The sequence below is a fragment of the Rhodococcus sp. APC 3903 genome (assembly GCF_030407755.1).
In the GTDB taxonomy this organism is placed as follows: Bacteria; Actinomycetota; Actinomycetes; order Mycobacteriales; family Mycobacteriaceae; genus Rhodococcus_F; species Rhodococcus_F erythropolis.
On the sequence record NZ_JASDCV010000010.1, the window covers coordinates 1 to 56,766 of the forward strand.

Consider the following 56,766-nt stretch of genomic DNA (forward strand, 5'->3'; position numbering starts at 1 on the left):
CCTCCGGCGGAAGATACACCCCACCGGCACCGATGATCGGCTCCGCGAAGAACGCCGCGATCTTGTTCGCACCGATCCTCTCGATCAACTCGAGCAGACTCTTCGCATCATCCCAACCGACCGTCGCCGCATCCGCCATCAGCTCGCCGTAACCCTCACGGTTCACCGGAATACCCGCCAGAGCTGTTCCCGCAACATGCATTCCGTGGTACGCCTTCTGACGACCGACGATGATCGCCTTCTCCGGCTGCCCCACCTCGTGCCAGTACCGGCGAGCGAGCTTCGCCGCAGTGTCCACCGAATCCGAACCACCCGAAGTGAAGAAGATCTTGCTCCCGGCAACCGGCGCGATCGTCGCCAACCGCTCCGCCAACACCTGCGTGGTCTCGGGAACAAAATCACCGAAATTCGAGAAATGAGCGATCTTCGACAACTGAGCCGCCACCGCATCCGCGATCTCCGTGCGCCCGTGCCCGACATTGGTGAACCACAGGCCCGCCGTCGCATCCAGATACCGAGTGCCCTCGGAATCCCAGATGTACGCGCCCTCACCGCGAGAGACGACAAACGCGCCGTTCTTCTCCACAGCGCCCATGTCCGCGAACCCGTGCCACAATGCCGAAGCCATCATTGTCCCCTTCGAATACAAACGATGCTGGTGTGCAAACGATGTGCTGCGACTATATCGACACCGGGAATCGGCGGACGACGGCGCTCGCCGGGCACCGGCATTTCCGGGTACACACGTAATCTGTCGACCATGACTTTTGCCGACAATCTCGCCGCACTGCCCACCATCGATCATCTGGCCGCCATCGAGGTACTCGACGCCGACGGAACCGTCATCGACACCGTCGAGAACAAGCCCGGAAAGTCCGGCTCGGTCAAGGTGTACAACCATCTCGCTCAGGTCTACGGCGCGCTCACACCCGAAGCCGCCTCGGCAGGACTGACGATCTTTGCCGAACACACCGAGGACGCGCGGGCCAACCCCGGTAAGCACCCGAACGTGGACCGCCTCGAGCAGGTGCTCGCCTCCGGCAATCCACTAGGACTTCGCAGCGTTCCGTCCGCGTAGCCCGGCTCGCAGCCGTCCGACGGCATTGACCGCCAACGCCATCAGGGCCATCGCGATGCCCAGTACGACAAATCCGATGAACAGGGCCACATAGCCCTGGTGGCGAGGATCCATGAACGGATACGGATACCAGTCGACGATCGGCCCTCGAATCAACGTGTACACCGCGTAGATCACTGGAAACAGCAGCCACTGCAGCGAGCGGATTTCGGAGATCCTGTGCCTCGAAGCGAAGAACACCCAGTCGAGGAGCATCACCAGCGGAAGAATGCGGTGGAGCGCCGAGTTGATCCACGCGTCGTTCAAATTGACGTCGATGTTCGCCAGTAGAACGGCGTAGATGATTCCGGTGATCACCATGTAGAGCGTCACCGCACCGCGAACCGACTGCCATGTCCGAGACTGCGGATCCCGAAGGGCGCCGACCAGCAATACGATCACCGCAAGGATGTTGCTCTCGATGGTGAAGTAGCTCAGATAGTTCGACAACGAGAATCCGTCGGCGTTTCGAATCGGAATCCACAGCAGCGCCGTGAGTCCGTAAATCGCGAACAACAAGCGAAGTACTCGCACGGCAACAGGCGTCGACGCGACCGGTGTAACTGCCTCATTTGCGGTATTTGTCGTCACTGGTCGATATTTGCACATCAAAACGATCTGCGAGCGGTAGTTGTGAACGCGTTCGATAGGCTGTCATCAGCATGTCTACAACACCACCGGCCCCACTCTCCCCCAAGCGGAGTGACCTGAAGAGCGCGCTGGCGCAGGTCTCACTCCGCGACGAGAGTCGACTCCGTCGCAAACTCGACCGTGCCCGCACACCAGACGCTTTGGTGGCGCTGGCCGAGGAAATTGAAACGGCGCGCGCACGGTTGGCGGCACGCTCCGCCAATGTTCCCGCAGTCTCGTATCCGGAAGCTCTGCCCGTCAGTCAGCGCAAGGACGACATCGCGACCGCGATCTCGGAGAATCAGGTTGTCATCGTCGCCGGCGAGACCGGCTCGGGTAAGACAACTCAGATCCCGAAGATCTGTCTCGAACTCGGACGTGGCGTCCGCGGCCTGATCGGACATACACAGCCTCGCCGACTGGCAGCACGCACCGTTGCCGAACGTATCGCCGAAGAACTCGACACCGAACTCGGCGACGCCGTCGGATACACCGTGCGGTTCACCGACCAGGTCTCGGACCGCACCTACGTCAAGCTCATGACCGACGGCATTCTCCTCGCCGAAATTCAGCGCGACCGTATGCTCCGACGCTACGACACGCTGATCATCGACGAAGCGCACGAACGTAGCCTCAACATCGACTTCATCCTCGGTTACCTGGCTCAGCTGCTCCCCCGCCGACCCGATCTCAAGGTCATCATCACGTCGGCGACCATCGATCCCGAACGCTTCGCCAAGCACTTCGCTGTCGACGGTAAGCCTGCGCCGATCGTCGAGGTATCCGGTCGAACATTCCCCGTCGAAATGCGTTACCGGCCACTGACCGTCGAGTCCGGCGACATCACCTTCGACCGCGATCCCGTCGACGCGGTCTGCGAGGCGGTCGACGAGCTGAGCGCGGAGGGCGAAGGCGACATCTTGGTCTTCCTCTCCGGCGAACGCGAAATTCGCGACACCGCAGACGCTTTACACGATCGGCGTCTTCGCAACACCGAAATCGTCCCGCTGTACGCGCGGCTGTCTGCTGCCGAGCAACACAAAGTGTTCTCGCCGCACACCGGCCGACGCGTCGTCCTTGCCACCAACGTGGCCGAGACCTCGTTGACCGTTCCCGGCATTCGGTACGTCGTCGATCCGGGAACCGCACGCATTTCGCGATATTCGGTGCGCACCAAGGTTCAGCGGTTGCCGATCGAGCCCATTTCGCAGGCGTCAGCTCGTCAGCGTTCCGGGCGTTGCGGCCGCGTCGCCGAAGGAATCTGCATCCGCCTGTATTCCGAGGAGGACTTCGAGTCACGGCCGGCGTTCACCGAGCCGGAAATCCTGCGGACCAATCTCGCATCCGTCATCTTGCAGATGACGGCCCTCGGTCTGGGCGACATCGCTGCCTTCCCCTTCGTCGAACCGCCGGACCAGCGCGCCGTCAAGGACGGAATCGGACTGCTCGAAGAACTCGGCGCCATCGCGCGAGGTTCCGAGGCAAGCCACCCCGAACTGACGCCGGTCGGCCGCGAGCTGGCCCAGATTCCGGTGGATCCGCGGATGGCACGAATGCTGGTGGAAGCCAAGAACAACGGTTGCCTTCACGAAACCCTTGTCATCGTCGCGGCGTTGTCCATCCAGGACGTTCGCGAGCGGCCCGCCGAGTTCCAGCAGGCCGCCGACGAAAAGCACGCCAGGTTCAATGTCGAGAACTCCGACTTCCTGGCATACCTGAAACTGTGGGACTACTTACGGGAACAACGTAACGACCTGTCCTCCAACCAGTTTCGCAAGATGTGCCGGAACGAGTTCCTGCACTGGCTCCGCATCCGCGAATGGCAGGATCTGCACGGGCAACTCCGGCAGATCACCCGCGGCCTCGGCTGGACCGTGGGTGAGACACCCGCAAGCGAGAACGCGATCCATCAGTCACTCCTCGCCGGTTTGCTCTCACACATCGGGCTACGCGAGGGCGAGAAGCGGGACTACCTGGGCGCCAGGGGCAGCCACTTCGCGATCTTCCCCGGATCAGGACTGTTCAAGAAGCCACCACGCTGGGTCATGGCCGCCGAACTCGTGGAAACGTCGAGGCTGTGGGCGCGCATGTCAGCGCGCATCGAACCTGAGTGGGCTGAAAAACTCGCCCCACACCTGGTGAAACGGACCTATTCCGAACCGCACTGGTCCTCCAAGCGCGGTTCGGCGATGGCATACGAGCGGGTCACTCTCTACGGAGTTCCCCTGGTGACGGGCCGCGCAGTGACGTACTCACGAATCGATCCCGAGGCCTCTCGCGATCTCTTCATCCGCCATGCGCTCGTGCAGGGCGAATGGCAGACGAACCACAAGTTCTTCCACGAGAACCGTGCACTGCTCGACAACGTCGAGGAACTCGAGAACCGCGCGCGCCGCCGCGACATCCTCGTCGACGACGAAACTCTCTACGAGTTCTACGACGAACGTATCGGCCAGGAAGCCGTATCCGCCAAGCATTTCGACCAGTGGTGGAAGACCGAGCGACGCAAGAATCCGAGTCTGCTGACTTTCACGCCGGAAACGGTGGTCAACTCCGACGCGGCTGCAGTACTGGGCGGCGAGTACCCGGACGCCTGGCGCCAGGGCGACATGCAGTTTCCGCTCACTTACCAATTCGAGCCCGGAAAGGACGACGACGGCGTCAGCGCGCACATCCCGGTCGGCCTGCTCGCGCAACTTCAGCCGGTCGGCTTCGACTGGTTGGTCCCCGGTATGCGCGTCGATCTGGTTACTTCTCTGATCAAGACGTTGCCCAAGAACATCCGACGCGCTGTCGTGCCCGCACCCGACTACGCCGCCGCAGCATTGGCAGCAGTCAAACCTCGATCCGAGCCGTTGATGACCGCAATGGCCCGCGAACTCTCGCACTTGGGCGGGATCCAGATCGACGCCAAGGACTTCGATCCCGCCGCGCTGCCCGACCATCTTCGGATGACATTTGTCGTCGAGGACGAATCGGGCAAGGTTCTCGCGAAGGGTAAGGATCTGGCGCAGCTACGACGCACGCTCGCCCCGCGCGTACAGAAGGAAGTGGCCAAGGCGGCAACCGGTACCGAACGGGCAGCGGCAACCGTCTGGACATCCGAAACGCTCGGCGCGCTGGAACCGACCATCACTCGCTCCATCGGCGGACAGCAGGTAACCGGCTACCCAGCACTGGTGCCGGAAAACGGCGGAGTTGCCGTTCGTGTCCTGAGTACGCCGGCTGCGCAGGCGCAGGCGATGCGGGAAGGCACTCGGGCGCTTCTTCTCGCGGCCGTTCCCACCCAACTCAAGGCCGTGACCGCCGGCTTGTCGAACACTCAGCGTCTGGCTCTCGGCCAGAATCCGGACGGCGGCTTGGAGGCCCTCGTCGAAGATTGCCGGGTGGCAGCTGCCAACGAAGTGATAGCTGCCCACGGCGGACCGGTACGCACGCCTGAGGCGTTCGACGCCCTGGTGAAGATCGCACGCTCCGAACTGGCCGGACGCGTCTCCGCGATCCTGCGCATGATTGTTCCGATCCTCGAACAAGCACACCAACTGAGCGTCGTTCTGGACCGCTCCCGCGGCGAAGCAGCAGACGACGTCCGAGAACAGTTGACCTCACTGCTGTTTCCGGGATTTGTCGCCGAATTGGGCTCGGCCCGCCTACGCGATTTGCCGCGGTATCTTGCCGCAGCAAAATTCCGTCTCGAAGCTCTACCCGCAAGTGCACAACGAGATCAGCAGGCGATGGACGTCCTCGACCGGGTGTACGCAGCGTACGACCGGTTGTTGAGTTCACTTCCCGAAGAGCGTCGCACTGCTCGAGATGTCGACTCGATCAGCTGGATGATCGAAGAACTGCGCGTGAGCCTGTTTGCGCAGTCCCTCGGTACACCCACACCGATTTCCGAAAAGCGAGTCCTGAAAGCTATCGAAGCGATCAAGCGTTGACGTTCGGCGAGAATTGCGCGATCAGTAGATTGTCTGAATGTTGACGTTGGTGAGGAAACCACCAAAGGTGGCAACAGTGTTGGCGAACCCGAGGGTTACCAGGCTGTTCACGACTCCGAGAACTGCAACTAAGTTCATAACGCCTCCGTGAAGATCCGAGATGCGGACGAACGTACTTGGTCGACACTAAGCGAATAACTTGCCCGATTTGTTCGATTGTTCGCTTTGTGTTCTCAGCGTTACCTACGGCCGCTTTGTGCTCTCAGCGTTATCTAAGGCAAAGGCCTCAGTCGACGGATACGGTCTCGGCGCCGGAAGCCTTGTCGGCAGCACGGGTCTCGGCATGTTCGCGCATGTCGGTGATCTCACGTTCGAAATCCGCGGCAGAACTGAAGGACTTGTACACCGATGCGAATCGCAGGTATGCAACCTCGTCGAGATTTCGAAGCGGATCGAGAATCGCGAGCCCTACCTCGTTGCTGGGAATTTCGGCAGAACCCGAAGCACGTACGGCATCTTCGACCTGTTGGGCCAGCAAATTCAGCGAATCGTTGTCCACTTGGCGGCCCTGGCATGCGCGACGCACTCCTTTGACCACCTTTTCTCGGCTGAACGGCTCCGTCACGCCGCTGCGCTTCACAACCGAGAGAACTGCCGTCTCAACCGTGGTGAATCGGCGGCCACACTCGGGGCACGAACGGCGCCGCCTGATCGCCTGGCCCTCGTCGGCCTCGCGCGAATCGACCACTCGGGAATCAGGGTGCCGGCAGAACGGGCAATGCATCGGGGTTCCTTCGTTGTCGCCGAAATGGCCGCAACTCAGATTCACTACCGACTGCAAATCCTCCGACGATTTACAGAGCAGATCCACGTACTCAACGCGACCACCCGAGGTGGTGGGACTGTCAAGTGGACAGCTTACTCGCTGTGAACCGACTGCTCTCACGCTCGGTACGCCCCCGCCTGGCACGGGGTACGGTCAGCGGCCCGAGGCCGGCACGATCAGCGTTTGCCCAACGGACAGTCCGGAACTCGACATCGCATTGAGATCCATGATCTGCTCGATCACCGAGCCGACAGCCTGGCCAGGCGCAACCTTGGCAGCAATATCACTGAGGGATTCACCCGCAGCAACACGAACCACTTCGGTCGCACCGTTTGTCGCAGCGACATCACCACTCGACAAAGCGCCGATCCCCACCAACGCCAACACTGCCAGTGCAGTGAATACGGCGCCAAGGAACACTGTCTTCCAACTGACGTCCTCGGCAGCCACTTCATGTTCGACCCGTGAGACACCGACTCTGTTTCGGTGCGCGAAACTTCCTCCATACGGGCGTGACGAATCGTGCTCGCCGTCCCACCGGCGAGGAGATTCACGCAATGAACGCGAACCTGAAACCGCGCCAACCGCCGGAACACGACGAACGACGGCCGCCTGCGGTTCGTTGTCGACATACCTGGCCACGCCCCGCATTTCGGCCGTGCCGCGCCGTTCGAACGACACACCGTCAGCGTCGGATCCACCATCGGGCCCATAGAACGAGGGGTGGTACTTCAACGCCGACGTGCCGTCGAAACCAATCGCGTCATCACCAATCGCGTCGTCGAAAACCCTGTTGCTTCTCAGTGCTGCGTTACCCATCGTGACCTCCGCTGGTCGACACCGATCGATGTGTTCGATCATGCGTTCGATGGAACGCATGTTCGAATTTCTACCACGCCTGGCCGACAATGTCTCTACTTCAAGCGACACGAATCGAACAGATGTTTGAAACCGCGAGCAAATCCGGCTAGATTCGTGTCAGACCACACAGCGGGAATTGCGAAAGCCTCCGTGTTTGTCGACAGCTCGAATGTTGGCAGGAGGCACCGACAGGTTTCTGCGCGATTTGCACCAGGCACTTTCTCAGACACGACTTCTTCAGACACGGAGGCAACAGGCCATGAAGGACGATCGCTCCAGCACAGCCGCGGAGGCAGGAGCTTCTGCAGTTCCGTCTCCGTCGAGCGAGACGCTCACCGAGCGTCAGCGGCGCGTTCTCGAAGTCATCCGCGATTCGGTGACGGAGCGCGGGTATCCGCCGAGCATTCGCGAGATCGGTGATGCGGTGGGGCTCACCTCCACGTCGTCGGTCGCACATCAACTGCGAACGTTGGAGCGCAAGGGCTTCCTTCGACGCGATCCCAATCGCCCTCGCGCAGTCGATGTTCGAGGTCTCGACGAGGTTGCGGCCGATACCGCCATCGCGTCGGTGTCAAAGCATTCCGGCGAGTACAACAGTGCCGACCCGCTACCGGAGCCGGCGTTCGTCCCCATCCTGGGTCGCATCGCTGCCGGCGGACCGATCCTTGCCGAGGAAGCGGTAGAGGACGTGTTCCCACTCCCCCGCGAACTCGTCGGCCAGGGTTCGCTCTTCATGCTCAAGGTTGTCGGCGAGTCGATGATCGATGCAGCGATCTGCGATGGCGACTGGGTTGTCGTCCGTCAGCAGAACGTCGCGGAGAACGGTGACATCGTGGCCGCCATGATCGACGGCGAAGCCACCGTGAAGACGTTCAAGCGTACGAAGAAGGAGGTGTGGCTGATGCCGCACAACGAACTCTTCGAGCCGATTCCCGGCAACAACGCCGTCATCCTGGGCAAGGTTGTCACCGTCATGCGGAAGATCTGAGTTCGCTCGCACCCTCGATCACAAGACTCTGGGCCCCGGCATCAGCCGGGGCCCAGAGTCTTTTCGTGACGATCAGCGGTCCATCACCCGAATCAGAGATTCAGCGAACGTCCGATGATCTCCTTCATGATCTCGGTTGTGCCACCGTAGATGGTCTGCACACGAGAGTCCATGTACGCCTTTGCAACCGGGTATTCCTTCATGTAGCCGTAGCCTCCGTGCAGCTGGAGGCAGCGGTCGATGAGCTTGACCTGGGCTTCGGTGGTCCACCACTTCGCCATCGCAGCTTCCTGCACGGTCAGCTTCTCGGCATTGAGCTGCTCGATGAACTTGTCCACCAGGATGCGCACTGCCGTGGTCTCCGTTGCCAATTCGGCCAGTACGAATCGGGTGTTCTGGAAGCTGCCGATCGACTTGCCGAATGCCTTGCGGTCGCGGCAGTACTGGATCGTGCTCTCGAGAACCGATTCCATTGCGGCAGCGGCAACGACGGCGATCGAGAGTCGTTCCTGGGGAAGGTTCTTCATCAAGTAGAAGAAGCCCATTCCCTCTTCGCCCAGCAGGTTGGCAGCGGGAACGCGTACGTCGGTGAAGCTGAGTTCGGCGGTGTCCTGAGCCTTCATGCCGATCTTGTCGAGGTTGCGTCCACGCTCGAAGCCAGGCATGTCCCGCTCGACCACGAGAAGGCTGAAGCCCTGAGCACCCTTGTCCGGGTCGGTGCACGCGACAACGATGATGATGTCGGCGTTGATTCCGTTGGTGATGAAGGTCTTCGAACCGTTGAGGACCCAGTGATCCCCGTCGCGAACCGCTTTCGTCTTGATGCCCTGCAAGTCGCTACCGGTACCCGGTTCGGTCATCGCGATCGCCGAGATCAGCTCACCCGACGCGAATCCGGGTAGCCAACGCTGCTTCTGCTCCTCGTTGCTCAACTCCAGGAGGTACGGTGCCACCACGTCGTTGTGCAGCGTGAAGCCGATACCGCTGAACCCACCCTTGGTGGTTTCCTCGGTGATGATCGCGTTGTAGCGGAAATCCTTGACACCGCCGCCGCCGAATTCCTCAGGGACCGCAGTTCCCAGGAAGCCCTGCTTTCCGGCCTCGACCCAGACGTCACGATCGACGATGTTCTGCTCTTCCCACTTCTCGTGGTTCGGTGCCACGTGCTGTGCCAAGAACTTCTGGTACGACTCCCGGAAGAGTTCATGTTCCGGTTCGAACAGGGTGCGCTCCACGCCGACTCCTTGCAATTCGATATATGGCACTTCAGTGATGTACCCGCTGGGGACGTACCCGCTGGGGTGTATTCGCTGAGACTGGGCACGCCGAAGTGCGCGGGCCCACGTCACTGCCTCCGACGGTAGAACCTGTTGCGATACCCGTCGATGACCCGAACGATCACGATTCGTGACTGTAGCGGTTATCTGTTACTCGAAGTACGGAATTTGGCGAGATATCGCATGATCGGGTACGCGACGAGGATGCCGATCGATCCCCAGGCGATGCCGCCCAACTCGACCGAACCGATGGTCAGCGTCAAGTTCCCGATGCCGGCGACCAACGCCGCCGCGGCGACCGTGAGGTTGACCGGATCGGTGAAGTCGACCTTCGCTTCCATCCAGATGCGCACACCGAGAATGCCGATGAGGCCGTAGAGAACCATCGTTGCGCCGCCGATGACGCCGTTCGGAACCGTGAAGACCAGTGCGCCGAATTTGGGCGAAAATGCCAGGATCACAGCGGTAGCGGCGGCTACCCAGTACGCGGCGGTCGAGTACACACGCGTCGCTGCCATGACACCGATGTTCTCGGCATACGTGGTGGTTCCGGATCCGCCACCGGCGCCCGCCAAGGTAGTGGCGAGACCGTCGGCAAACAGTGCATTGCCGGCCAGATCGTCGAGGGACTTACCAGTCATGGCGGACACCGCTTTGACATGTCCGACGTTTTCGGCGACCAGAACGATGACCACGGGGAGCGCGAGCACGATCACCGACCAGTCGAACGACGGTCCGTGCAGACTCGGCAGCCCGAACCAGTCCGCTTCGCGCAGAGCGGACACTCGTTCACTGTCGAGTCCGCCGATGACCGCGGCGAAGACCCAGCCGATCACGACGCCTACCAGAATGCCCAGCCGGCCGAGCAGCCCGGGACCGACGACCGTGACCAGCAGGATCGAAACGAGCGTCACCGTGGCGATCAGCGGCTGCGATTCGAAGGAGCCGACCGCCGTCGGAGCGAGGTTGAGACCGATCAGCGCGACGACAGCTCCCGTCACCACCGGCGGCATGACGGCGTCGATGACCCGGCTGCCGATCAGACGTACGGCTACGCCGATCAACATCAACACGATGCCGACGGCCATGACGGCACCGAGTTGCGCGGCCGGGCCCGATCCTGCCGACGCTGTCAGCGGGGCGATGAACGCGAAGGACGAACCGAGATAACTGGGGATCCGGCCCCGGGTGATGAGCAGGAACAGCGCGGTGCCGATACCCGAGAACAGCAGCGTCGTCGTGACGGGGAAGCCGGTGATGGTCGGAACGAGCAGTGTCGCTCCGAACATCGCGATGACGTGTTGCATCCCGATTCCGATGGTGCGCGGCCAACTCAGTCGTTCGTCCGGCGCCACGACGGCTCCGTCGGCGATCCGCTTGCCGTCTCCGTGGACAGTCCAGCCGATTCCGCCGGCCCCGGTCATTGTTTCTCGTTCGATCACAGGTCGAAATACTAGAGGTCAGGCGCTCGGTCTCCGACCGAGACCAACGAAACCAGTTCAGCTGATTGCGTCGGCCGCCGCTTTGCGCGCTGCCACCGGATCACCGGTTGCCAGCACCGCCGCCGCAGCCGCCTCACATTGCGCCATGGTGACTGACCCGACCTTCGCTCCCACACCCGCGACCGACGCCGCAGCACAGGAGAGCGAGGAAACTCCGAGTCCGGCCAGAACACACGCCAACAGTGGATCGGCGGCCGCCTCACCGCAGACGCCGACGCGCTTGCCTGCCGCCTGACCTGCCTGGGCCGTACGTGCGACAAGGGCGAGCACCGCGGGCTGCCATGGATCGGTCAGGTCGGCGAGTTCGGAGGACATCCGATCAGCGGCCATCGTGTACTGAGCGAGGTCGTTGGTACCGATCGAGAGGAATTCGACGTGTTCGAGAATCTGGTCGGCCAACAGCGCCGCCGCCGGGATCTCCACCATCACACCGGGAACAAGATCGCGTGCCCGCACCGCATCGGCAAAACGTTTCGCCTCGGCCGGGGTGGCGATCATCGGTGCCATGACCCACGGGGACGAGTTAGTCGACGCCGCGGCTGCCGCGATCGCGTCGAGCTGGCGGTCGAGAATTCCCATGTCCTGCCAGGCGATTCGGACCCCACGAACGCCGAGTGCCGGATTCGCTTCCTCTTGATGGTTGGCGAATTTGAGCGGCTTGTCCGAACCCGCGTCCAACGTGCGAATGATGACCTTCTTTCCTGCGAAGGCCTCGAGAACCTCGGCGTAGATCGCCGCCTGCTCGTCTACGGTCGGTTCGGTCTCACGGCCGAGGAAGCAGAGTTCGGTCCGGAAGAGCCCGATGCCCCCCGCAGCAGTCGACGCCGCGGCGCGAGCGCCCGCGCCGTCTTGAACGTTGGCGAGAACGTCTACCGGCCGGCCGTCCGCCGTCTGGCCCGGTCCGGTCCAGGTGCTGACGCGTTCGCGATCGATCCGGGATTGTTCGACCAGTTCACGCGCGTGCCCGGGATCCGGCTCCGCGATCACGTCGCCGGTTGTTCCGTCGATCAGAATCGGTATTCCTGCCGAGATGGATTCCAATTCCTTCGCGGCGACGATGCACGGGATGCCCAACTGCCTCGCGATGATTGCCGTATGGCTGGTCGGGCCGCCGTAAATGGTCACGAGTCCGATGATCTTGGATGCATCGAGGCCCGCGGTGTCTGCAGGAGCCAGATCGTCCGCGCACAGCACCGACGGTGTCTCGGGCATCGGAACTCCAGGTTCGGGTAATCCGGAGAGTTCGGCGATCACGCGATCGCGGATGTCCTCGAGGTCGGTGACGCGCTCGGCCATCAAACCGCCGACCTTGGTGAACAGCACCACGAACTGCTCCGTCGCCGCGATCGCAGCCTGCACCGGGGGCACTCCGCCGGCGATCGACTTCTTGGCCGCCCCGATCCAGCCACGATCAGCTGCCATCGCCGCGTTGGCCTGCAAAACCTCTGCGGCCGCGCCGGTAGCTTCGGCGGCCCGTCCGAGAAGGCGGTTCTCGACAGCCTTCGCCGCTGCGACGAAGGCGTCCACGGCGGCTTCTCGATCGGCCTCGTCGAGTGCCGGCGCATCGGTGACGAGTTCTGGTCGGCTGGACGGCCAGATCGCCGGGCCGTAGGCGATTCCAGGCACCACGGGGGTGCCGTGCACGGTGATTCGGTTGAGCTGTTCGGTCATCTGTCCTCCTTGAGCGATGGGCCCGGTGTCTCACCGGATCACCTCGAGCGCGTAAAGCCCTCACCTTCGTTGTGACGAAGATTACTCCCAAGTCTTGACATGTCAACACACTCGGGCGTAAAACAACATAAAGCAACATTCACTGTGATCCACAACGCACCGTCGGATCACACTTCGGAATCGGAGAGCACGTGTACGCGGAAGAACGCCAACAAGCGATCGGCACCATGGTGTCGCAGCGCGGACGCATGTCCGTGGCGGCTCTGTCGGAGACCTTCGGTGTGACCACCGAGACCGTGCGTCGCGATCTGGCCTTCCTCGAGCGGATCGGACAGATCAGGCGTGTACACGGCGGCGCCGTTCCCACCGGATCCCTCCACGTCACCGAACCGGGCATGGCGGAACGCGATCAGACCCGCGCGCAACAGAAGGACCGGATCGCCCGCTGCGCGGTCACCTACCTCCCTCCCACCGGCGGCAGCGTGATCTTCGACGCGGGCACGACCACGGGCCGCATGATCCCCGAACTGCCGACCGAGAACGACTTCACAGCCGTCACCAATTCCGTCCCGATCGGCGCACGCCTGGCATCGATGAACTCGATTTCCCTGATACTGCTCGGCGGTCGAGTACGCGGGGTGACTCAAGCCGTGGTCGGCGAGGACGCCCTACGCCTGCTGAGCACGTTGCGAGTCGACGTCGCCTTCATCGGAACGAACGCGATCAGCGTCGGGCACGGACTCTCCACTCCGGACAGCGAAGAGGCCGCCGTCAAACGAGCAATGGTCAAAGCCGCCAATCACGTTGTGGTGGTGGCCGATTCCACCAAAGTCGGCCGCGAGCACTTGATCAGCTTCGCCCCGCTCGACAGCATCGACGTCCTCATCACCGACGAAGAGATCAGTCCCTCAGACACATCCGAGTTCCACGACCACGGAATCGAGGTGGTGATCGCATGATCGTCACACTGACAGCCAACCCGAGTATCGATCGGACCGTGCAACTCGAGCAACGGCTCGAACGAGGCTCCGTCCTACGTGCCCACTCCACTCGCAGCGACCCCGGCGGCAAGGGGGTCAACGTCGCGCGTGTTCTCGCCGCAGCCGACCTCGACGTGCTCGCGGTTCTACCGGGAAACGGTGGTGACCCTCTGCTCTCGGCGCTGGCAGCCGGTGGGATTCCCCACATCGGTGTCGCCACAACGGGTCTGGCTCGCACCAACATCACCATTGCGGAACCGGACGGGACAACGACGAAGATCAACGAACCCGGCGCAACGCTGTCCGGTTCGACGCTCGACGCCCTGGCACAGGAGTTGATTGTTCGCGCCGATACCGCACTGTGGTTCGCGCTGTCCGGCTCACTGCCCCCCGGCGTTCCGCTCGGGTGGTACGGCGAACTCGTCGCGGCACTGCGCGATCACCCGTGCAAGGTGGCGGTCGACACCTCGGACGCCCCGCTGACGGCACTCGCCGAAGCGTTCCCCGACTCGGCACCCGACCTGCTCAAACCCAACGGCGAGGAACTCGCACAACTGACCGGCGTCGACGGCCACGTCCTCGAACGTGCTGCCGAGAACGGTGATCCCGGGCCTGCGATCACGGCGGCGCAGCGATTGGTCGACCGCGGCGTCGGCAGTGTGCTCGCCACGCTCGGCGCAGCAGGTGCTGTCCTCGTCACCGCCGACGGCGCGTGGATCGCCACCGCTCCCCCGATTGTCGCAGTCAGTACCGTCGGCGCAGGCGATTCGTCGCTGGCCGGCTACATCCTCGCCGAAGCGGGAGGCGGCTCGGAATCCGAGCGGTTACGTCACGCGGTCGCCTACGGAAGCGCCGCTGCCTCCCTTCCCGGCACAACTCTTCCCACGCCCGAACAGATCGATCTGGCAGCGGTTTCGGTATCTGCAGCCGATGCCTCCTCTCCCATCCCCGTCCCCACCGAACTCGCCTGACGCCCTAAGGAACCTGACATGTCCGATACCAACGCAGCCGGCGGTTCCGGCCCCGAGATCATCAGTCCCGAACTGATCTCACTCGACACCGACCTGGGTACGACCAAGGAAGATGTCATTCGTTCTCTCGCAGCGCGATTGACTGCAGCGGGACGGGCGAGCGACGCCGCGGGGCTGGTCGCTGCCGCACTCGCTCGCGAAGCGCAGTCCGCGACCGGACTGCCGGGCGGAATCGCCATTCCCCACTGCCGCGCCGAGGCCGTCTCGTCCGCGTCCCTGGGATTTGCTCGACTGGATCCGAAGGTCGATTTCGGGGCACCCGACGGCCCCGCCGATCTGGTGTTCCTGATCGCGGCACCCGAAGGCGCCGGAGCCGAGCACATGAAGCTGCTCTCGTCCTTGGCCCGAGCGCTCGTCCGACCCGCGTTTGTCACGTCGCTTCGTGAGGCGTCGACGCCGGACGAGATCGTGCGACTGGTCGACGAGGTACTCAATCCCGCGCCGAAGGATGCTCCAGCAAAGGCTGCGGCAGCCACACCCACTCCTCCTGTTTCCACTGGGAAACACTCCACCGAGGAGGCCCCAACGCCCGCGGAGCGTCACATCGTCGCGGTCACCGCGTGCCCGACCGGAATCGCTCATACCTACATGGCTGCGGACTCACTCGTCGCCGCGGGTGAACGCGCCGGGGTCAAGGTTCACGTCGAAACGCAGGGCTCGAGCGGAAGCACCCCCCTTGACCCTTCGGTCATCGCCGGAGCCGCCGCGGTCATCTTCGCCACCGACGTCGGAGTGAAGGGCCGCGAACGGTTCGCCGGCAAACCCGTTGTCGCTTCCGGTGTGAAGCGGGCGATCAACGAGCCGGACAAGATGCTTGCAGAAGCGTTGCGCGCCTCCGAGAATCCCGCCGCCGCCACCGTGGACGGCACCGCCGCCGCGGCCGCGGATTCCGATGCCGGTTCCGTAGGGTTCGGCACCCACCTCCGTCAGGTCCTCCTGACCGGTGTCAGCTACATGATCCCGTTCGTCGCGGCCGGCGGTCTGCTGATCGCACTCGGCTTCCTGCTCGGCGGATACGAGATCTCCGGTCCTGCCAAGGACATCGTTCTCAACAACTCGATCACCAACCTTCCCGACGGTGGTCTGGCCACCTATCTCGGCGCAGTGCTGTTCCAGATCGGTTCGTTGGCATTCAGCTTCCTGGTGCCCGCGTTGGCCGGCTACATCGCCTTCGCTATCGCCGACCGGCCTGGCATCGCTCCCGGCTTCACAGCCGGCGCGGTCGCCGTGTTTGTCGGTGCCGGATTCATCGGCGGCCTGGTCGGTGGTCTCATCGCCGGCGTCGTCGCGCTCTACATCGGCCGGATCGCCGTCCCGCAGTGGCTGCGGGGCCTGATGCCGGTGGTGATCATTCCGCTGTTCGCGACGCTGGTTGTCGGAGCACTGATGTTCATCGTCCTCGGTCGTCCGCTCGCTGCGATCACCTCCGGTCTCACCGACTGGCTCAACGGACTGTCCGGCAGCTCGGCCATCTTCCTCGGCATCATTCTCGGCCTGATGATGTGCTTCGACCTCGGCGGACCGGTCAACAAGGCGGCTTACGCCTTCGCTGTAGCCGGACTCAACGTCAACGACCCGGCCACTTTGCGCATCATGGCGGCAGTCATGGCTGCCGGTATGGTTCCGCCACTGGCCATGGCACTTGCCTCGACGGTGCTGCGTCCCAAGCTCTTCAGCGAAGCTGAACGTGAGAACGGAAAGGCTGCCTGGTTGCTGGGTTCGGCATTCATCTCCGAGGGCGCGATTCCGTTCGCCGCTGCCGACCCGCTTCGCGTGATCCCCTCGATGATGGCGGGCGGCGCCGTCACCGGTGCGCTGATCATGGCTTTCGACGTCACTCTCAGCGCCCCGCACGGCGGGATCTTCGTCTTCTTCGCAGTCGGCGGAATCGGCTGGTTCCTGGTCTCGCTCGCCGCGGGAACCGTGGTAGCTGCGCTCGCCGTCGTCGGAGCCAAGGAGTTCTTCCGCAAGGGGCCGTCCGATGCCGAACTCGACCCCGAAATCGTGCCCGCTGCGGCATGATCGACAGCAAGCAACGCTGCAGTCACCACTGTTGTCACCAAATCCGCCCAAAGACCCCACAACGTCCGCACCGATAGATTCACAACGAGGAGATCCCATGCCCAGCAAGACAGTTGCCGTCGGTTCCGCAGTCGGCCTCCACGCCCGCCCCGCCGCTCTCATCGCCGAAGCAGTCGGAGCCTCCGGCGCCACGGTCACCCTCGCAGTCGCCGACGGCGAACCGGTGGATGCAGGTTCGGCCCTGATGATCATGACGCTCGGAGCCGCCAAGGACACCGAAGTCACCATCGAGTCCGACGACGCCGACGCACTCGCCAAGGTCGCCGAACTGGTAGCCGCTGATCTCGACGCCTGACCTGATGTCAGTCGGTGCTGTGTAGCGGGCCGGACACTCTCACGGAGTCAGTGCGAGTGTCCGGCCCAGCCAGTCCATTTCGAGTTCCAGAGCAGTGCCCCACACATCACCCGAGTGCCCACCGGGAAGGGTGTAGTAGTCCACGTTCATGTCGGCGGCGCGCGCAGCCTCGAACATGATCTCCTGCTGAGGGCGGTAGATGTCGTCGTCTTCACCCGCGACGAATACACCAGACAACTGCGGATACCGATTCTGCGCCATCAGGTCTCGGGCGTTGACCGCGTCGAAAGCGTCTTCGTCGCCGTTGAACATCGCAGCCACAGTGTCCTCGTGGTCACCGGTCGACGGTTCGTCCTGGCCGGAGAAGTCCAGGAACGACGGGTATCGGTCCGGGAAGTTCACGGCCATTTCGATCGCGCATGTCCCGCCGTACGAAAACCCACCGATAGCCCATTGCGCAGCGTCCGGATTCACTTGAAGGTTCGATTCGATCCAGTTCGGGACGTCCTGGTCCAGATACGTCGCGACGTTGCCGAGCGCAGAATCCATGCAGCCGGGGTTGGCGTCGTAGTCCCCCAACGCGTCGGGCACCACCACCACGGGAGCAAGCCCGGAATGCCTCGATGCATAGGCGTCGACGGTGGTCGCGAGCCGGCCACTGTCCAGCCAGTCACTGGGGCTGCCGGGCTCACCCGCCACCAACACCAGGACGGGCAACTCCGCACGTGGATCGGCAAGATAGGCAGGCGGGAGATACAACGTCGCCGGCCTCGCGTCGAAACCCGAGATGTTTCCCGGAATCGACGCTTCCGTCACGACGCCGTTGCTCGGCATCCGCACCGGAACCTCCCAATGAGTTTCGGTGGGAAGTCCCCGCTGTAGCCGAGGTTCGGCCCCGGGGAGTGAATCGAAAGCAACGTGCTCGACCGAGCCGACCGGCCAGTGCCCGACCAGTGATCCGAGCGTGGGGTAAGTGCCGGTCTGGGCATTGACCTGACCCACCGCGACGATCGCGGCCAGACCGGCCAACACCGTCACGGAAAGGCCGCGGGCCAGTCCTGGACGCCGAAGGAGAACAAGCGCCGCGCCGATGACTCCGAATATCGCCAACGCTATCCACACAAAACTCGACAGGGGTAGCTGCGCGGGCAACGGTCGATAACTGAGCCACACGAACATCGCGCCGCCGGCGGACCCGACCACTGACAAGCCCAGTGCGACAAGCACGGCCCGACGCGGCAACCAACGAAGCAAAAGCAGCGTGCCGACGCCGACGAGGACGGAACCAACGAGCAGCGCTGCGGTGATGTTTCCGTGCTCGAGTGACATACGCGAGAGCCGCGTCAGGAGTTGATGCCCGTGCATTCGTTCCAGTATCCACATCTACCGGCAGTCTGCGAATTCGTGGAACTGGCGGGAATCAGCGGCGTCGTCGAGATCTCACGAACGCCACACCTCCGAGCGCGCATCCTGCCGCGACCAATCCGGCCCACACGAATGTCCATGGATCGACCCCGACGCCGACCGAATCGCCAGAAGAGACTGCCGTCGATTCGGTCGCTTCCACGAGCGCGCGCATCACGTGAACCGGCGGCAAAGCTCCGCCGGCAGATTCCGATCCGATCAGAACATCGCCCGCGTCGTTGAACGCCACAGCCTCGCCCTGAGGCTCCGTCGGGAGCGGGATCCGCAACGGTTCGGTATCGGTGAGCGTCGCGCCGATTCCGCCGTCCACGACCTCGTACAGGTACAGATCGGAGTAACTCCGAAGCGCGATCGCCGAACCGTCCGACGACACCGCTCCCCCGGTGAACATCACCGACACGGGCTTCTCCGGTCCGAGAGATACGGCTCCGACGCGCTCGAGCGGCGTCGGGCCGGGTTGCGCCAAGTCACTCAGTTTCTGATCCCCGACGGGTGTGTAGACACTGCTGGAGCCGAACAATTCCTTGGTCACGACAAACACATGGCCGTCAGGGTCGAGCAGAATCGATTCGGTGTCGTGCGCGCCGTCCGGGTACGTGAGGCGGTGCAACGTACCGTCACCGGAATCGAGGTCCATCGTGATGAACGCCACCGTGTCGCGGGTTCGGAGGTTGTCGCCGGTATCCGACAGAACGAGCGTCCGACCACTCACCGCAAGATCTTCGACGTCGTATGGATCGATCGGAACCGGAATCTGTTTCTGGACAACACAGTTCAGGTCCATTTCGAATACGAAGTCGTCACTGCCACCGTCACCCATCGCGTAGATCCGATCGTCGACGACGACCATCCCCGACAACTCCTGGAGCGCAGGATCGGTAGGTGTACAGAGTGGGGCGAACTCGCTCGGCTCGAACGACGACGCCTGTGCGAGCGCTCCGGGAAGCAGTGCGGTTGCCGTAGTCGCAGCAAGCACCGCGACCACGACCCCGAAACTACGCACTAGGTGCGTACTCCACCAATGCCGAGGCCAACATCTGTGGCACGCGTGCGTGCACCCGCGTTCCCGCCTCTTCGTGAGTCGATTCCAAAATCGTTCCGTCCGAGTGGATTCGAGCCATCAGATCACCGCGCGTGTACGGCACCAGCACGTCGACCTCGACCTCCGGCCGAACCAGCACCTCGCTGAGATGTGCTCGTAGTTCAGCGATTCCTTCACCGGTCCGCGCCGAGACGAACACGGCACCAGGCAGCAGACCACGTAGTTGCGTCAAGGTAACCGGATCTGCCGCGTCGATCTTGTTGACCACGATCAACTCCGGCGGAGCCTTCGAATCCGTCTCGCGCAGAACATCGGTGACGACTTCCCGCACAGCCTTGATCTGTTCTGTCGGCAACGGATCCGAACCGTCGACGACGTGCAGAAGCAGATCCGCGTCGGTCACTTCCTCGAGAGTCGAGCGGAATGCCTCGACCAACTGAGTCGGAAGGTGTCGCACGAAGCCGACCGTGTCGGTGAGTACGTACTCGCGGCCGTCGTCGAGTGCGGCGCGGCGAGTTGTCGGGTCCAAGGTGGCGAACAACGCGTTCTCCACGAGCACACCGGATCCGGTGAGCGAATTGAGCAGACTCGATTTGCCCGCGTTGGTGTATCCGACGATGGCGATCGACGGGATGTCACTCTGCAGTCGACGGGTCCGCTTGGTGTCGCGAGCGGCCTTCATGCCCTTGATCTCGCGGCGCAGTTTTGCCATGCGCTCACGAATACGGCGACGGTCCGTCTCGATTTTCGTCTCACCGGGACCACGCAGGCCCACACCGCCGTTACTGCCGGCACGGCCACCGGCCTGGCGCGACATCGACTCGCCCCAACCACGCAGACGCGGGAGCATGTATTCCATCTGAGCGAAAGCCACCTGGGCTTTACCCTCACGAGACGTGGCGTGCTGAGCAAAGATGTCGAGAATCAGAGCCGTCCGGTCGATGACCTTGACCTTGACGATCTTCTCCAGCGCCGTGAGCTGCGCCGGCGTCAGCTCACCGTCGCAGACGACGGTGTCGGCGCCGGTCGCCAGGACTACTTCGCGCAGTTCCTGAGCCTTGCCGGAACCGATGTAGGTGGCAGCGTCGGGTTTGTCGCGGCGCTGAACCAGTCCTTCGAGGACCTCGGAGCCGGCCGTCTCGGCCAGTGCGGCCAGCTCGGTCATGCTCGCCTCGGCCTGCTCGGCAGTTCCCTGCGTCCAGACGCCGACCAGGACAACTCTTTCGAGTCGAAGCTGGCGGTACTCGACTTCGGTGACGTCCTCGAGCTCGGTCGACAGACCGGCCACGCGGCGCAGGGCGCCGCGATCTGCGAGTTGCATCTCACCGGTCGACGGGTTGCCCGATGCGGACGCTGCCGTGTATTCGGCTTGCGCGTACTCGGACTGCTCGTGAGCGGTGGACTCTTCGTTTTCATGTGTGTTCGTCATACATGATCCATGGTCCCACGAAACCTGGCCACGGTGCATCCGTATTTCCTGCAGGCGTATTTCCCGCGGGCGATATCACACGAGCGATTGCCACCAGGCATCGCTGATCGTCCCGTTCGCCACCAGAACCGAGGGCCCCCGCAACGACCCTTCGCCGCCTTCGACGGTGACCTGCACTTCGCCGCCGAGCACGCGCACCAGCACCGAGCCTTCGTCGCGGCCGTCGAACTTCAGCGCCGCGGCCGCAGCTGCGACCGTTCCGGTTCCGCAGGAACGAGTCTCGCCTACGCCACGCTCGTGTACGCGCATGTGAACCCCACCGTCGTGGATCGGCGTCACGATCTCGATGTTGACCCCGTGCGGGAAGAACCCCGGATCGAAGCCCGGAGAAACACTCAAATCGAGCGCACTCAAAACTTCTGCCGTCACGTGCTCGTCGACACACGCCAAATGCGGATTGCCGACGTCGATGCCGACGCCGGCGAAGACGCGGCCGTCGATTGTTGCCGAACTGGTGCCGAGGTCCTTGATCGGGCCCATCGCCACGGTCACGTCACCATGTGTGGCGTCGTAGCCGTGCACCACGACCGGACGCGCTCCGGCACGACTGCCGACCACGAACTCGTCCTTGCTCTCCAAGCCCGAGGCCTTGAGATAGTGGGCGAATACGCGAACTCCGTTTCCGCACATCTCCGCGATGGAGCCGTCGCTGTTGCGGTAGTCCATGAACCAGTCTTCGGCAGCGACGCCGTCGGGCAGCGCACCGAGCACGCCCGCGTCCGCAAGTGCGCCTGCCCGGGCGACACGAAGGATGCCGTCGGCGCCGAGGCCACGCTGACGATCACACAACGCTGAAACTCGCGCCGGCTCGAGATCGACCCGAACGTCGAGGTCAGGGAGAACAACGAAGTCGTTCTGCGTGCCGTGGCCCTTACTGAAATCCATGGTCGCCATCCTATCCGGACCTACCGACCGACTCACGCAGGTGACGCGGTGACCACGACGTTCTGTTCGTACGTGAATCCGGACGGCAACGAGGGGTCGGGCACGGTTGCGCCGCCGCAGGTCACGAGGACCAGCCTGGGCGCACCCGTTTCGGAAAAGAACTCGGCCGGCAAAGCCACCTTTTCGTACAGCTTCAGGCTCGCTGCGTGATAGGTGAACATCGTTCCGGTGTCGTCGCTCACGTAGATCGGTGTTCCGGGCTTCATCTGGTGCAGCGCCCACAAGGCGCCGTGCGTGCGATCACCGTCGTCGACGTGGCCGGCAACAAGATTGGTGCCCTCCGAAGATCCGAACTGCACGCCGTTGGTGAAATGCGAAACCTTGTCAGGATGCGGAAGGATCATTCCGCGGTTGGCGCCGAACCCACTGGTCACGATGTCGGCTCGCACATCCAGATCGGGAATCGCAAGCGTGTTCGGCGGCAGATCCGTTGGCGCAGGCGCCCAACTCGCCCCTGGATCGGTTGGAGCTCCCACGTCGAAGGGTGCTTCGGGAACAGGTGCGCTGATGGGCTTCCCGGCCGCACTCACCGCAAAATAGACGAGCACCCCGCCGACCGCGAGAAATGTGACGAGCAGTAGGAGAAGCGGCAGCCGACCCGCGCGTCGGCCTCTCGGTCGCGCGTGTGTCCCGGTCTGCGCCATGTTCGTTGTCCTCCAGTCCGTCGATCGCGAAACGAATGGATCGCGAAAGAGCTAACTGTGAGATAGCTGATCGGCACGATCGTGTTACAGGCCGCGATCTGCAAGGGCAGCGAAGGCCGAGCGAGCCAGCTCCGGATCGGCACCGTCGAGCCAGTGCACGCGTGCGTCACGACGGAACCATGATCGTTGGCGGCGAACGTAGCGCCGCGTCCCGATGAACGTCCGTTCGAGTGCTTCGGCCAAATCGTATTCACCGTCGAAATGTGCGAGCACCTGTGCGTAGCCGATGGCTCGCGGCGCTGTGACGCCCTCACGCAATCCTTGCTCGACGAGTACGGCGACTTCGTCGACAAGTCCGCCTGAAAACATCAGCTCGGTTCGCAACCGAATCCGGGCGTCGAGTTCTTCCGTATCCCGATCCACGCCGAGAATGCGGGTTCCCCAACGAGGGTCACCGATCTGCGGAGCTGAGGCCGCGAACGGCAGACCTGTCAGCTCGACGACCTCGAGCGCCCGAACCATCCGCCGGCCGTCCGTCGGCAGTATCGACGCCGCCGCTACCGGATCAGCAGCAACAAGCGCCGTATGCACCGCACCGACCCCACCGTCGGCCAGCACTGCCTCCCACTTCGCGCGAACTTCGGGATCCGTTGCCGGAAAGGACCATTCGTCGAGTAGGGACTGGACGTACATCATGGATCCGCCGACGATCACCGGAACCTTGCCCTCCGCGATCAGATTCTCGGCGATCGCGATCGCGTCGCTTTGATAACGCGCGACGGTGGCGGTCTCCTTCACGTCGAGAACGTCGAGCAGGTGATGCGGAATCCCGCGACGCTCGGCCGGCGTCAGTTTGGCGGTCCCGATATCCATGCCGCGATAGAGCTGCATCGCGTCGATGTTGATGATCTCACCGCCGAATTCTTCGGCCAGTGCCAACGCGAGATCGGACTTTCCCGACGCGGTCGGACCGACAACTGCGATCGGGCGAAGTTCTTCAGGGACGTTCACGGCCGCCACGTCCCGACGTGGTAAGCGACGCCGAACGGCGCGTCGCTGTAGTCGACCACCGAACGTGTCGTGGTTGACCGAGACGAGTCCATGAAGACACCGGCCAGGACCTGCCACGCCGCACGCCCCTGGGCTCCGACACTCCGGCAGAGCTGCGGATCGAGAGCAAGAAGCGCCTCCGGGTCACCGGCGGTCAGGGCATCGTCGATGGCTGATTGCACGCCAGCGGCGCGCTCGTCGAAGCTTCCGGGCGCCTTTGCCGTCAGCGTGGACGCACCGTCAGCCACGATCAGAAGCCCTTGCGGTCGGTTGTCGCTGTCGAGTTGCTTGCGCAGCTGCTGCCCGAATTCACGACATTCATTCACCGACGCCTTTGCACTGACGACGTGCATGTCGACGGTGATCTCCACGTCCGCTCGGGCACGCAGCCAGCCGGCAACAAGGGCGCACAGTTCGAGAGATGGCAGCGGTTCACCTGCCGCATCCGCGTCCAGGGACGTCCGGACATCGGCGCCGAATCCCGCGAAAGTACCGATCTGCCCACGTCCGACGCCCGATCGCCAGAGTTCGCCTGCATTCTCGGGTTCTGCATTCTCGGGGCCGACACCGACGCCCACCCAGTGAACCGCCTCGTGAGAGAGCCGGCGCACGGCGGCCGTCGCCGCGGCGCGCACCTGAGCAGACTCGGCCGAATCACCGGACAATTCCGGCACGAGTAACGGCGCCGAGGGGACGAGAACAGCGGAAGTCAACACAGTTGCCACGCTAGTCGACCCCGAGGTGGCGACCTCACACCCTCTTACCTGATTCAATAGTCGGAGAACGTGAGTACCGGGTTCAATGGAACCAGGAATGCGATCAGGCAGCCGTGACGCGCGGCAGAGACGAGGACCGATGACCGAGAACAGTGAACCCACCACCGGCGCCGACAGCAGTTCGGCCAGCCCGAGCCCGGCAGCACCCAAACCCGGTGCTCCCAAACCTGGTGGACCACGCCCCGGTGCGCCCCGCCCCGGAGCACCTCGCCCCGGCCCGGCAGCCTCGCATGCCGTCACCGCCGCGCCGGCCAGCGACCCGAGCAAGTTCGGCCGCGTCGAGGAAGACGGAACCGCCTGGGTGAAGACCGCTGACGGTGAACGCCAGATCGGTTCGTGGCAGGCCGGCGACGCCACCGAGGGCCTCGCCCATTTCGGTCGTCGCTACGACGACCTCGCGACCGAGGTCTCACTACTCGAGGCTCGTCTGACGTCGGGCGCCGGAGACGCCAAGAAGACCAAGGCTGCCGCCATCGCTCTGTCCGAATCCCTCTCCACCGCTGCCGTGATCGGTGACCTCGACGCTTTGGGCCGCCGACTCGACGTGATCGTTGCCGGGTCCGACGAGGCCGCAGCGCACGCGAAGGAAGAGAAGGAACAGTCCCGCGCCGCGAGCACCGCCCGCAAGGAGGCCCTCGCAGTCGAGGCCGAACAGATCGGTTCGGAGTCGACCCAGTGGAAGACCGCGGGTGATCGACTGCGCGAGATTCTCGACGAGTGGAAGACGATTCGCGGAATCGACCGCAAGGTCGACGACGCACTGTGGAAGCGGTATTCCAAGGCTCGCGAGTCCTTCAACCGACGGCGTGGAGCGCATTTCGCCGAACTCGATCGTGATCGTGCGAGCGCCCGTTCGACGAAGGAAGAACTGGTCGAGCGCGCCGAGAAGCTGTCGACCTCCACTGAATGGGGACAGACCGCTGGAGAATTCCGCGATCTACTCAGCGAGTGGAAGGCTGCCGGCCGCGCACCGCGCGAGGCCGACGACAACCTGTGGAAGCGCTTCAAGGGCGCTCAGGACGTGTTCTTCGCCGCACGCAACGCTGCTGCATCCGAGCGCGACGCCGAATTCGAGCAGAACGCGGTTGCAAAGGAAGAGCTGCTCGCTGCGAACGCGAACATCGATCCGGCACACGGACTCGAGAACGCTCGTGCAGCGCTGCGCGACCTGCAGGAGAAGTGGGACGCGATCGGCAAGGTGCCGCGCGACCGGATGCAGGAACTCGAAGCGAAGCTCCGGGCCATCGAAACCAAGGTGCGCGACGCCGTCGACGCCGAGTGGCGTCGTACCGATCCGGAAGCACTTGCCCGGGTCGCGCAGTTCAAGGAGCGGGTCAGCCAGTTCGAGGAGCAGGCCGCCAAGGCTCAGGCTGCCGGCAAGACGAAGGACGCCGAGAAGGCTCTCGCTCAGGCAAAGCAGTGGCGTGAGTGGGCCGAAGCAGCCGAGAGCGCTGTCAGCGAGTAGCAGACGACAAACGAGTACGACAACAACGCCGGCTGACTCCGAAAGGAGTCAGCCGGCGTTGTCTTGCGCTATTGGCTAAGAGAACTTCCGTGTCAGCCGACGTTCCATTCCTGATGCTTCTCGGCTTCAGCCGCAGCGATCCGGCGTTGCTCCTCGGCGGCGAGCTGAATGTTGGTTCGCGTCCAGACCACCTTGAGCCAATGGAACGTCAAGAACACGACGGCAAACCATCCGATGACCAGCCCGATCGACGGTCCTGCCACGTTGAATCCGGCGGGAATGGTCTGACGTGACCAGACGGCCATCATTCCCAGCGCACTCGCCACGGCACTACCGGCCAGCGCGACCCACGCCAGACTCCAGCGCCGCGTCACGAGTGCGAGCATCGAGAATCCGATGCCGAAGATGACAACGAACCACACGAACAAGCGTGAGAACAGTGCAATCCGTTCACTTTCCGCGTCCTGGTTGTACGCGAGCACATCCCAGCCGTTCGCAACTCCCGCATGGGGCAGTGCAAGTGTGCCGACCAGCACGAGCACCGCAACCGCGACAACCATGGCGCGCGCACCCGGATCGATTTCTCCCGCGACCTTGCGTTCCGCGTCGTCGAGGTCCTTGCGGTAGCCCTCGAAGGCGTCGTCGCCCGGCTGAGGTGTCTTGTTCTCGTGTTGCGAGGTCATGCGTTGCATCCCATCTGGACGGGTTGTGGGGCTGGGGCACCGATCTTCGGTAGTCCGAGACCTACGCCGATGGGCGGGGTCTTGGGTGTGATGCCCTTTTCGAACGAATCACCGGCGCGGGTCCGACGGTGTGTGAGCACTCCGTCATCTGCCACGAGGTGATGGGGTGCTCCGTGGGTGACGACGACCGTCACCACGTCGCCGGGTCGGATTGTGCCGTCGAGGTTTCCCTCGGGTCGGAAATGCACCAGGCGGCCGTCTCGCGCGCGACCGCTGAGACGGTGAGTCGCTGCGTTCTTGCGGCCCTCACCCGCAGCCACCAGCAGTTCTACCTCGGTGCCGACGAGTTTGCGATTTTCCTCGATGTTCACTTCTTCCTGAACCGCGAGCAATCGCATGTAGCGTTCCTGGACAACCTCTTTGGGGAGTTGATCGGCCATCTCCGCCGCCGGCGTGCCCGGGCGCTTGGAGTACTGGAAGGTGTAGGCGTTGGAGAATCGCGCCTTACGCACGACGTCCAGCGTCTCCTGGAAATCCTCTTCCGTCTCCCCCGGGAACCCGACGATGATGTCCGTGGTGATGGCGGCGTGCGGCATTGCGGCGCGCACCTTCTCGATGATCCCGAGGTACTTCGACTTGCGGTACGAGCGCTTCATCGCCTTGAGAACCTTGTCCGAACCGGACTGCAACGGCATGTGCAGTTGCGGGCAGACGTTGGGAGTGGTTGCCATCGCTTCGATGACGTCATCGGTGAACTCTGCCGGGTGCGGCGATGTGAACCTGACCCGTTCGAGGCCGTCGATGTGTCCACACGCCTTCAAGAGGGAGGCGAAGGCTCCGCGATCGCGCGGTTGCTCCGGATCGGCGAACGACACGCCGTAGGCGTTGACGTTCTGTCCCAGCAGGGTCACTTCCGAGACACCCTCGTCGACGAGTGCCTGCACCTCGGCCAGGATGTCGCCGGGACGTCGATCCACTTCCTTGCCACGCAGGGCCGGAACGATGCAGAACGTGCACGTGTTGTTGCAGCCCACCGAGATGGAAACCCAACCTGCATAAGCAGATTCGCGCTTGGCTGGCAGTGTCGACGGAAACGCCTCGAGTGCGTCGAGGATTTCGACCTCGGCGCGCTGATTGTGACGCGCACGGTCGAGCAGCGCGGGAAGCGAGCCGATGTTGTGAGTGCCGAAGACGACATCGACGAACGGCGCCTTCTTGACGACGGTGTCACGATCCTTCTGCGCCAGGCACCCACCGACCGCGATCTGCATGTCGGGGTTCGCCTCCTTGTTCGGGGCGAGCTGGCTGAGGTTGCCGTACAACTTGTTGTCCGCGTTCTCGCGGACCGCACACGTATTGAAGACGACAAGATCAGGATCGGTTCCGGTCGCCGCCTTCGAATACCCGGCGTCCTCGAGCAGACCGGACAGTCGCTCGGAATCGTGGACGTTCATCTGACAGCCGTACGTCCGCACCTCGTAGGTGCGAACAGGCGTAGCAGTTGCCTCCGGAACTGCAGTCGGCTCCGGAAGTGCAGGGGACATTTCGTCGATCAGTGACACGCTTCAGCCTAGCTCACGTCCACTACGACGTGTAATAACGCCCTGATAAACAGCCGAAACGCGACATAAACGTCGTCACAGTAAAATTTCCATTACATATGGCAAGAACCATGGCGAAATCACGGGCGTCGACGCAAACTACGCCTAAGGTTCTCGTTTATGACCCAAGCCGACGATGCGACGACGCCGACCACCTCCGGCGATTCCACATCCATGATTTCGATGACCTCGGTGAACAAACACTTCGGGGAACTTCACGTCCTGCAAGAGGTCAATCTCGAGGTACCCAAGGGCCAAGTGGTGATCGTCCTCGGTCCGTCGGGCTCCGGTAAGTCGACTCTGTGCCGCACCATCAATCGCCTCGAACCCATCGACTCCGGCACCATCGCCGTCGACGGCAAGACGCTCCCCGAAGAGGGCAAAGCACTTGCCGCACTTCGTGCCGACGTCGGGATGGTCTTTCAGTCTTTCAACCTGTTCGCGCACAAGACGATCCTCGAGAACGTCATGCTCGCACCGATGAAGGTCCGCAAGGCAAAAAAGGACGAAGCCAAGAAGACCGCGCAGGCGTTGCTCGAACGTGTCGGTATCGCCAATCAGGCCGACAAGTACCCGGCGCAGCTTTCCGGCGGTCAGCAACAGCGTGTCGCCATTGCTCGCGCTCTTGCGATGCAGCCGAAGGTGATGTTGTTCGACGAGCCCACCTCCGCTCTCGACCCCGAGATGGTCAACGAAGTCCTCGACGTCATGACCTCCCTCGCGAAGGAAGGCATGACCATGCTCGTGGTCACGCACGAGATGGGCTTCGCGCGCAAAGCCGGCGATCGTGTGCTGTTCATGGCTGACGGCCAGGTCGTCGAAGACACCACGCCCGAAGAGTTCTTCACCCATCCCAAGTCGGATCGGGCCAAGGACTTCCTCGGCAAGATCCTCACGCACTGATTACAGTCTCCCCTCCGACAGTCCTGTCCTCGTCCACAAGACAACTTGCTCGACTGCACCGTTCACCTCGGCTGCACCGTTCATCTCGACTGCACTGTTCGTGTGTCGACAACTGAGAGGATCTTCATGAAGATCAATCGTTCCGTCCGTTTCGGAATCGGAATCATGGCCATCGCGTTCGCTGCCACGGCCTGTGGCGGCGGCGAGGAGAACAAGTCGATCACTGAGAGCGCTTCCGACGGCACTCTCACCGTCGGCATCAAGTTCGATCAGCCCGGCCTCGGTCAGCGCAACCCTGACGGCACCTTCTCCGGCTTCGACGTCGAGGTAGCCCGTTACATCGCAAACGAACTGGGCGTAAAGCCCGAAGGCATCACCTTCAAGGAATCTCCGTCAGCCCAGCGCGAGACCCTGATCCAGAACGGCGAGGTCGACTACATCGTCGCGACATACTCGATCACCGACACGCGCAAGGAAAAGGTCAGCTTCGGCGGCCCGTACTTCATCGCAGGCCAGTCGCTGCTCGTTCGCTCCGACAACACCGACATCACCGGCCCCGATTCCCTGACCGGCGGCAAGAAGCTCTGCTCGGTGTCGGGTTCGACTCCGGCGCAGAACATCCAGGACAACTACGCCAAGGACGTCCAGCTCCAGCCGCTCGACACCTACTCCGCTTGTGTCGAGGCTCTGCGCAACGGCGCTGTCGACGCTGTCACCACCGACGACATCATCCTCGCCGGCTACGCTGCCCAGTACCCGGGCGAGCTTAAGGTCGTCGGAGAACCGTTCACGACCGAAAAGTACGGTGTCGGCCTGGCCAAGGACGATTCCGAGGGTCGCGGCAAGATCAACGATGCCATCGAGAAGATGATCTCCACCGGCGCGTGGGAAGAAGCCTTCAACAACACCGTTGGTGCTTCGGGCTACCCGATCCCGGCCCCGCCCACCGTTGATCGTTACTGACCTGCTTTTTTCACCGTCAATCTCGCTGCGGCTCCCCATTTCGGGAGCCGCAGCGCGTGACGCCACCAACGGAGATCCCGTGATCTGGGGAGACGGCAAGTGAACCTTCTGAGCAAGTACGGCGACCAGATTCTGGAAGCCTTCTGGACCACGATCCAGCTGACGTTCTTCTCCGCGATCGGCGCCGTCATCATCGGTGTCCTGATCGCGGCCATGCGCGTGTCACCGGTTCCGGTCGCCCGATTCCTGGGTACCGCGTACGTGACCGTGTTCCGCAACACCCCCCTGACACTGATTCTGCTGTTCTGTCTGTTCGGTCTGTCGCAGACGCTCGGAGTCAATCTCGCCAAGTCGGACTCACCGACGTTCTTGACAGACAACAACTTCCGACTCGCAGTACTCGGCCTCAGTGTCTATACCGCCGCGTTCGTGTGTGAGTCACTTCGATCGGGAATCAATACCGTTCCGGTCGGCCAGGCCGAAGCGGGCCGATCACTCGGTCTGTCGTTTGCACAAAATCTTCGGCTGATCGTCCTGCCTCAGGCATTTCGCGCGGTCACAGCACCGCTGGGTAGCGTGCTGATCGCACTGACCAAGAACTCGACCATCGCCGCGGTGATCGGCGTATCCGAAGCGTCAGCGCTGATGAAGAAGATGATCGAAAACGAAGCGGCGATCTTCGTCGTCGGTGGAATCTTCGCTGTCGGTTTCGTGATCCTGACACTTCCCATGGGCTTGATCTTCGGCAAGCTGAGCAAGCGATTCGAGGTTTCACGATGAGCAACCGCGCAACAGTCCTCTACGACGCGCCAGGCCCCAGAGCGCGAAATCTCTACCGATTCGCGTCCCTTGTCGTCGCTGCACTCATGGTCGCAATCGGTTACGTCATCTACCGCGCACTCGACGAAAAGGGCCAGCTGACAGCAGCGAAGTGGGATCCGTTCCTCGAATCCACGTCGTGGACAACGTATCTGATACCCGGCATCCGGGGAACGCTGATCGCGGCTGCGATGTCCATCGTCTTCGCGCTCATCCTCGGTTCTGCCCTGGGTATCGGCCGACTCTCCGAGCACAACATCATTCGGAAGATTTGCGGCGTCATCGTCGAATTGTTCCGAGCAGTACCGGTTCTGATTCTGATGATCTTCTCGTATCAGGTGTTCGCCGAATACGAGGTCTTCAAGTCCAAGTACCTCGCACTCGCGGCAGTCGTCGTGGGTCTGACTCTGTACAACGGGTCAGTGATCGCCGAGATCGTCCGTGCCGGAATCAACTCACTCCCACGAGGGCAAAGTGAGGCCGCCAAGGCACTGGGCATGCGCAAGACGCAGATCATGGTGACGATCCTGCTCCCCCAGGCGGTTACCGCCATGCTCCCGGCACTGATTTCACAGATGGTCGTGGCGTTGAAGGACTCCGCCCTCGGTTACCTGATCGGGTATGTCGAGCTGGTGCGTCAGGCCCAACAGCTCGGCACCTTCTACGGAAACTTCCTGCCGGCGCTCATCGTGGTCGCCGCGATTATGATCGCTCTCAACTCGGCTCTGACCTTCCTGGCAACCAAGGTGGAGAAGCGCCTGCGTTCCGGAAAGCGAAAGGGCAAGGGCCCCATCGCGGCTCCGTCCGCCGACCCAGCCGTTTCGGTTCCGGGCATGGACCTGACCAAGCCGTGAATCAGATGGAGCCGTGAGTCGAATCCGGCCGCGTTAGCGCGAATACACAACAGGGCGGGGGTACCACCGAATTTCGGTGGTACCCCCGCCCTGTTGTTCTGAATGCTGCACTTCGTTAGGAGTCGGTGACCGCCGCCATCTCGGCTTTGACCACCTCGTACGACATCCCAGCTGAATATCCCTTGCGTGCCAGCATCGAGACCAGTCGACGCGTGACCTTGTCACGATCATCGACGGGCTTGTTCTTCAGCTTCCGCCGAACCAGCTCCGCTGCTCGCTCGCGCTCATCTTCCGGATCGATCTGCGACAACGCTTCGGAAGCGACGTCCTGGTCGATTCCTTTGAGCCGCAACTCGACTGCAAGCGCACGCTTTCCCTTGCCCGAGTACGTATGCCGCGAATGAACCCATTGGTTCGCGAAGTCCGCGTCGTCGATCAACCCGATTTCCTGGAGTCGATCGAGGACCTTGGTAATGATCTCGGGTTCGAAGCCGCGTCCGCTCAGCTTGGTTTCCAGTTCGGAGCGGCTGCGCGCCCGGTCGGTCAGAAGGCGCAGGCAAGCATCTTTGGCCTGCGCCTCTGTCCCACCTTCTGCGCGTTGCGACGGCTTCTCGGATCGTTGACGGGATCGACGCCGAGGAGCGCCGTACTCTTCACGAGCATTCTCGCCGTTGTCACCGTCGTCGAAGCTCATGACTGAACTCAGAAGTCGGCGGGAGCTTCGTCGGTTGCAGTGACGTCAGCACCGATACCGAGCTTTTCCTTGATCTTCTTCTCGATCTCGTCACGGATATCGGTGTTCTCCAGCAAGAACTTACGAGCATTTTCCTTGCCCTGACCCAACTGGTCACCTTCGTAGGTGTACCAGGAGCCGGACTTGCGGATGAACCCGTGCTCGACACCCATATCGATGAGCGAGCCTTCCTTGCTGATGCCCTGGCCGTAGAGAATATCGAACTCGGCCTGCTTGAACGGCGGCGCGACCTTGTTCTTGACGACCTTGACTCGAGTGCGGTTACCGACTGCGTCGGTACCGTCCTTGAGAGTTTCGATACGACGGATGTCGAGGCGGACCGAAGCGTAGAACTTCAGTGCCTTACCACCGGTGGTGGTTTCGGGAGAACCGAACATCACGCCGATCTTCTCGCGAAGCTGGTTGATGAAGATGACGGTGGTGCCCGAGTTGTTCATGGCACCGGTGATCTTGCGCAGTGCCTGGCTCATCAGTCGAGCCTGCAAACCGACGTGGCTGTCACCCATCTCGCCTTCGATCTCGGCGCGAGGAACAAGAGCGGCCACGGAGTCGATCACGACGATGTCGAGGGCGCCCGAACGGATCAGCATGTCGGTGATTTCGAGGGCCTGCTCACCCGTATCGGGCTGCGAGACCAGGAGTGCATCGGTGTCGACGCCCAGCTTGGCTGCATAGTCGGGATCGAGTGCGTGCTCCGCGTCGATGAACGCCGCGATGCCGCCGTTGGCCTGAGCATTGGCAACTGCGTGCAGTGCCACGGTGGTCTTACCCGAAGATTCCGGGCCGTAGATCTCGATGACGCGGCCACGCGGCAGTCCGCCGATACCCAGCGCGACGTCGAGCGCGATGGAACCGGTGGGAATGACGGCGATGGGCTGACGAACACCCTCGCCCAAGCGCATCACCGAACCCTTGCCGAAGTTCTTGTCGATCTGCGCCAACGCGAGGTCGAGTGCCTTGTCCCGATCAGGTGCCTGTGGTGCCATCGTGATCCCCATCCTTGTTTCAGTCTTCAGTGCCTGCCTGAGCAGACTCCGTCTCTTCAGCGCCTGCCTGAGCCGACCCTGTTGGTGTGTTGCGATCAGAGTAGATCCGGCCACCGACAGACTTTTCGATCTTGCTTTCGCGCTTGTCGATCACTGTGCTTGTCGATAACCGAAAGTTCGCAGTTACGAAAGGAGCGTCACCACCGAACAGCTTCAGCATAGACGAACACGTGTTCGAACAGAAGATGAGAGACGTTCGACACGCCGAAAAAATCAGCGGCGGGCGGGTGGTACGTCGAACTCCACACAGAGCGCACGCCACACTTCGCGAGGCTCCCAACCTGCTTCGACGGCCTCCGCGGCAGTCATTCCGTCGAGACTCTGGAGTACATGGTCGATCAGCATCGAGTCGCCTCGTACCTGCCCGAACTCTTCGCGCACCATTTCATGAAATTCGGTCAACCGCACAGCCGCCACCGTAGTCCACAGAGCGGTGCACCTGCATTCAGGCGCACCATGCTCACGCCGTCACACCGCCGTTGACCACCTGTCGGCACACCGCCACCGGATCGGTGACCTGCGACGCAGTCGCGGCAGCGGACATCGCAGCTTCCGCGAATCGTTTGTCGGAGAGCACCTGCAGTACGGCATCGCGAATCGAGCGGGCATCTGCGGGCCGCACGATCACCGACGTCCCTGCCCGCGCAGCGCGATTGGCCAACTCCCACTGGTCCCCACCCCCGGGAACGACGACCGTCGGCACGCCGGCCAGCAAGGCCTTCGCCAACATGCCGTGCCCGCCGCCGCACACCAACACCGACGCGTCACGCAGCATCGCGTCCTGGCGTCCGAGACCTGCACGAACCCAATCGGGATGCTCGCCTTCGGCTCCGTCGAGCATCGACGCGATCAGCCGCACACCGGCGCCGCCGAGTCCTTCGACCGTGCCCTCGAACATTCCCACTGCGCCGGTGTGCGCCGTGGACGGCGCCACCATGACCAGCGGTTCGTCACCTGGCGGTGGATCCAGAATGACCTCGGTCGGCTCCCACAGAAGCGGTCCGACGACGTGGGCGCGCTCAGGCCAGTCGGGGCGCGGCACTTCCAGTACCGGAAGTGTTGCGATCAGGCGAGCATTCGGGCCTGGATCCAGGGCGGGTAGCCCGACACCGACACGGGCCTGGGAGCGCTGGGCCAACCCTTGCTTGATCGAACGTCCGGTCGCTGCGCGCATCAAGGTGTCGCGAAGTCGACCGCGAATTCCGATGCCGGGCGCGAGCCCACTGCCGATCGGCGGTAACCCCCGCGACGGTGAGTACAGCGGGTGAGGCGAGAGTTCCACCCAGGGGATGCCGAGTCGTTCGGCGGCCAATCCGCCTCCGGCGGTGAGGATGTCGGAGACGACGAGATCCGGGGAGACGGATTTCAGGTCGGGAAGCAGTTCGGTGGAAATATAGGCGGCGCGCGAATGAATCCGAGCGCCTGCATCAAGATCGTCGTCTCCCGGCCGCGGGGCCAAGCCCTTGAGAGGCTCGGCTTCCACGCCGGCCGCTCGCGCTGCCTCGACCCACCGGGTCCCCGTGTACAGAATCGGGTCGTCGCCGGCCTGGATCAACGCCAGCGACAACGCTATTGCGGGAAAAGCATGACCCGGGTCCGGCCCGGCAACAACGGCTACACGCACCGGATCAGAGTGTCACACCGAGTGAAAGGCCTGTTCCGCCGCACCCAGTGCGCGTTCGCGATCCGAAGCCACCAATCCGATTCTCGTCCTGCGATCAAGGACGTCGTCGACGTCGAGTGCGCCTTCATGCGATACCGCGAAATCGAACTCGGCGCCGCAGATCTCCAAGTCCGCAACCGATCGGAGTCGATCGCTGCTCGCCGCGGCCACGACCTCGGCCTCTGTGCCGTATCGCGCCACCAACGACGCCGGTGCCTTGATCTTTTTCAATTCCACCGGTGATGCTGCGCCTACCAGCGGCAACGCGCGTGTCCGACACGCCCCGGCGCTCAGCGATCCGACCTCGACCGCGGCGTCGACGGCGTCTTCGGCCATCTTGCGGTACGTCGTGAGTTTTCCGCCCACCACCGTGACCAAGCCCGAGTCCGAACGGACTACAGCGTGATTGCGCGAGAGGTCGGCCGTCGAGCCTTCACCGGTGTCCAGCAGCGGACGCAGACCCGCGAAGGTCCCCAAGACGTCCTCACGGGTCAGCGGAACTTCCAACGCCGTGTTCACGGTGTCGAGCAGGAAGTCGATCTCGTCCTCGGACGCCGTCGGTACGTCGGGCACCGGTCCCGGCGCTGCTTCGTCGGTCAACCCGAGGTAGATCCGGCCGAGCTGCGCGGGCAGAGCGAAGACGAAACGGTTGGTCTCGCCGGGAATCGGCACGGTCAGTGCTGCCGTGGGGTTCCCCAATCGCGCTGCATCGAGCACCAGGTGCGTCCCGCGGCTGGGGCGCAGGGTGATGCTGGAGTCGACCTGATCAGCCCAGACACCGGTCGCATTGACCACGACGCGGGCACGCATCAAGAACTCGGACCCGGTCAACTCGTCGCGCAAGGTGGCCGACGTTCCGGATACGTCGTATGCACCGACGCGGGTCAGGATTCGCGCGCCGTAGGACGCTGCGGTTCGGGCGATGCCGACGACGAGCCGGGCGTCGTCGATGAGCTGCCCGTCGAACGCGGTCAAGGCGCCTCGTAGGTTCTCCTGCTTGACCGCGGGAGCCAATTCGCGCGCCCGCGCAGCGCTGACCGTCCGTGATCTGGGTAAAACCGAAGCCGGGGTTCGCGCCGACATGCGCAGAGCGTCACCGGCCAGGAAACCGGTACGCACCAGGGCCTTCCCGAAGAACGACGTTTCGGGCAACAGCGGTACGAGTTGAGGCATGGCGCGAACGAGGTGCGGCGCGGTGCGCGTCATGAGAATGCCGCGCTCGACCGCACTTTCACGCGCTATACCGACATTGCCGGAAGCCAGGTACCGAAGGCCGCCGTGTGCCAGTTTCGAACTCCAGCGGCTGGTGCCGAACGCGAGGTCGTGCTTTTCGACCAGCGCAACACTGAGCCCACGAGTCACGGCGTCGAGAGCGACACCGACACCGGTGATTCCGCCGCCGATGACCAGGACGTCAACCGAATCGCCGTTCGCCAACTGCTCGAGCTCACGAGTACGCCGCTGTGCATTGAGAGCTGAATCGCCGCCTGCTGAATCACTGCCTGCTGAATCTCGAGGGTCCACAGCTATTCTCCCGAATTCTTTGCAGGTGCCAGATACGCAGCGACCGCATGTCTGAGTTGCTCGACCGACGCGTCGGCGGAAAGTTCCGGCTCGAGAGTCGGTGCGGAGATGACGACGGACTGAGCCATCAGTAGAACCATCGCCGCAATCTCGTTGACGCTTCCCTCGCGAATCGAACCGTCTTGTTGACCGGCAGCGACGACGGAAGTGATCAGTTCGAGAATCGACTTCTGGCTCGCGCCGAGTCGGTCCACGATGTAGGTGGTGAGCAACTCTTGATCAGCGTGCCGAATCTTCACGAAGAGCGGATGGTCGCGAATCTGGCCGACGACGTCCCCGATCGCTTCCACGAGCAATGTGGCCGCAGACCCGGTGAAGGTCACCTCGGGCAGCACCGATCGAATCTCCCGAGTGAGCAGATCCGCGACGACGGCTCGCGTGTCCGGCCATCGCCGGTAGACGGTCGGCCGGCTCACGCCGGCGCGACGCGAGATCTCCGCCAGTGTGGTTCGCTGCATTCCGAAATCGAGGACACACGACCTTGCTGCGTCGAGAATCACGTCGTCGATCTCGCGGCTGGGGATGCGCTGACCGTCTGCCTTGCGAGGGACAATTGGGCCATCTGCGTTACGGATTACCATCGTGTGTAACACAATACCGGACAAGTCACCGGTAATCCCGTCGGGACTTGCGAGTTCTCTCGCTCAGAGATCATCAGAAATAGTACAACTCGAAACCAACTGCGCGCTCGGCGTCGAATCCAGGCTTCGGTCCGCTGACCATGTCGATCTGTGCGCGCGCCTGTTCCCGGATCGGCGTGGAACTCAACGCCGCCAGATATCGCGCATGTTCCGCGAGTGAATCCACGGCGCGATCGACCGTCGACGTCACGTCGACGCAGTGTGTAGGAGTCATCGTGTTGACCGCAACCCACCGAACGCCGGACCACGGCGCCAGTCCCTGCGCCGTCAATGACGGAAAGATCCATTCGTTCGCCGCATCAGCGGTCGCGTCCAGGACGCTGATCCCGAGCGCTCGGTGATCCGCGCTGTTGAGGTAGCCAGGTCCCCAGGTATGGGAGAAGTTCATCGTCACCACCAATTCCGGGCGGTGACGACGAATTGCTGCGGCGAGAGTCGAGCGCAACTCCAAGCCTTCCACGAGACGACCGTCGGGCAGGCCGAGGAACTCCACCTCACTGACACCGACGATCGCGGCCGAGCGACGCTCTTCTTCTTCGCGGACCGGGCCGGACTCCTCGGGCGACAGACCGGCGATTCCGGCCTCGCCGCGCGTGGCCAGGACATATCGCACGTCTTTGCCGCGATCGGTCCACTGCGCCACTGCTGCAGCTGCGCCGTATTCGATGTCATCGGGATGCGCCACGATGACAATCGCGCGCTGCCAGTCCTCGGGGAAGTTTTCCATAGGGCAGATCTTGCCCGTCAGAACCGCGAAGCGGGCGAATTGTCGTCACTTCCCGACATCGCCTTCACCAGGAAATAGATTCCGAAGCCGACGGCGCCGACAACCAAAACCCAGAAAAGCCCCTTGATCAGGGCACCGACCACCGCGAGTGCGACCCACACCAGGACGACGGCTAAAACGATCTTCCAAAACATGCTTACCTCCAACGTGCCGTTGAATAATCAGTCGAATCGGACAGGTGCTGCGTCGTCCGTAGAACCAGCCTGACAGGTCTGGCGTGACAAAGCAGCAGCTCAGCGGCAAGTTCAGGTAAAGATCAGGGTTCACCCCGAGACCGGCCCTCACGCAGGTCAGGTGTCCAACCCATCGGAGCTTGCTCCTGGCGTAAACTCGCGAAGTTCGATCCCGTATGCCGAAGGAGCACGTCCGCAGTGTCTACGACCCGTTTCCCCGCTCGCGATCTCGCGCATGTAGCCGTCTTCGCCGCACTCATCATCGCGCTGGGCCTCCCCGGGTCGATCAACATCGGCATCTCCGGTGTACCGATCACACTTCAGTCCATGGGCGTCATGATGGCCGGCGCTCTACTCGGACCGCGCAAGGGTGTTCTCGCCGTCCTGACGGTCATTGCCCTGGGATTGGTCGGTCTACCGGTCCTTGCCGGCGGTCGCACCGCACTCGTGTCTCTCTCGAGCCCGACAGCCGGATTCCTCATCGGTTGGATCCCGACGGCGTTTGTCATCGGATGGCTGACTGCCAAGATGCTGCCCAAGTACCGGATCATCGCGGGCATCGGCATCAACCTTCTCGGCGGCGTCGTCATTCTCTACGCGTTCGGCATCGTCGGAATGATGGTCCGCGGACACATGAGCTTCGTTGCCGCGTGGTCGGCCAACGCCGCCTTCATTCCTCTCGACGCCGCAAAAGCGGTCGTCACCGCGTTGGTCGCGTCCCAGGTCCATCGGGCATACCCAGCACTGCTGCGCGACTCGGTGATCTCGTCGAACAAGACCGTGGTGGCGAATTAATCTCCGATGAGTGAGATCGTCTTCGAGAACGTCGGACACAGCTTCGGTGAACGAACGGTCCTGCAGCAGATAAATCTGCGACTGAGCGAGCAGCGAATCGGAATCGTGGGTGCGAACGGAAGCGGCAAGTCGACCCTCGCTCGCATGATCAACGGACTGGTCGTTCCGACGGAAGGACACGTCCACGTCAACGGCTTGAACACGGCGAAGAAGGGCCGCGACGTACGCAAGCAGGTCGGATTCGTCTTCACCGATCCCAACCACCAGATCGTGATGCCGACGGTTGCAGAGGACATCGAATTCTCGCTCCGCCGTAGCGGATTGGGCAAAGCCGAGCGCGCCGCAAAGGTGGCCTCGGTGCTCGAACGCTACGGCCTCGCCGGGCACGCCGACCATCCCACCCACCAGCTTTCGGGCGGGCAGAAACAGCTCCTCGCGCTCGCAGCCATCATGGTGACGGAACCGAACGTACTCGTCGCCGACGAACCCACCACGCTCCTCGACCTTCGCAACTCTCGGCTGATCAGCTCGGTATTCGAGTCACTCGATCAGCAACTGATCGTCGTGACCCACCAACTCGATCTCCTCGAATCCTTCGAACGGGTGTTGGTCGTCGACCAAGGCCGCGTCGTCGCTGACGGCTCCCCCGCCGACTCCATCGATCACTACCGGTCGTTGGTCTCGTGACCACTCTCGGCGTCTACAGACCGGGCTGCTCACTCCTGCACCGGATGCCGACGGGGATCAAGCTCTTCGCCTTGGTCGTGGCCATTCTCGCCGTCTCGATCTTCGTGCGTGAGCCGTGGCAACTGGCAGCTCCCACGATCGTAGTTGTGGCCCTGTACGCGATTGCGCGCATTCCTCCGATGACTGCAATCCGGCAGCTGCGTCCGGCGCTGTGGATGTTGCTCTTCATCGGGGCGTTCCAGCTGGTAGTCGCGGGATGGCAGCGAGCGGCCGTCGTTTGCGGGGTTCTGATCATTTCGATCGCCTTCGCGGCGATCATGGGTCTGACCACACGGATCTCCGAGATGCTCGACGCGATCACCAGATTTCTGACACCCTTGCGACGCTTCGGCGTCAATCCCGAACGGATCGCCTTGCTCCTCGCAATGACGATCCGGTGTATCCCGCTGATGTTCGAGGTCATCACACAGGTGTCCGAGGCACGCAAGGCGCGAGGGCTCGGATTCTCGCTGCGATCCTTCGCAGTGCCGGTCATCGTCGGCACCCTGATGACCGCGGACGCAATGGGCGAAGCATTGGCGGCCCGCGGCGCCGACGACTGAGATGTCGAACAGTGTGCATCGATCAGGCGCGAGAGCCGATCAGTTGTACTTGCGGGTGATGTCGTCCACCTCGCCGATGGCGTCGGCAAGCGCCGAGAGCCGCTCGGCGGCCGCGTGCAGCGCCGAAAGCTCTCGGTTGAATCCCACGAGCGCCGACGGGCTGTGAGGCGCTGTCAGAGCAGCTGCCGAAGTCACCAGATCCTCGTACTGATCCAACCCCGACTGCAACTCACGGACTGCGCCGTCGATGGTGGGATCAAGAGGTTCGGTTACCTTCGGCGTCGCGGCCACAGCGCGTTCCATCGCGACGACATCCGAAGACACCGCGAACATCGCTCTCAGTGCCGAATCGGCGGTAACAGTGATTTCGTCCAACTCACCGGGGTCGATGGTGTCGGCGCGTCTGAGCACACTCAAGATCTCGAACAGCGAAGTCTCGGCGCCGATGAGGCGCGACATCGGGATGAACGCGCGAGACGACGACGGTGGCAGCCGCCGGCGAATCGGCGCTGACGGCGGCGGGCCGGAACTCATCGAACGGTAGCGGCCGACCGCGATCACGGCGGGGACCGCGAACAGTGCCGCTCCCCCGCCTGCCACGACCACCGACCACTCTGGAGCCGACGCGACGGCGAGGCCGGCCGTGCCGACCACGGATCCGCCGGACATGAAACCCCAACGCTGAGCGCGTCGGCGCGCACGGGCACGCTTGCGCTCGAACTTGGCCCGCGGGTCCTGCCACCGCCGAGCGGCATCCGCCGCCGAAAGCCCGACCTCGCGCAATGTATCCGCGGTGCGTCCCAAGGCTCCGAAAGCGCCGGATACGGAAACGGGAACGGCCGACCGGGGCTCACGCCCAGATCGACCGTCTCGTGAAGAAAACATCAGAGCATCACTGCCGACATCGAGGATTCGGCTACTGCCCGGTCTGACCGGCAGCCGGGGGCTGCTTTTCGACGGACGGAGTCGCGGGAGTGGCTGCTGCGCCGCCGGACGGCAGCGCCTCGCCCTTCATGGATGCACGAATCTGCTCGAGGCGACTGTGCCCTGCCATCTGGACCGAGGCCTGCTGGACCTCCATCATGCGGCCCTGAACGGAGTTCTGGGCGAGCTCGGCAGAGCCGAGTGCGTCAGCGTAGCGACGTTCGATCTTGTCGCGCACAGCATCGAGGCTGGGTGTGTTGCCCGGAGCCGACAGTGTGCTGTCCATGGAACGAAGGGACTCGCTCACGCGCTCCTGCATCTTGGCCTGCTCGAGCTGGCTGAGCAGCTTGGTGCGCTCGGCAACCTTTGCCTGCAGTGTCATCGCGTTCTGCTCGACGGCCTTCTTGGCCTGAGCGGCTGCCTGCAAGGACTGGTCGTGCAGTGCTTTCAGATCCTCGACGCCCTGCTCGGCCGTCACCAACTGGGCCGCAAAAGCTTCTGCAGCGTTGGTGTACTGAATCGCCTTGTCGTTGTCGCCGGCAGCAGCGGCCTGATCGGCGAGGTTGACTGCCTGGCGCGCGTTGGCGTTGAGCTTTTCGACCTCGTCGAGTTGACGGCTGAGCTTCATCTCGAGTTGACGCTGATTACCGATCACCGACGCAGCCTGCTGGGACAACGCCTGATGCTGGCGCTGTGCGTCCTCGATCGCCTGCTGAATCTGAACCTTTGGATCTGCCTTCTCATCGATCTTCGAATTGAAGAGCGCCATCAGGTACTTCCAGCCCTTGACGAAAGGATTAGCCATTGGTTTGATCCTGCCTCCATCTGATGCGCCGCGCCGAACGCGACCCGGAGCGCGACCGTCGCGCACCGAAACAAGGGCTGCGCCCTATCTGCTCTGACCCCACCTGCTGGAAACCGGCGGTTACGTACAAAATCTATCGGTTACGGCCGGTAGTGGCTACGCCGCCGCCAACCTTCGAGCGTTCGGTGCCGGAATCACGACGCGGGTATCGCGTGCGATAGTCGGCGAACCGGAAGCCGAGACAGAGCCGGAAGCCGACACGGCAGGTTCGGAAACCTGCCGACCAGCTACCGGAGCGCTCTTCTTCGTGGCCAGGGTCTCGCTCACGTCGACCAGCACGTCGGACAGTGGGACTGCGAGCGCATCACAGATCGCCGCCAACAATTCGCTCGATGCTTCCTTACGTCCACGTTCCACTTCGGACAGATAGCCCAAGCTCACACGCGCGCTGTTCGAGACCTCACGTAGCGTGCGGCTCTGCGAAACGCGCGTACGCCGGAGACTGTCACCGATTGCCTCACGCAATAGCAGCGCCATCTCGCTCCTCCTTCATCCGTGACCTCATCGTGCATGGTCGTACGTCTTCACAATCGTCAACGTCCGAACACATCCGATTGGTTCCCGAGCCTATCGTGCCGCACGCTCTACGACACGATCACGCAACCGCGACACGGCAGTCGCGACCGCGGTTGTCCGAATCTCCCACCGTTCGCCGCCGAGCGCGAGCGGTTCGCATTCGGTTCCGTCAGGGCCGGCGATACCGAGAAACACTGTTCCGACCGGGTGTCCGTCCTGCTCACTCGGACCGGCGACTCCGGTCAGACCGATACCCCAGTCCGCACCGCACTTCGTCCGGGCACCGAGCGCCAATGCCACCGCCGTGCTCTCGGACACGGGGCCGTCCGTTGCCAGGCGGCCTGGATCCACACCAGCCAGTGTTGCTTTCAGGTCGGTCGCGTACACGACCAGGCCCCCGCGCAGCACCGCGCTCGACCCCGGCACCGACGCGACTGCAGCCGTGAACAACCCTGCTGTCAGAGATTCGGCGGCGGCGACAGTCTGCTTCGCGGCGCCGAGGGCCTCGACAAGTTCGACCACTCCGAGTCCGAGCAGCGGGTCGGTCATGACTCGACTGCGCGAACTCCGGCGCGAAGCCTGATCGCCTGCACGATGTATTCGATTCCCGTCGCCACCGTCAACACGACGGCAGCAGCCATCAGCAGCCCGCTGACGATGTCCCAACTGCTCGGCAGCGGGCAGAGGTAGAACCCGATCGCAACGGCCTGCACGAGGGTCTTGAGCTTGCCGCCCTTGCCCGCCGGGATGACCGCGTGCCGCAGAACCGCGAACCGCAGCAGCGTGATTCCGAGTTCCCTGGCGATGATCACTCCGGTCACCCACCACGACAGGTCACCGAGAACCGAGAGCCCGATCAGCGCGGCTCCGATCAGCGCCTTGTCCGCGATCGGGTCCATGAGTTTCCCGAAATCGGTGACCAGACCGTACTTCCGAGCCAATTGGCCGTCGATCCGATCCGTGATCGCGGCGACGATGAACACGCCCATCGCCCCGAGACGCCACCACGTCGAGTGTCCGCCGTCGACGAACAGAACAACGAGAAACACCGGAACGAGAACCATTCGAATCATCGTGAGAATGTTCGCGATGTTCAACAACGGAACCGGGTTGTCCGCGACAGGTGTGCCGTCGGACGGGCCGACGGCGGCGCGATGGGCGTCGGTCTGATCACGCGGGGTACTCATCGGATCACCGCACAGGCGGTGAGCCGAACCCGGGATACAGCCGAGCGGCGCGGGAATTGCGTGGGGCGGACAGGCACGCGACTTAGAATATCGGTAGGGCCATTGACTAATGTGCACCACATGACTTCGACCGCGCCGACCTATACCGAGAGCCAGTTGATCGTGCGTCGCGCGCGAACGTCGGACATCCCCGAAATCAAGCGTCTGATCGACATCTACGCCGGCAAGATCCTCCTCGAGAAGAATCTCGTGACGCTGTACGAGGCAGTCCAGGAGTTCTGGGTCGCCGAGCGGGGTGACCAGGTAATCGCCTGCGGCGCACTGCATGTGCTGTGGGCGGACCTGGGTGAGATCCGCACCGTAGCAGTCGATCCGACTGCGAAAGGGCAGGGCGCAGGTTTCCACGTCGTCGACAAACTCATCGAGGTCGCCAAGGAATTGGAGTTGGAACGGTTGTTCGTTTTGACGTTCGAGACCGAGTTCTTCCACCGTCACGGATTCGCGGAGATCGACGGCACTCCCGTCACCGCCGAGGTCTATGCGGAAATGTGTCGGTCCTACGACGCCGGCGTCGCCGAGTTCCTCGATCTGAGCTATGTGAAACCCAACACACTCGGCAATACTCGCATGCTCCTGACTCTCTGAACCGTTCAGACTCTTCAAACACACCTGTCTCGATCACCAGCCTCCGAAAGCGGTTCACGATGTCGTTGTTCCTCGTCGAATACACCTACGCACCCGAGAAGAACCCTCAGCGCGACGAAGTCCGCAGCGATCACCGCGCCTGGCTCGCGGATCTGGTTTCCCGCTCGATCGTTCTGTCATCTGGCCCGTTTGCAGATGGAAACGGCGCGCTGATCATCGTCGACGCCGCTGACGCCGACACCGTTTCACTCCTCTTCACCCACGATCCGTTCGCGATCGCCGATTTGATCGAGAAGGTCCGGATCACCGAGTGGGTTCCGGTGTTGGGTCAGTTCAGCGCCTGAGAGCGTCGGCCTACTCCCCGGCCCGGTCGCGAGTCTTCAACAGGCTCGCGACCGTCGTCACCGCCAATACTCCGATGATCACTCCGAGTGAGAGTGCCGTAGAGATTTCCGGCACGGAGACGTGTTCACCTCCGTTGACGAACGAGAGGGTGTTCTCGTGCAACGCGTGAAGTACCAGCTTCACACCGATGAACGCCAAGATTATCGAGAGCCCGTACGAGAGATAGACCAGCCGTTCGAGCAACCCACCGATCAGGAAGTACAGCTGCCGTAGGCCCATCAGCGCGAAGGCGTTGGCGGTGAACACCAGATACGGTTCCTGGGTCAGACCGTAGATCGCCGGAATCGAATCGAGCGCGAAGAGCACGTCGGCAAAGCCGATTGCGATGAGCGCCAACAACAACGGAGTCACGACGCGCTTGCCGTCGATCCGGGTGATCAGTTTGTCGCCGTCGTATTCCTCGGTAGTCGGCAGCACCCGTTTCACGAGCGAGATGATGCGACTGTCGCGCTTCTCCTCGGCTTCCTTCTCATGCCCGTGATCGCGGATCAGGGTGTACGCGGTGTAGATCAGGAACGCACCGAAGAGGTAGAACACCCAACTGTATGCGTTGATGGCGGCGGCACCGACACCGATGAAGATTCCGCGCATCACCAACGCGAGGACGATGCCGATCAGCAATACCTTCTGCTGGAACTCTCGTGGTACCGCGAAGGTCGACATGATGATCACGAAGACGAACAGATTGTCGACCGAGAGCGCCTTTTCCGTGACATAGCCGGCGAAGTACTCACCACCGTACGTGGTGCCCCAGATCCACATCACGACGAGGCCGAAGACGATGGCGATCGAGATGTAGACCGTCGACCAGAATGCGGACTCCCGGAAGGTCGGCGCATGCGGCGTGCGGACGTGGGCGAAGAAGTCGAAGACGAACAGGCCGAGGATCACCACGATCGTGATTCCCCAAGCCAACGGCGTCACATGCACGGGTTCCTCCGGTCGTCTGTCGACGGCTTGTCCGCCGAGGTGTCCCTACTCGTCTGCGGGTGCCTCATCCGGGTCGCCGCCGCGAATCGACCACAGCAGACCGTCGAGTTCCTCAGGCTTCATGAGTACCTCGCGGGCCTTCGAGCCCTCGCTGGGTCCGACGACGCCACGATTTTCCATGAGGTCCATCAGTCGGCCGGCCTTGGCGAACCCGACTCGCAGCTTGCGCTGAAGCATCGACGTCGAACCGAACTGGCTGGTGATCACCAATTCCACGGCCTGCAAGAGGACATCCATGTCGTCGCCGATGTCGGGGTCGACGTCTTTTTTCTCCCCGGCCTTCTGCGCGGTGACACCTTCGGTGTACTCGGGCTCCGCCTGGTTCTTCGCGAAGTCGACGACCGCCGAGATTTCTTCGTCGGTGATGAACGCGCCCTGCATACGGGTCGGCTTACCCGCACCCATGGGCAGGAAGAGGCCGTCACCCATACCGATGAGCTTCTCGGCGCCTGGCTGATCGAGGATGACTCGCGAGTCCGTCAGTGAAGACGTCGCGAACGCCAGACGAGACGGCACGTTGGTCTTGATCAGGCCGGTGACGACGTCGACGGACGGGCGCTGCGTTGCCAGCACCAGGTGGATACCGGCAGCACGGGCTTTCTGCGTGATGCGGACGATCGCTTCTTCGACGTCGCGGGGAGCGGTCATCATGAGGTCGGCCAGCTCGTCCACAATTGCCAGGATGTACGGGTACGGACGGTAGACGCGCTCGCTGCCCAGCGGGGCGGTGATTTCGCCGGACTTGACCTTGGAGTTGAAGTCGTCGATATGACGCACCCGGTTGGCCTGCATGTCCTGGTAACGCTGTTCCATCTCCTCGACCAACCAGGCCAGCGCTGCCGCGGCCTTCTTCGGCTGAGTGATGATCGGCGTGATCAGGTGCGGGATACCTTCGTACGGCGTGAGCTCGACCATCTTCGGGTCGATGAGGATCATCCGTACTTCTTCCGGCGTTGCTCGGGTGAGCAACGAGACGAGCATCGAGTTCACGAAGCTCGACTTACCCGAGCCGGTCGAACCTGCCACCAGGAGGTGGGGCATCTTCGCGAGGTTGGCACTGACGAAGTCACCTTCGATGTCCTTGCCCAGACCGATCACCAGCGGATGGTGATCGCGTCGGGTGCTCGGCGCGTTCAGCACGTCGGCGAGGCGAACCATTTCGCGGTCGGAGTTCGGTACCTCGATGCCCACCGCGGACTTACCCGGAATGGGGGCCAGGAGGCGGACGTTGTCGGTAGCCACTGCATAGGCGATGTTGCGGGCGAGCGCGGTGATCTTCTCGACCTTGACGCCTGGGCCGAGTTCGACCTCGTACCGCGTCACTGTCGGGCCTCGGGTGAATCCGGTAACGGCGGCGTCGATCTTGAACTGTTCGAGGACCTCGCTGATCGCTTCGATCATCGCGTCGTTCGCAGAACTGCGGAGCTTGGGCGGGTCCCCTTCGATCAGCAACGTCGTCGGAGGGAGGTTGTAGTCGCCGTCGGTGACCCGATCAGTGACGAAGTGTTCCTTCTCCTCCGGCTCCGGTTCGGGTTTCGGCACAGGCTTGGCGATAGGGACGGAACGGGCCGGCACCTTGGGGCGCGGCGCCGGAGTCTCCACGACGGGCGCGGCAGCAGCCACGACGGGCTCGTCGGGTACTGCGGTGTCGTCGGCGTTCCACAGACCGAGTACTTCGGTCTTCTTGTCGCCGGATTCGAACTCGTCCGTCGGGTAGTTGTCGATCGGTGCGCGTCGGCTGGTCCGCTTGGCGGGCTTGAGCGGTGGCTCGGCGTAGGTGTCGACCGGGTAGCCGTCGGCGTCGAACAGTGAAGGATCGTAAGCAGATTCGCCGTAGTGGTGCTCGCCGTCCTCGTCGAATTCGGATCCGTAGTCGCCGTATTCGTCCGAGCGATACGAGGCACCGAAGAAGGACTGGAACTTGCTCGGCACCTCACGCAGCGTGGTTCCGGTCAGAAGGAGGATTCCGAATCCGGCGGCGATGACCAGCAGCGGCGCAGACAGCCAGACGGTGAGCCCGTTGGTGAGCGGGCCGCCCACGACGTACCCGACGAACCCTGCACCGTTGGAGCGACCGGTGGAGTCTGTCGGTGAACCCGAGATGATGTGCCAGAGGCCGAGCGCCGGCAGACCGACCAGCAACGATCCCATGATCAGTCGGGGGCGGATCTCAGGTTTCGGTTCTGTGCGCATCAACAGGATCGCGAGGCCGACGCCGACGATGGGGAGCACGGCCGAGGCCGCGCCGAAGATAGCGCGCACAAGGGTGTCGATGCCGCCGCCGATCGGACCACCGGCCTTGAACCAGACGCCGCCGGCGATGACGACGCTGAATGCGATCAGGCCGAGCGCTATTCCGTCGCGGCGGTGGCCGGCTTCGATCTCGCCGACCTTACTGACGGTGCGTGTGGTGGCGCCGACGCCGCGGGCAGCCAGGGACCACCCGGCTCCGATTCCCTTGCCGACGGCCGCCAACGGACTGGCCCGCTGAGACGTTTTCGATACCGGGCGGCGCGCGGATGACGACGTACCGGAGGCCTTCTTGGGCGCCGGCTTGGAGCCTTTGCCCGAGGCCGGGCGCCCACCAGCCCTGGCCGAAGTCGTGACGTTCCGAGGAGTCGACACGGTCCGTGTGGTGCGGGAGGTGCGAGGTTTTGCGGTCGTGCGCGCACTCGGAGTGGAGGCTGACGACCTGGTCGATGCCCTGGACGTGGACGTGCTTGTACTGGATCCCCGGGCGCTCGACTTACCTGCCATGGAGTTCAGGCTAGTCTGTGCGACCCCATCTGGACCATCCGCAACACCAGCAACACTGGTCGCGAGTGCGAAACGTGATCTTCGCAACCCGTCGGTCGAGCGCCACTCAGGTTGAAAAAGGCAATCAGAAACTGCGATCGAGCGCCATCACGGATTGGACGTCGGCCAGTTCACCTTTGGCTTCGATCTTCACTTCGTTGCGACCGAAAGCGTGCAGCAGCAACTCGGCGGGTTCGCCCTGCAAGACAACACTGCGAGAGCCGGATTTATGGACGACCGCACTCTCGCCGGAGGGAAGTTCGAAAATTACCTCGACAGCAGCCTTGCGGTAGCCCATCTTGCCGATCTGGCGTGCGTACTTCCACAGCTGAGCCTGCCGACCCTCCGACAACGGACGCGGCGCCCAGTTCAGATGTGCGCGGCGTACGTCTTCGTGGTGAACGAACATCTCGGTGGTGTTGACCTGCGCGTCGAGCCAGTACATCGGCGACCATCGCGGCGGCCCGCTCCGAACGTCGTCGAGGATCTCCTCCCACGGACGCGCCGCTGCGGCCTTTCGCACGCTCTCGGTGTGACCGGCAAGAGGGCTCAACATGATTCCGGGAGCGGCGTCGAGACGCCGCTCCCGGACAATCAGATGTGCTGCCAGGTCACGATTGGTCCACTCCCCACACAGTGTCGGAGCATCGGGGCCGAACTCGACCATGCTGTCCACCAGGGCGAGTCGTTCGTCATGAGCGAAGGTCACCTTCGCCAAAGTACTCGAACCGGACCGGGTTCGAGCGGAAGCGACCTGCTGTGCCGAATCTACGGAACCGCGATGACCGTCGGAATGATCATCGGACGGCGGCGGTACTTGTCCGCGACCCAGCGTCCGACGACGCGGCGCACGGACTGCGCGATGCGATGAGCGTCGATGACGCCTTCGCTCGCCAACCGGGCCAGGTCCGATTCCACGAGATCCGCGGCGGCCTTGAGTGCCGTCGGATCGTCGGAGAAGCCGCGACCGGACACCTCGGGAGTGCTGACTGCGCGTCCTGTCGACTCGTTGATGACGATGGTGATGGCGATGAAGCCGCCTTCACCGAGTACGAGGCGATCGGAGAGCGTCGGCTCGCCGACGTCGCCGACTGAAAGACCGTCGACGTAGACGTGTCCGACCGGTACGCGTCCGACGATCTCGGCGAGACCGTCGACCATGTCGACCACGACGCCGTCCTCGGCCAGCACGATGCGCTCTTCCGGAACGCCGGTGGCCTTGGCAAGGGCGGCGTTGGCACGCAGGTGCCGCCATTCACCGTGGACGGGCATGGCGTTGGTGGGCCGAACCGCGTTGTACAGGTAGAGCAGCTCACCGGCGGACGCGTGGCCCGAGACGTGAACCTTGGCGCTCTGCTGAGTCACGACGGTGGCACCGCGCTTGGCCAAGCCGTTGACCACGGCGAAAACGGAGTTCTCGTTGCCCGGGATCAGGGAGGACGCGAGAACGACCAAGTCGTTGGCCCGGATGTTGATTTGGCGGTGCTCGCCGCGCGCCATCCTCGAGAGCGCTGCCAACGGCTCACCCTGCGAACCCGTGGAGATGAGAACGAGGCGATCGTCGGGAAGGGTGGCGGCGGTGTCGATGTCGACGACCAGGCCGTCTGGCACCGTGAGGTAGCCGAGATCCTGGGCGATCTGCATGTTGCGGACCATCGAGCGGCCGACGAAGACGATGCGACGGTTGTACCGAGCGGCAACGTCGACGACCTGCTGGATGCGGTGCACGTGGCTGGCGAACGATGCCACGATGACGCGCTGCTTCGCCTTGCCGATGACGTTGTCGAGCACTCCCCCGATTTCACGCTCGGGCGTGACGAATCCCGGGACCTCGGCGTTGGTCGAGTCCACGAGGAACAGGTCGACACCCTCGTCGCCCAGGCGGGAGAAACCGGCGAGGTCGGTCAGGCGGCCGTCGAGAGGCAACTGATCGAGCTTGATGTCACCGGTGTGCAGTACAACTCCGGCGTCGGTGCGAATCGCGATCGCGAGCGCGTCGGGAATCGAGTGGTTGACGGCGAAGTACTCGCAGTCGAACGGGCCGTGAGTGGTGGTGTTTCCTTCGACGACCTCGACGAGGTTCGGTCGCAGGCGATGCTCGCGGCACTTGGCGGCAACGAGGGCGAGAGTGAACTTCGCGCCGATGACCGGAATGTCCGCGCGCAGGCGCAGCAAGAACGGCAGAGCACCGATGTGGTCCTCGTGGCCGTGAGTCAAGATGACGGCTTCGACGTCGTCCATACGGTCTTCGATGTAGCGGAAGTCCGGGAGGATCAGGTCGACGCCGGGCTGCTGGTCCTCGGGGAACAGCACACCGCAGTCGACGATCAGCAACTTGCCGCGGTGCTCGAACACCGTCATGTTGCGACCGATTTCGCCGATGCCACCGAGAGCGACGATGCGCAGACCTGATGCCGGCGCCTTCGGGGGTGTTCCGAGGCGACCGGTGGGATCGACGGCCGGACGGTTCTCGGGGCGCTTGTTTCCGCGCCCGTTGCCCGCCTTCGACGCTGCCGGACGGTTGCCGCCGGCAGATTTGCGTGGCGACCTGTCTTCGGTCGATTTCTTGGGTGCAGCAGATTTGGTGGCGGCGGACTTGGTCGCTGCAGATTTGGCTGCTGCGGCCTTCTTGGGCGGGGCGGCTGCGGCGGGGGCCGCTTCTGCCGCCGGCGCAGCTGGTGCCTCTACCGGTGCGGCCTTCGCGGCCGTTTCGGGAGCCGGAGGCGAAGGCGGACCGGCTTGACGACTGGCACTACGACGTCGGGGGGGACGGGTCATTTACAAAACTCCTGCCGCATGCAGATCGGCGGCAAGACCGTCGATCTGCTCTTTAGTGGGTGCAACCTGCGGAAGGCGTGGTTCTCCGACATCGATTCCGATGAGTCGCAGACCCGCCTTCGAAGCGCTGACACCGCCGAGGCGGGCAACGGAACGAATCACAGGGATCAAACTGAGGTTTATCTCGCGTGCGCGGGCGATGTCGCCGGACACGAACGCGGTGTGGAGGTCGCGGAGGCGACCCGGAACGAGATGGCCGATGACGCTGACGAAGCCGGTAGCACCGACAGCGAGCCACGGCAGGTTCAGCGGGTCGTCACCGGAGAAGAACTGAAGCTCGGTGGTGCCGATCAACTCTGCGCCGGCGTTGAGGTCGCCCTTGGCATCCTTGACGGCCTTGATCCGCGGGTGCTCGGCGAGTCGGCGGATCGTTTCGGTCTCGATGGGGACGACGGAGCGGGGCGGAATGTCGTACAACATGACGGGCAGGTCGGTCGCGTTGGCGACGGCGGTGAAGTGTGCAAAGAGTCCGGCCTGGGGCGGACGCGAGTAGTACGGGGTGACAACGAGCAGACCGTGCGCACCGGCGCGAGCCGCGTCACGGGCGAGTTCGACACTGTGGGCGGTGTCGTTACTCCCGGCGCCTGCAACGATCTTCGCGCGGTTGCCGACGGCGTCGATCACTGCGCGGAGCAGGTCGAGCTTCTCGGACTCGGTGGTGGTGGGAGACTCACCGGTCGTGCCGGCAAGAACGAGGCCGTCGCAGCCGTTGTCGACGAGATGGGCTGCGAGGCGCACTCCCGCGTCGACGTCCAACTTCCCGTCGGCAGTGAACGGGGTCACCATCGCAACGGAAATGGTGCCGAACGGACGCTCGACAAGAGAAGCGGAATCACCGTAGGTCATGGTCAGAAGGTTACCCGGTTCAGCTCTTACTTCTGCACACGAGTCACGACTCGGCCGCAAATGCACTGACGGCGATTTCCGATCCGTCGCTTCCGCGGAGAATCTCGTAGTCCCCGAACACATTTGGGGCGACGTCACGAAGCTGACGTAGGCACTCGATCGCGACTCGCCGGATCTCGACGTCGGCATGTTCGGTGGCGCGCATCTCGACGAAGTGCCGCCAGGCCCGATAGTTCCCGGTCACGACCAAGCGCGTCTCGGTTGCGTTGGGCAGCACCGAGCGCGCAGCTTGCCTGGCTTGCTTGCCACGCATCGGGGCACCGGGCACTGATTGCAATTTCCCCTCGAGGGCGGTCAGCAGTTCGCCGTAAGCGCGACGGCTCTCGTCGGTGGCAGACAGAAACAGTGCTTCGAGCTCGGGATCACCTTCGACCGCGGGAGGCACGACAACGTTCGCATCATTCTCGCGAACGAATCGCTGCGAGAGTTGCGAGTACGAGAAGTGCCGGTGACGAATCAATTCGTGAGTGCACGAGCGCGAGATACCAGTGATGTAGAAGCTCACCGTCGCGTGCTCTAGCACCGAAACGTGTCCGACCTCGAGCAGATGTCTGAGGTAGCCGGCGTTGGTTGCGGTTCGCGGATTCGGCTTGGACCAACTCTGGTAGCAGGCTCGGCCGGAGAACTCGACGAGCGCTTCGCCGCCATCCGCGTCCGTCTCCCACGGAATGTCCTCGGGCGGGAAGAACTCGGACTTCGCCACCAACTGCACTTCCAGCGACACCGTGTTCGGCACAACCCACTCCTCGACAAGCACGAAACGACCAGCACGAAACCCGGGCGCCGTTCGCCTCAGGTGCTGGGCAACTCTATAGCGGTCGACCACCCCCGAGATCGAGTGACGTCATCACATCCTTGACTGACGTCACTTTTGACGCCACTCTGGTGTCATGGACATTTCGGAGTACACCGCGAAGCTGCAGAATGACCTCGTCACCGCAGCCGAACTCGGCGACGATCACACGCGCCGGATTGCGGCGTCGTTGTCCGCCGCCATCGAACCCTCGGTCCGCCTGGTCTTGTTGGCCGCGGCGACGGAGTTGGCCAAGGAGATCGGGACCAAACTCGACGGCCGCGAGGTCAGGGTCAATCTCGACGGCAACGAGATCGTGACCGACGTCGTCCGCCCGACGAATTCGACCGGCGGCGAGGGCGGAAACGAGAAGGCAGACGATGAAAGAAAGGACTCCACTTACTCGTTCGACGACGTCAGCGGCGATATCAGCCGAGTGACGTTGAGGATGATGGAGCAGATCAAAGCCCGCGCCGAGGAGGCAGCCAATCAGAACGGAGTCTCCCTCAACTCGTGGGTTTCACAAGCCGTTCAGGGCGCACTGCGGGACCAGATGCGCAAGAACGGCATGGACTAGTTCGACGCCACCCTGATCGCCGATGATCTAATTGCGCAACTGCAGTAATCACGAACCGTTGCCGCAAGGCGAGAAGGAGCACGTTCATGGCCGTTTCGGGCGTCAAGGAATTCGAGATCAAGGCTGATCCGGAAACGGTGATGAAGGCCGTAGCTGCAGTCGATCGGCTGCCGGAGTGGTCGTCTGCGCACAAGAAGATCACCATCGAGAGCACTCACGACGACGGTCGACCCCATCGCGTTCGCATGGCCGTGTCCATTCTGGGAATCAACGACGAGCAGGTGGTCGACTACACCTTCGAGGGCGACGACAAGGTGACCTGGACCCTCGTCGAGAGCGGCCAGCAGAACCAGCAGGACGGCTCGTACGTCTTGACTCCCACCGACGGTGGAACCAAGGTCACCTTCGAACTGACCATCGATCCCAAGATCCCGCTGCCGGGCTTCCTGGTGAAGAAGGCGCAGAAGACGGCCCTGGAAACTGCAAGCAAGGGCCTGACGAAGTTCGTCGAAAACTTCTGAGCGCACACGCAATTCAGGCGGCCCTTACTTCGGCGTTCATCGCCGGGTAGGGGCCGTTTGCTGTGAAGCCCAGCTGCGATTTCTCGGAAGTTCTTGCCGATGTTGAACATTCGCCGGTAGCCGGGGACCGCCCGGAGTAACGTCGGCCGCGTGTCCGCCGAGACCGCAGAGCCCAACTCCATGGCACCCGTGCGCATCCTCGTCTACAGCGACGACGCACACACCCGCGAGCAGGTTCGGCTCGCTCTCGGAGAGCGCCCACATCCTTCGATGCCCACCATCGATTACGTCGAGGTCGCGACGGCGCCGATCGTCGTCGACAAGCTCGATGCCGGCGGAATCGATCTCGCCATCCTCGACGGCGAGGCGAGTCCGGCGGGCGGCATGGGCGTCGCGAAACAACTCAAGGACGAGATCGTCGACTGTCCGCCGATCCTCGTACTGACCGGTCGACCCGACGATGCGTGGCTGGCGTCGTGGTCGCGAGCGGAAGCCTCAGTGCCGCAGCCGATAGATCCGATGGAACTCTCTTCCACCGTCATCGCGCTTCTGCGTCGGCAACTGAGCCGGTGAGCACCCGTTGCAGCGGTGATTCGTTGCGGCGCCGACTACTTCGGACTTTCGAGAGCGAAACTCGGCACCTCGAAAATCAACCCAATGTCGGAGGCCTCCCCTAGTGTGGGTGTCGCAGGTCACATAAGTGTCGAATTGCTGGCAGTATCGAAATCGAACGGCACCTTCGGGTTAACGGCACCTTCGGGTTAACGGCACCTTCGGGCTAGGCGGACATCCGCACAGCGGAGAGGAGTTCGGGTGAGATGAACGCTTACATCCCCATTCTCGTTCTCGGGGTCATCGCGATGGCCTTCGCTGTGGTGTCGGTTGTTCTCGCGTCCGTGGTCGGCCCGAAGCGGTACAACAGGGCGAAACTCGAAGCCTACGAATGCGGAATCGAACCGGCACCCCGTACCGCTGGTGGCGGACGGTTTCCCGTCAAGTTCTATCTGACGGCAATGCTGTTCATCATCTTCGACATCGAGATCGTTTTCCTCTATCCGTGGGCGGTGCATTTCGATTCGCTCGGTTTGTTCGGCCTCGCGGCGATGGGCCTTTTCATAGTCAACGTCTCGGTGGCATACGCATACGAATGGCGACGAGGCGGTCTCGGTTGGGACTAGCTCAGCGAACACAGGAACAGCACACACGAGTCAGACAAAACCGGTCACACCGCAGCTGTTACGACTGAAAAGAGTCGGATATGGGTCTCGAAGAAAAGCTCCCCAGCGGATTTCTACTGACCACGGTCGAGGGCCTGGCAGGTTATGCCCGCAAAGGATCACTGTGGCCTGCCACCTTCGGGCTCGCGTGTTGCGCCATCGAGATGATGGCAACCACGTCGGGTCGCTTCGACCTGGCGCGGTTCGGTATGGAGGCATTCCGCGCGTCGCCGCGACAGGCAGACCTTCTGATCGTGGCCGGGCGGGTCAGTCAAAAGATGGGCCCGGTACTTCGTCAGGTCTACGACCAGATGGCCGAGCCGAAATGGGTTCTGGCCATGGGTGTATGCGCGTCGTCCGGCGGAATGTTCAACAACTACGCAGTGGTTCAGGGCGTCGACCACATCGTGCCGGTCGACATCTACTTGCCCGGCTGTCCGCCGCGGCCGGAGATGCTCCTGAACGCGATCATCGAACTGCACCGAAAGATCCAGGAAATGCCCCTCGGCGTGAACCGCGAAGAGGCACGCGCGGCAGCCGAGCGCGCCGCACTGGCATCCACCCCCACCATCGACATGAAGGGGCTGCTGCGATGACCTCGGGTAACACCGGCGCGAGAGGGATGTTCGGGGTCCGCGGCACTGGCGACACCTCGGGCTACAGCAGGCTTGCCCCTCCGATCTCTCTAGAGGACAAGGCTTCTCGACCCTTCGGCGGTTATTTCGATGCAGTCGCGGATTCGTTGGACGCGGCATTGAGCAGCGCGGGTGGCACTTTCACCGCTGCAGTCGAGCGTGTGGTGATCTTTCGAGACGAGATGACGCTGCACGTCGAACGCTCCCACTTGCCGCAGGTTGCGCGAAGACTGCGCGACGAACCGGACCTTCGCTTCGAGCTCTGCCTGGGTGTCGACGGAGTGCACTACCCGCAGGACACCGGTCGTGAACTGCACGCCGTGTATCCACTTGCCTCGATTGCGCACAACCGCCGAATCAGG

The 56,766-nt window shown here is 63.0% G+C and carries 58 protein-coding genes (1 of these 58 only partly in view); 23 read left to right on the forward strand and 35 right to left on the reverse strand.

Annotation, left to right across the window (positions count from 1 at the left end; translation table 11 throughout):
* Positions 1-628 (reverse strand): aminotransferase class III-fold pyridoxal phosphate-dependent enzyme (locus QMA15_RS15610; RefSeq protein WP_290285275.1); only part of this gene is annotated, 628 nt, incomplete at its 3' end.
* 132 nt (positions 629-760) lie between these two features.
* On the opposite strand from QMA15_RS15610, the gene QMA15_RS15615 reads away from it, so the two are divergent.
* Positions 761-1,078, forward strand: coding sequence for a DUF2322 family protein (locus QMA15_RS15615; protein WP_020907542.1), 318 nt, complete (start codon positions 761-763; stop codon positions 1,076-1,078).
* On the opposite strand, the gene QMA15_RS15620 is transcribed toward QMA15_RS15615, so the two are convergent.
* Positions 1,049-1,726: a Pr6Pr family membrane protein gene (locus QMA15_RS15620; RefSeq protein WP_290285278.1), complete on the reverse strand. Its 678-nt coding sequence runs from the start codon at positions 1,724-1,726 to the stop codon at positions 1,049-1,051. The genes QMA15_RS15615 and QMA15_RS15620 overlap by 30 nt on opposite strands.
* Before the next feature lie 53 nt (positions 1,727-1,779).
* On the opposite strand from QMA15_RS15620, the gene hrpA reads away from it, so the two are divergent.
* Complete coding sequence (gene hrpA, locus QMA15_RS15625; RefSeq protein ID WP_290285280.1) at positions 1,780-5,685, forward strand: ATP-dependent RNA helicase HrpA; 3,906 nt, start codon at positions 1,780-1,782, stop codon at positions 5,683-5,685.
* A 286-nt stretch (positions 5,686-5,971) separates the two neighbouring features.
* Here the strand turns inward: hrpA and nrdR are convergent, their stop codons facing one another.
* Together nrdR and QMA15_RS15635 are read right to left on the reverse strand one after the other, a co-directional pair.
* Positions 5,972-6,469, reverse strand: coding sequence for a transcriptional regulator NrdR (gene nrdR, locus QMA15_RS15630; protein WP_020907539.1), 498 nt, complete (start codon positions 6,467-6,469; stop codon positions 5,972-5,974).
* Positions 6,470-6,664: 195 nt separating this feature from the next.
* Entirely contained in the window at positions 6,665-7,390 is a 726-nt protein-coding gene (locus QMA15_RS15635) for a LysM peptidoglycan-binding domain-containing protein (RefSeq protein WP_021344074.1), read from the reverse strand.
* A 241-nt stretch (positions 7,391-7,631) separates the two neighbouring features.
* Here QMA15_RS15635 and lexA point away from each other — a divergent pair, with 241 nt between their 5' ends.
* Positions 7,632-8,360 carry a transcriptional repressor LexA gene (lexA, locus tag QMA15_RS15640; RefSeq protein ID WP_020723648.1) on the forward strand — a complete coding sequence of 243 codons (729 nt, stop codon included), beginning with the start codon at positions 7,632-7,634 and terminating at the stop codon, positions 8,358-8,360.
* Positions 8,361-8,452: 92 nt separating this feature from the next.
* Here lexA and QMA15_RS15645 read toward each other — a convergent pair whose 3' ends face one another.
* The 3 genes from QMA15_RS15645 to QMA15_RS15655 form a co-directional block, all read right to left on the reverse strand.
* Positions 8,453-9,595, reverse strand: coding sequence for an acyl-CoA dehydrogenase family protein (locus QMA15_RS15645; protein ID WP_019748214.1), 1,143 nt, complete (start codon positions 9,593-9,595; stop codon positions 8,453-8,455).
* A gap of 185 nt (positions 9,596-9,780) precedes the next feature.
* Positions 9,781-11,061: a solute carrier family 23 protein gene (locus QMA15_RS15650; RefSeq protein WP_020907537.1), complete on the reverse strand. Its 1,281-nt coding sequence runs from the start codon at positions 11,059-11,061 to the stop codon at positions 9,781-9,783.
* Between the two features lie 75 nt (positions 11,062-11,136).
* The gene (locus QMA15_RS15655) at positions 11,137-12,810 is read right to left on the reverse strand and encodes a putative PEP-binding protein (RefSeq protein WP_019748212.1); all 1,674 of its coding nucleotides are present in this window, start codon (positions 12,808-12,810) and stop codon (positions 11,137-11,139) included.
* Between the two features lie 191 nt (positions 12,811-13,001).
* Between QMA15_RS15655 and QMA15_RS15660 the strand changes: the two genes are divergently transcribed.
* The 4 genes from QMA15_RS15660 to QMA15_RS15675 all read left to right on the forward strand — a co-directional run bounded on the left by QMA15_RS15660 (position 13,002) and on the right by QMA15_RS15675 (position 17,198).
* Positions 13,002-13,769, forward strand: a complete 768-nt coding sequence (locus tag QMA15_RS15660; RefSeq protein ID WP_020907535.1) for a DeoR/GlpR family DNA-binding transcription regulator — start codon at positions 13,002-13,004, stop codon at positions 13,767-13,769.
* On the forward strand, positions 13,766-14,761 hold the full coding sequence (locus QMA15_RS15665; RefSeq protein WP_021344070.1) for a 1-phosphofructokinase family hexose kinase: 996 nt from the start codon (positions 13,766-13,768) through the stop codon (positions 14,759-14,761). The genes QMA15_RS15660 and QMA15_RS15665 overlap by 4 nt, the downstream gene beginning before the upstream one ends.
* A gap of 18 nt (positions 14,762-14,779) precedes the next feature.
* Positions 14,780-16,843 (forward strand): fructose-specific PTS transporter subunit EIIC, encoded by a 2,064-nt coding sequence (locus QMA15_RS15670; protein WP_021344069.1) that lies wholly within the window; start codon positions 14,780-14,782, stop codon positions 16,841-16,843.
* 97 nt (positions 16,844-16,940) lie between these two features.
* Positions 16,941-17,198: an HPr family phosphocarrier protein gene (locus QMA15_RS15675; protein WP_003942144.1), complete on the forward strand. Its 258-nt coding sequence runs from the start codon at positions 16,941-16,943 to the stop codon at positions 17,196-17,198.
* A gap of 39 nt (positions 17,199-17,237) precedes the next feature.
* Here QMA15_RS15675 and QMA15_RS15680 read toward each other — a convergent pair whose 3' ends face one another.
* From QMA15_RS15680 to QMA15_RS15710, 7 genes are all read right to left on the reverse strand, one after another.
* Positions 17,238-18,563: an alpha/beta hydrolase-fold protein gene (locus tag QMA15_RS15680; protein ID WP_258955545.1), complete on the reverse strand. Its 1,326-nt coding sequence runs from the start codon at positions 18,561-18,563 to the stop codon at positions 17,238-17,240.
* 55 nt (positions 18,564-18,618) lie between these two features.
* Positions 18,619-19,626 (reverse strand): hypothetical protein, encoded by a 1,008-nt coding sequence (locus QMA15_RS15685; protein WP_020907531.1) that lies wholly within the window; start codon positions 19,624-19,626, stop codon positions 18,619-18,621.
* Positions 19,619-21,094, reverse strand: a complete 1,476-nt coding sequence (gene hflX / locus QMA15_RS15690) for a GTPase HflX (RefSeq protein WP_003942213.1) — start codon at positions 21,092-21,094, stop codon at positions 19,619-19,621. Before hflX ends, QMA15_RS15685 begins: the two co-directional genes overlap by 8 nt.
* Positions 21,095-21,169: 75 nt before the next feature.
* Positions 21,170-22,039 (reverse strand): diaminopimelate epimerase, encoded by an 870-nt coding sequence (gene dapF, locus QMA15_RS15695; RefSeq protein WP_031331591.1) that lies wholly within the window; start codon positions 22,037-22,039, stop codon positions 21,170-21,172.
* Between the two features lie 32 nt (positions 22,040-22,071).
* Positions 22,072-22,743, reverse strand: a complete 672-nt coding sequence (locus QMA15_RS15700; RefSeq protein WP_020907529.1) for a class F sortase — start codon at positions 22,741-22,743, stop codon at positions 22,072-22,074.
* Between the two features lie 84 nt (positions 22,744-22,827).
* Complete coding sequence (gene miaA / locus QMA15_RS15705; protein ID WP_060938481.1) at positions 22,828-23,763, reverse strand: tRNA (adenosine(37)-N6)-dimethylallyltransferase MiaA; 936 nt, start codon at positions 23,761-23,763, stop codon at positions 22,828-22,830.
* Positions 23,751-24,509 carry a class III extradiol dioxygenase subunit B-like domain-containing protein gene (locus tag QMA15_RS15710; RefSeq protein ID WP_020907527.1) on the reverse strand — a complete coding sequence of 253 codons (759 nt, stop codon included), beginning with the start codon at positions 24,507-24,509 and terminating at the stop codon, positions 23,751-23,753. Before QMA15_RS15710 ends, miaA begins: the two co-directional genes overlap by 13 nt.
* 139 nt (positions 24,510-24,648) lie before the next feature.
* On the opposite strand from QMA15_RS15710, the gene QMA15_RS15715 reads away from it, so the two are divergent.
* Positions 24,649-26,034 carry a DUF349 domain-containing protein gene (locus tag QMA15_RS15715; RefSeq protein ID WP_020907526.1) on the forward strand — a complete coding sequence of 462 codons (1,386 nt, stop codon included), beginning with the start codon at positions 24,649-24,651 and terminating at the stop codon, positions 26,032-26,034.
* Positions 26,035-26,126: 92 nt separating this feature from the next.
* Here QMA15_RS15715 and QMA15_RS15720 read toward each other — a convergent pair whose 3' ends face one another.
* Positions 26,127-26,717, reverse strand: coding sequence for a hypothetical protein (locus tag QMA15_RS15720; protein WP_020907525.1), 591 nt, complete (start codon positions 26,715-26,717; stop codon positions 26,127-26,129).
* A complete protein-coding gene (miaB, locus tag QMA15_RS15725) occupies positions 26,714-28,261 on the reverse strand; it encodes a tRNA (N6-isopentenyl adenosine(37)-C2)-methylthiotransferase MiaB (protein WP_070385302.1) in 1,548 nt (515 codons plus the stop codon). The genes QMA15_RS15720 and miaB overlap by 4 nt, the downstream gene beginning before the upstream one ends.
* A gap of 231 nt (positions 28,262-28,492) precedes the next feature.
* On the opposite strand from miaB, the gene gluA reads away from it, so the two are divergent.
* The 4 genes from gluA to QMA15_RS15745 all read left to right on the forward strand — a co-directional run bounded on the left by gluA (position 28,493) and on the right by QMA15_RS15745 (position 31,857).
* Positions 28,493-29,221 carry a glutamate ABC transporter ATP-binding protein GluA gene (gluA, locus tag QMA15_RS15730; RefSeq protein ID WP_007735175.1) on the forward strand — a complete coding sequence of 243 codons (729 nt, stop codon included), beginning with the start codon at positions 28,493-28,495 and terminating at the stop codon, positions 29,219-29,221.
* Between the two features lie 126 nt (positions 29,222-29,347).
* Entirely contained in the window at positions 29,348-30,184 is an 837-nt protein-coding gene (locus QMA15_RS15735) for a glutamate ABC transporter substrate-binding protein (protein WP_020907523.1), read from the forward strand.
* A gap of 99 nt (positions 30,185-30,283) precedes the next feature.
* A complete protein-coding gene (locus QMA15_RS15740; RefSeq protein WP_019748198.1) occupies positions 30,284-30,964 on the forward strand; it encodes an amino acid ABC transporter permease in 681 nt (226 codons plus the stop codon).
* Positions 30,961-31,857: an amino acid ABC transporter permease gene (locus QMA15_RS15745; protein ID WP_007735172.1), complete on the forward strand. Its 897-nt coding sequence runs from the start codon at positions 30,961-30,963 to the stop codon at positions 31,855-31,857. The genes QMA15_RS15740 and QMA15_RS15745 overlap by 4 nt, the downstream gene beginning before the upstream one ends.
* A 115-nt stretch (positions 31,858-31,972) precedes the next feature.
* Here QMA15_RS15745 and recX read toward each other — a convergent pair whose 3' ends face one another.
* The 8 genes from recX to QMA15_RS15785 form a co-directional block, all read right to left on the reverse strand.
* Positions 31,973-32,551, reverse strand: coding sequence for a recombination regulator RecX (gene recX / locus QMA15_RS15750; protein ID WP_020907522.1), 579 nt, complete (start codon positions 32,549-32,551; stop codon positions 31,973-31,975).
* Positions 32,552-32,559: 8 nt separating this feature from the next.
* Positions 32,560-33,597 (reverse strand): recombinase RecA, encoded by a 1,038-nt coding sequence (recA, locus tag QMA15_RS15755; RefSeq protein ID WP_007735170.1) that lies wholly within the window; start codon positions 33,595-33,597, stop codon positions 32,560-32,562.
* Positions 33,598-33,870: 273 nt separating this feature from the next.
* Positions 33,871-34,065 carry a DUF3046 domain-containing protein gene (locus tag QMA15_RS15760; protein ID WP_003942185.1) on the reverse strand — a complete coding sequence of 65 codons (195 nt, stop codon included), beginning with the start codon at positions 34,063-34,065 and terminating at the stop codon, positions 33,871-33,873.
* 52 nt (positions 34,066-34,117) lie between these two features.
* Entirely contained in the window at positions 34,118-35,281 is a 1,164-nt protein-coding gene (locus QMA15_RS15765) for a nucleotide disphospho-sugar-binding domain-containing protein (protein ID WP_070385262.1), read from the reverse strand.
* 12 nt (positions 35,282-35,293) lie between these two features.
* Complete coding sequence (locus QMA15_RS15770; protein WP_046378471.1) at positions 35,294-36,844, reverse strand: glycerol-3-phosphate dehydrogenase/oxidase; 1,551 nt, start codon at positions 36,842-36,844, stop codon at positions 35,294-35,296.
* Positions 36,845-36,846: 2 nt separating this feature from the next.
* Positions 36,847-37,485, reverse strand: coding sequence for a TetR/AcrR family transcriptional regulator (locus QMA15_RS15775; protein ID WP_019748192.1), 639 nt, complete (start codon positions 37,483-37,485; stop codon positions 36,847-36,849).
* 73 nt (positions 37,486-37,558) lie between these two features.
* Entirely contained in the window at positions 37,559-38,272 is a 714-nt protein-coding gene (locus tag QMA15_RS15780; RefSeq protein WP_019748191.1) for a PIG-L deacetylase family protein, read from the reverse strand.
* 17 nt (positions 38,273-38,289) lie between these two features.
* Positions 38,290-38,466, reverse strand: a complete 177-nt coding sequence (locus QMA15_RS15785) for a hypothetical protein (RefSeq protein ID WP_003942133.1) — start codon at positions 38,464-38,466, stop codon at positions 38,290-38,292.
* 237 nt (positions 38,467-38,703) lie between these two features.
* Between QMA15_RS15785 and QMA15_RS15790 the strand changes: the two genes are divergently transcribed.
* The 3 genes from QMA15_RS15790 to QMA15_RS15800 are packed head-to-tail and all read left to right on the forward strand — an operon-like array spanning position 38,704 to position 40,589.
* A complete protein-coding gene (locus QMA15_RS15790; protein WP_019748189.1) occupies positions 38,704-39,300 on the forward strand; it encodes a biotin transporter BioY in 597 nt (198 codons plus the stop codon).
* 6 nt (positions 39,301-39,306) lie between these two features.
* Entirely contained in the window at positions 39,307-39,987 is a 681-nt protein-coding gene (locus QMA15_RS15795; protein ID WP_020969467.1) for an ABC transporter ATP-binding protein, read from the forward strand.
* Entirely contained in the window at positions 39,984-40,589 is a 606-nt protein-coding gene (locus QMA15_RS15800; protein WP_019748187.1) for an energy-coupling factor transporter transmembrane component T, read from the forward strand. The genes QMA15_RS15795 and QMA15_RS15800 overlap by 4 nt, the downstream gene beginning before the upstream one ends.
* A gap of 39 nt (positions 40,590-40,628) precedes the next feature.
* On the opposite strand, the gene QMA15_RS15805 is transcribed toward QMA15_RS15800, so the two are convergent.
* From QMA15_RS15805 to pgsA, 5 genes are all read right to left on the reverse strand, one after another.
* Positions 40,629-41,474 (reverse strand): hypothetical protein, encoded by an 846-nt coding sequence (locus QMA15_RS15805; RefSeq protein ID WP_020907518.1) that lies wholly within the window; start codon positions 41,472-41,474, stop codon positions 40,629-40,631.
* A gap of 31 nt (positions 41,475-41,505) precedes the next feature.
* Positions 41,506-42,318 (reverse strand): phage shock protein PspA, encoded by an 813-nt coding sequence (gene pspA, locus QMA15_RS15810; protein ID WP_003942098.1) that lies wholly within the window; start codon positions 42,316-42,318, stop codon positions 41,506-41,508.
* Positions 42,319-42,474: 156 nt separating this feature from the next.
* A complete protein-coding gene (locus tag QMA15_RS15815; protein ID WP_290285314.1) occupies positions 42,475-42,855 on the reverse strand; it encodes a helix-turn-helix transcriptional regulator in 381 nt (126 codons plus the stop codon).
* Positions 42,856-42,945: 90 nt separating this feature from the next.
* Positions 42,946-43,443, reverse strand: coding sequence for a CinA family protein (locus QMA15_RS15820; protein ID WP_019748185.1), 498 nt, complete (start codon positions 43,441-43,443; stop codon positions 42,946-42,948).
* Complete coding sequence (pgsA, locus tag QMA15_RS15825; RefSeq protein WP_019748184.1) at positions 43,440-44,081, reverse strand: CDP-diacylglycerol--glycerol-3-phosphate 3-phosphatidyltransferase; 642 nt, start codon at positions 44,079-44,081, stop codon at positions 43,440-43,442. The genes QMA15_RS15820 and pgsA overlap by 4 nt, the downstream gene beginning before the upstream one ends.
* A 120-nt stretch (positions 44,082-44,201) precedes the next feature.
* Here pgsA and QMA15_RS15830 point away from each other — a divergent pair, with 120 nt between their 5' ends.
* Positions 44,202-44,726 (forward strand): amino-acid N-acetyltransferase, encoded by a 525-nt coding sequence (locus QMA15_RS15830; RefSeq protein WP_019748183.1) that lies wholly within the window; start codon positions 44,202-44,204, stop codon positions 44,724-44,726.
* 59 nt (positions 44,727-44,785) lie between these two features.
* Positions 44,786-45,070, forward strand: coding sequence for a YciI family protein (locus QMA15_RS15835; RefSeq protein WP_020907517.1), 285 nt, complete (start codon positions 44,786-44,788; stop codon positions 45,068-45,070).
* 10 nt (positions 45,071-45,080) lie between these two features.
* Here QMA15_RS15835 and QMA15_RS15840 read toward each other — a convergent pair whose 3' ends face one another.
* The 6 genes from QMA15_RS15840 to thyX all read right to left on the reverse strand — a co-directional run bounded on the left by QMA15_RS15840 (position 45,081) and on the right by thyX (position 53,397).
* Positions 45,081-46,061, reverse strand: coding sequence for a TerC family protein (locus tag QMA15_RS15840; protein WP_019748181.1), 981 nt, complete (start codon positions 46,059-46,061; stop codon positions 45,081-45,083).
* A 45-nt stretch (positions 46,062-46,106) separates the two neighbouring features.
* The gene (locus QMA15_RS15845) at positions 46,107-48,878 is read right to left on the reverse strand and encodes a DNA translocase FtsK (RefSeq protein ID WP_176748935.1); all 2,772 of its coding nucleotides are present in this window, start codon (positions 48,876-48,878) and stop codon (positions 46,107-46,109) included.
* 124 nt (positions 48,879-49,002) lie between these two features.
* Complete coding sequence (locus QMA15_RS15850) at positions 49,003-49,626, reverse strand: TIGR03085 family metal-binding protein (protein WP_003942175.1); 624 nt, start codon at positions 49,624-49,626, stop codon at positions 49,003-49,005.
* A gap of 59 nt (positions 49,627-49,685) precedes the next feature.
* Positions 49,686-51,695 carry a ribonuclease J gene (locus QMA15_RS15855; protein ID WP_019748179.1) on the reverse strand — a complete coding sequence of 670 codons (2,010 nt, stop codon included), beginning with the start codon at positions 51,693-51,695 and terminating at the stop codon, positions 49,686-49,688.
* The gene (dapA, locus tag QMA15_RS15860; RefSeq protein WP_003942142.1) at positions 51,696-52,601 is read right to left on the reverse strand and encodes a 4-hydroxy-tetrahydrodipicolinate synthase; all 906 of its coding nucleotides are present in this window, start codon (positions 52,599-52,601) and stop codon (positions 51,696-51,698) included.
* A gap of 43 nt (positions 52,602-52,644) precedes the next feature.
* The gene (gene thyX / locus QMA15_RS15865; RefSeq protein WP_099697732.1) at positions 52,645-53,397 is read right to left on the reverse strand and encodes an FAD-dependent thymidylate synthase; all 753 of its coding nucleotides are present in this window, start codon (positions 53,395-53,397) and stop codon (positions 52,645-52,647) included.
* 154 nt (positions 53,398-53,551) lie between these two features.
* Here thyX and QMA15_RS15870 point away from each other — a divergent pair, with 154 nt between their 5' ends.
* From QMA15_RS15870 to QMA15_RS15895, 6 genes are all read left to right on the forward strand, one after another.
* The gene (locus tag QMA15_RS15870; protein WP_021344051.1) at positions 53,552-54,031 is read left to right on the forward strand and encodes a toxin-antitoxin system HicB family antitoxin; all 480 of its coding nucleotides are present in this window, start codon (positions 53,552-53,554) and stop codon (positions 54,029-54,031) included.
* A gap of 86 nt (positions 54,032-54,117) precedes the next feature.
* The gene (locus QMA15_RS15875) at positions 54,118-54,552 is read left to right on the forward strand and encodes an SRPBCC family protein (RefSeq protein WP_020907512.1); all 435 of its coding nucleotides are present in this window, start codon (positions 54,118-54,120) and stop codon (positions 54,550-54,552) included.
* Positions 54,553-54,732: 180 nt separating this feature from the next.
* Entirely contained in the window at positions 54,733-55,125 is a 393-nt protein-coding gene (locus QMA15_RS15880) for a response regulator transcription factor (protein ID WP_044480360.1), read from the forward strand.
* A gap of 245 nt (positions 55,126-55,370) precedes the next feature.
* Positions 55,371-55,730, forward strand: a complete 360-nt coding sequence (locus tag QMA15_RS15885) for an NADH-quinone oxidoreductase subunit A (RefSeq protein ID WP_003942165.1) — start codon at positions 55,371-55,373, stop codon at positions 55,728-55,730.
* Positions 55,731-55,810: 80 nt separating this feature from the next.
* Complete coding sequence (locus QMA15_RS15890) at positions 55,811-56,365, forward strand: NADH-quinone oxidoreductase subunit B (RefSeq protein WP_003942234.1); 555 nt, start codon at positions 55,811-55,813, stop codon at positions 56,363-56,365.
* Positions 56,362-56,766, forward strand: the 5' portion of a protein-coding gene (locus tag QMA15_RS15895; RefSeq protein ID WP_279163912.1) for an NADH-quinone oxidoreductase subunit C. It continues 258 nt past the right edge of the window; only the first 405 of its 663 coding nucleotides appear in the window; it begins with the start codon at positions 56,362-56,364; the stop codon falls past the right edge of the window. The genes QMA15_RS15890 and QMA15_RS15895 overlap by 4 nt, the downstream gene beginning before the upstream one ends.

Bases quoted from the DNA above. Each gene is read 5' to 3' on its own strand.
- QMA15_RS15615 (WP_020907542.1), top strand. From the start codon at position 761: ATGACTTTTGCCGACAATCTCGCCGCACTGCCCACCATCGATCATCTG.
- QMA15_RS15620 (WP_290285278.1), bottom strand. From the start codon at position 1,726: ATGTGCAAATATCGACCAGTGACGACAAATACCGCAAATGAGGCAGTT.
- hrpA (WP_290285280.1), top strand. From the start codon at position 1,780: ATGTCTACAACACCACCGGCCCCACTCTCCCCCAAGCGGAGTGACCTG.
- nrdR (WP_020907539.1), bottom strand. From the start codon at position 6,469: ATGCATTGCCCGTTCTGCCGGCACCCTGATTCCCGAGTGGTCGATTCG.
- QMA15_RS15635 (WP_021344074.1), bottom strand. From the start codon at position 7,390: ATGCGTTCCATCGAACGCATGATCGAACACATCGATCGGTGTCGACCA.
- lexA (WP_020723648.1), top strand. From the start codon at position 7,632: ATGAAGGACGATCGCTCCAGCACAGCCGCGGAGGCAGGAGCTTCTGCA.
- QMA15_RS15650 (WP_020907537.1), bottom strand. From the start codon at position 11,061: ATGACCGGGGCCGGCGGAATCGGCTGGACTGTCCACGGAGACGGCAAG.
- QMA15_RS15655 (WP_019748212.1), bottom strand. From the start codon at position 12,810: ATGACCGAACAGCTCAACCGAATCACCGTGCACGGCACCCCCGTGGTG.
- QMA15_RS15665 (WP_021344070.1), top strand. From the start codon at position 13,766: ATGATCGTCACACTGACAGCCAACCCGAGTATCGATCGGACCGTGCAA.
- QMA15_RS15670 (WP_021344069.1), top strand. From the start codon at position 14,780: ATGTCCGATACCAACGCAGCCGGCGGTTCCGGCCCCGAGATCATCAGT.
- QMA15_RS15675 (WP_003942144.1), top strand. From the start codon at position 16,941: ATGCCCAGCAAGACAGTTGCCGTCGGTTCCGCAGTCGGCCTCCACGCC.
- QMA15_RS15680 (WP_258955545.1), bottom strand. From the start codon at position 18,563: ATGCACGGGCATCAACTCCTGACGCGGCTCTCGCGTATGTCACTCGAG.
- hflX (WP_003942213.1), bottom strand. From the start codon at position 21,094: ATGACGAACACACATGAAAACGAAGAGTCCACCGCTCACGAGCAGTCC.
- dapF (WP_031331591.1), bottom strand. From the start codon at position 22,039: ATGGATTTCAGTAAGGGCCACGGCACGCAGAACGACTTCGTTGTTCTC.
- QMA15_RS15700 (WP_020907529.1), bottom strand. From the start codon at position 22,743: ATGGCGCAGACCGGGACACACGCGCGACCGAGAGGCCGACGCGCGGGT.
- QMA15_RS15715 (WP_020907526.1), top strand. From the start codon at position 24,649: ATGACCGAGAACAGTGAACCCACCACCGGCGCCGACAGCAGTTCGGCC.
- QMA15_RS15720 (WP_020907525.1), bottom strand. From the start codon at position 26,717: ATGACCTCGCAACACGAGAACAAGACACCTCAGCCGGGCGACGACGCC.
- miaB (WP_070385302.1), bottom strand. From the start codon at position 28,261: ATGTCCCCTGCACTTCCGGAGCCGACTGCAGTTCCGGAGGCAACTGCT.
- gluA (WP_007735175.1), top strand. From the start codon at position 28,493: ATGATTTCGATGACCTCGGTGAACAAACACTTCGGGGAACTTCACGTC.
- QMA15_RS15735 (WP_020907523.1), top strand. From the start codon at position 29,348: ATGAAGATCAATCGTTCCGTCCGTTTCGGAATCGGAATCATGGCCATC.
- QMA15_RS15745 (WP_007735172.1), top strand. From the start codon at position 30,961: ATGAGCAACCGCGCAACAGTCCTCTACGACGCGCCAGGCCCCAGAGCG.
- recX (WP_020907522.1), bottom strand. From the start codon at position 32,551: ATGAGCTTCGACGACGGTGACAACGGCGAGAATGCTCGTGAAGAGTAC.
- recA (WP_007735170.1), bottom strand. From the start codon at position 33,597: ATGGCACCACAGGCACCTGATCGGGACAAGGCACTCGACCTCGCGTTG.
- QMA15_RS15775 (WP_019748192.1), bottom strand. From the start codon at position 37,485: ATGGTAATCCGTAACGCAGATGGCCCAATTGTCCCTCGCAAGGCAGAC.
- QMA15_RS15780 (WP_019748191.1), bottom strand. From the start codon at position 38,272: ATGGAAAACTTCCCCGAGGACTGGCAGCGCGCGATTGTCATCGTGGCG.
- QMA15_RS15785 (WP_003942133.1), bottom strand. From the start codon at position 38,466: ATGTTTTGGAAGATCGTTTTAGCCGTCGTCCTGGTGTGGGTCGCACTC.
- QMA15_RS15795 (WP_020969467.1), top strand. From the start codon at position 39,307: ATGAGTGAGATCGTCTTCGAGAACGTCGGACACAGCTTCGGTGAACGA.
- QMA15_RS15805 (WP_020907518.1), bottom strand. From the start codon at position 41,474: ATGTTTTCTTCACGAGACGGTCGATCTGGGCGTGAGCCCCGGTCGGCC.
- pspA (WP_003942098.1), bottom strand. From the start codon at position 42,318: ATGGCTAATCCTTTCGTCAAGGGCTGGAAGTACCTGATGGCGCTCTTC.
- QMA15_RS15815 (WP_290285314.1), bottom strand. From the start codon at position 42,855: ATGGCGCTGCTATTGCGTGAGGCAATCGGTGACAGTCTCCGGCGTACG.
- QMA15_RS15820 (WP_019748185.1), bottom strand. From the start codon at position 43,443: ATGACCGACCCGCTGCTCGGACTCGGAGTGGTCGAACTTGTCGAGGCC.
- pgsA (WP_019748184.1), bottom strand. From the start codon at position 44,081: ATGAGTACCCCGCGTGATCAGACCGACGCCCATCGCGCCGCCGTCGGC.
- QMA15_RS15830 (WP_019748183.1), top strand. From the start codon at position 44,202: ATGACTTCGACCGCGCCGACCTATACCGAGAGCCAGTTGATCGTGCGT.
- QMA15_RS15835 (WP_020907517.1), top strand. From the start codon at position 44,786: ATGTCGTTGTTCCTCGTCGAATACACCTACGCACCCGAGAAGAACCCT.
- QMA15_RS15845 (WP_176748935.1), bottom strand. From the start codon at position 48,878: ATGGCAGGTAAGTCGAGCGCCCGGGGATCCAGTACAAGCACGTCCACG.
- QMA15_RS15855 (WP_019748179.1), bottom strand. From the start codon at position 51,695: ATGACCCGTCCCCCCCGACGTCGTAGTGCCAGTCGTCAAGCCGGTCCG.
- dapA (WP_003942142.1), bottom strand. From the start codon at position 52,601: ATGACCTACGGTGATTCCGCTTCTCTTGTCGAGCGTCCGTTCGGCACC.
- QMA15_RS15870 (WP_021344051.1), top strand. From the start codon at position 53,552: ATGGACATTTCGGAGTACACCGCGAAGCTGCAGAATGACCTCGTCACC.
- QMA15_RS15875 (WP_020907512.1), top strand. From the start codon at position 54,118: ATGGCCGTTTCGGGCGTCAAGGAATTCGAGATCAAGGCTGATCCGGAA.
- QMA15_RS15880 (WP_044480360.1), top strand. From the start codon at position 54,733: ATGGCACCCGTGCGCATCCTCGTCTACAGCGACGACGCACACACCCGC.
- QMA15_RS15885 (WP_003942165.1), top strand. From the start codon at position 55,371: ATGAACGCTTACATCCCCATTCTCGTTCTCGGGGTCATCGCGATGGCC.
- QMA15_RS15890 (WP_003942234.1), top strand. From the start codon at position 55,811: ATGGGTCTCGAAGAAAAGCTCCCCAGCGGATTTCTACTGACCACGGTC.